At 66.3% G+C, this 56,014-nt stretch carries 56 protein-coding genes and 1 pseudogene (1 of these 57 cut by a window edge); 33 read left to right on the forward strand and 24 right to left on the reverse strand.

The features are described 5' to 3' along the window. The 4 genes from GORHZ_RS22550 to GORHZ_RS22565 form a co-directional block, all read left to right on the forward strand. Positions 1 to 1,902 (forward strand): hypothetical protein (locus tag GORHZ_RS22550; protein WP_306302428.1); only part of this gene is annotated, 1,902 nt, incomplete at its 5' end. A 133-nt stretch (positions 1,903 to 2,035) separates the two neighbouring features. After that, positions 2,036 to 2,230 carry a hypothetical protein gene (locus tag GORHZ_RS22555; RefSeq protein WP_006337308.1) on the forward strand — a complete coding sequence of 65 codons (195 nt, stop codon included), beginning with the start codon at positions 2,036 to 2,038 and terminating at the stop codon, positions 2,228 to 2,230. 6 nt (positions 2,231 to 2,236) lie between these two features. Further along, a complete protein-coding gene (locus tag GORHZ_RS22560; protein ID WP_006337309.1) occupies positions 2,237 to 3,130 on the forward strand; it encodes a DUF3558 family protein in 894 nt (297 codons plus the stop codon). Beyond that, positions 3,127 to 3,675: a DUF3558 domain-containing protein gene (locus tag GORHZ_RS22565; protein WP_040533047.1), complete on the forward strand. Its 549-nt coding sequence runs from the start codon at positions 3,127 to 3,129 to the stop codon at positions 3,673 to 3,675. Before GORHZ_RS22560 ends, GORHZ_RS22565 begins: the two co-directional genes overlap by 4 nt. A gap of 18 nt (positions 3,676 to 3,693) precedes the next feature. On the opposite strand, the gene GORHZ_RS22570 is transcribed toward GORHZ_RS22565, so the two are convergent. Beyond that, positions 3,694 to 4,527 carry an acyl-[acyl-carrier-protein] thioesterase gene (locus GORHZ_RS22570; protein ID WP_006337311.1) on the reverse strand — a complete coding sequence of 278 codons (834 nt, stop codon included), beginning with the start codon at positions 4,525 to 4,527 and terminating at the stop codon, positions 3,694 to 3,696. Between the two features lie 99 nt (positions 4,528 to 4,626). Here GORHZ_RS22570 and GORHZ_RS22575 point away from each other — a divergent pair, with 99 nt between their 5' ends. The 5 genes from GORHZ_RS22575 (at position 4,627) to GORHZ_RS22595 (ending at position 10,419) form a co-directional block, all read left to right on the forward strand. Next, positions 4,627 to 6,306 (forward strand): FAD-dependent oxidoreductase, encoded by a 1,680-nt coding sequence (locus GORHZ_RS22575; protein WP_006337312.1) that lies wholly within the window; start codon positions 4,627 to 4,629, stop codon positions 6,304 to 6,306. Further along, positions 6,307 to 7,575: a glycosyltransferase family 4 protein gene (locus GORHZ_RS22580; protein ID WP_006337313.1), complete on the forward strand. Its 1,269-nt coding sequence runs from the start codon at positions 6,307 to 6,309 to the stop codon at positions 7,573 to 7,575. It abuts the gene before it with no gap. Further along, a complete protein-coding gene (locus GORHZ_RS22585; protein ID WP_006337314.1) occupies positions 7,569 to 8,297 on the forward strand; it encodes a class I SAM-dependent methyltransferase in 729 nt (242 codons plus the stop codon). The genes GORHZ_RS22580 and GORHZ_RS22585 overlap by 7 nt, the downstream gene beginning before the upstream one ends. After that, on the forward strand, positions 8,294 to 9,340 hold the full coding sequence (locus GORHZ_RS22590) for a prenyltransferase/squalene oxidase repeat-containing protein (protein WP_006337315.1): 1,047 nt from the start codon (positions 8,294 to 8,296) through the stop codon (positions 9,338 to 9,340). Before GORHZ_RS22585 ends, GORHZ_RS22590 begins: the two co-directional genes overlap by 4 nt. 203 nt (positions 9,341 to 9,543) lie before the next feature. Then, positions 9,544 to 10,419, forward strand: a complete 876-nt coding sequence (locus GORHZ_RS22595; protein WP_006337316.1) for an LLM class F420-dependent oxidoreductase — start codon at positions 9,544 to 9,546, stop codon at positions 10,417 to 10,419. On the opposite strand, the gene GORHZ_RS22600 is transcribed toward GORHZ_RS22595, so the two are convergent. Beyond that, positions 10,416 to 11,054 (reverse strand): TetR/AcrR family transcriptional regulator, encoded by a 639-nt coding sequence (locus GORHZ_RS22600; protein WP_051999041.1) that lies wholly within the window; start codon positions 11,052 to 11,054, stop codon positions 10,416 to 10,418. The two genes, GORHZ_RS22595 and GORHZ_RS22600, sit on opposite strands and share 4 nt — an antisense overlap. A 155-nt stretch (positions 11,055 to 11,209) precedes the next feature. Between GORHZ_RS22600 and GORHZ_RS22605 the strand changes: the two genes are divergently transcribed. From GORHZ_RS22605 to GORHZ_RS22620, 5 genes are all read left to right on the forward strand, one after another. After that, complete coding sequence (locus tag GORHZ_RS22605) at positions 11,210 to 12,619, forward strand: flavin-containing monooxygenase (RefSeq protein WP_006337318.1); 1,410 nt, start codon at positions 11,210 to 11,212, stop codon at positions 12,617 to 12,619. Beyond that, positions 12,619 to 13,560, forward strand: coding sequence for an alpha/beta hydrolase (locus GORHZ_RS22610; protein WP_006337319.1), 942 nt, complete (start codon positions 12,619 to 12,621; stop codon positions 13,558 to 13,560). Before GORHZ_RS22605 ends, GORHZ_RS22610 begins: the two co-directional genes overlap by 1 nt. 5 nt (positions 13,561 to 13,565) lie before the next feature. Beyond that, complete coding sequence (locus tag GORHZ_RS22615) at positions 13,566 to 14,318, forward strand: SDR family NAD(P)-dependent oxidoreductase (RefSeq protein ID WP_040533070.1); 753 nt, start codon at positions 13,566 to 13,568, stop codon at positions 14,316 to 14,318. 148 nt (positions 14,319 to 14,466) lie between these two features. After that, complete coding sequence (locus GORHZ_RS29705) at positions 14,467 to 14,664, forward strand: hypothetical protein (RefSeq protein ID WP_006337321.1); 198 nt, start codon at positions 14,467 to 14,469, stop codon at positions 14,662 to 14,664. Positions 14,665 to 14,738: 74 nt separating this feature from the next. Then, the gene (locus tag GORHZ_RS22620; RefSeq protein ID WP_157205321.1) at positions 14,739 to 15,431 is read left to right on the forward strand and encodes a hypothetical protein; all 693 of its coding nucleotides are present in this window, start codon (positions 14,739 to 14,741) and stop codon (positions 15,429 to 15,431) included. A 99-nt stretch (positions 15,432 to 15,530) separates the two neighbouring features. Here GORHZ_RS22620 and GORHZ_RS22625 read toward each other — a convergent pair whose 3' ends face one another. After that, positions 15,531 to 16,226 carry a class I SAM-dependent methyltransferase gene (locus GORHZ_RS22625; protein ID WP_006337323.1) on the reverse strand — a complete coding sequence of 232 codons (696 nt, stop codon included), beginning with the start codon at positions 16,224 to 16,226 and terminating at the stop codon, positions 15,531 to 15,533. A 49-nt stretch (positions 16,227 to 16,275) separates the two neighbouring features. Here GORHZ_RS22625 and GORHZ_RS22630 point away from each other — a divergent pair, with 49 nt between their 5' ends. Both GORHZ_RS22630 and GORHZ_RS22635 read left to right on the forward strand, forming a co-directional pair. Beyond that, positions 16,276 to 17,244: an NADPH:quinone oxidoreductase family protein gene (locus GORHZ_RS22630; RefSeq protein ID WP_040533053.1), complete on the forward strand. Its 969-nt coding sequence runs from the start codon at positions 16,276 to 16,278 to the stop codon at positions 17,242 to 17,244. A gap of 91 nt (positions 17,245 to 17,335) precedes the next feature. After that, on the forward strand, positions 17,336 to 17,605 hold the full coding sequence (locus tag GORHZ_RS22635; RefSeq protein WP_006337325.1) for a DUF2277 domain-containing protein: 270 nt from the start codon (positions 17,336 to 17,338) through the stop codon (positions 17,603 to 17,605). Between the two features lie 13 nt (positions 17,606 to 17,618). Here the strand turns inward: GORHZ_RS22635 and GORHZ_RS22640 are convergent, their stop codons facing one another. Then, on the reverse strand, positions 17,619 to 18,542 hold the full coding sequence (locus GORHZ_RS22640) for an amidohydrolase family protein (RefSeq protein WP_006337326.1): 924 nt from the start codon (positions 18,540 to 18,542) through the stop codon (positions 17,619 to 17,621). Positions 18,543 to 18,780: 238 nt separating this feature from the next. On the opposite strand from GORHZ_RS22640, the gene GORHZ_RS22645 reads away from it, so the two are divergent. The 5 genes from GORHZ_RS22645 to GORHZ_RS22665 all read left to right on the forward strand — a co-directional run bounded on the left by GORHZ_RS22645 (position 18,781) and on the right by GORHZ_RS22665 (position 25,095). Continuing rightward, complete coding sequence (locus tag GORHZ_RS22645) at positions 18,781 to 19,578, forward strand: lysophospholipid acyltransferase family protein (RefSeq protein ID WP_006337327.1); 798 nt, start codon at positions 18,781 to 18,783, stop codon at positions 19,576 to 19,578. A 10-nt stretch (positions 19,579 to 19,588) separates the two neighbouring features. Beyond that, on the forward strand, positions 19,589 to 21,283 hold the full coding sequence (locus GORHZ_RS22650) for an AMP-binding protein (protein ID WP_006337328.1): 1,695 nt from the start codon (positions 19,589 to 19,591) through the stop codon (positions 21,281 to 21,283). Between the two features lie 5 nt (positions 21,284 to 21,288). Beyond that, positions 21,289 to 22,707, forward strand: a complete 1,419-nt coding sequence (locus GORHZ_RS22655; RefSeq protein ID WP_006337329.1) for a wax ester/triacylglycerol synthase domain-containing protein — start codon at positions 21,289 to 21,291, stop codon at positions 22,705 to 22,707. Beyond that, the gene (locus GORHZ_RS22660) at positions 22,704 to 23,840 is read left to right on the forward strand and encodes an alpha/beta hydrolase family protein (RefSeq protein WP_006337330.1); all 1,137 of its coding nucleotides are present in this window, start codon (positions 22,704 to 22,706) and stop codon (positions 23,838 to 23,840) included. The genes GORHZ_RS22655 and GORHZ_RS22660 overlap by 4 nt, the downstream gene beginning before the upstream one ends. Positions 23,841 to 24,021: 181 nt before the next feature. After that, positions 24,022 to 25,095: an alcohol dehydrogenase catalytic domain-containing protein gene (locus tag GORHZ_RS22665; RefSeq protein ID WP_157205322.1), complete on the forward strand. Its 1,074-nt coding sequence runs from the start codon at positions 24,022 to 24,024 to the stop codon at positions 25,093 to 25,095. Positions 25,096 to 25,539: 444 nt separating this feature from the next. Here the strand turns inward: GORHZ_RS22665 and GORHZ_RS22670 are convergent, their stop codons facing one another. From GORHZ_RS22670 to GORHZ_RS22700, 7 genes are read right to left on the reverse strand one after another with little or no spacing between them, the layout of a single operon-like run. Next, entirely contained in the window at positions 25,540 to 26,412 is an 873-nt protein-coding gene (locus GORHZ_RS22670; RefSeq protein ID WP_006337332.1) for an alpha/beta fold hydrolase, read from the reverse strand. Continuing rightward, a complete protein-coding gene (locus tag GORHZ_RS22675; protein ID WP_006337333.1) occupies positions 26,409 to 28,130 on the reverse strand; it encodes a thiamine pyrophosphate-binding protein in 1,722 nt (573 codons plus the stop codon). The genes GORHZ_RS22670 and GORHZ_RS22675 overlap by 4 nt, the downstream gene beginning before the upstream one ends. Positions 28,131 to 28,150: 20 nt before the next feature. Continuing rightward, complete coding sequence (locus GORHZ_RS22680) at positions 28,151 to 28,954, reverse strand: mycofactocin-coupled SDR family oxidoreductase (RefSeq protein WP_006337334.1); 804 nt, start codon at positions 28,952 to 28,954, stop codon at positions 28,151 to 28,153. A 7-nt stretch (positions 28,955 to 28,961) separates the two neighbouring features. Beyond that, a complete protein-coding gene (locus GORHZ_RS22685; RefSeq protein ID WP_006337335.1) occupies positions 28,962 to 29,798 on the reverse strand; it encodes an SDR family NAD(P)-dependent oxidoreductase in 837 nt (278 codons plus the stop codon). Between the two features lie 24 nt (positions 29,799 to 29,822). Then, on the reverse strand, positions 29,823 to 30,821 hold the full coding sequence (locus tag GORHZ_RS22690; RefSeq protein WP_006337336.1) for an NAD-dependent epimerase/dehydratase family protein: 999 nt from the start codon (positions 30,819 to 30,821) through the stop codon (positions 29,823 to 29,825). Then, positions 30,818 to 31,924, reverse strand: a complete 1,107-nt coding sequence (locus GORHZ_RS22695) for an NAD(P)H-dependent amine dehydrogenase family protein (RefSeq protein WP_006337337.1) — start codon at positions 31,922 to 31,924, stop codon at positions 30,818 to 30,820. Before GORHZ_RS22695 ends, GORHZ_RS22690 begins: the two co-directional genes overlap by 4 nt. Next, entirely contained in the window at positions 31,921 to 33,195 is a 1,275-nt protein-coding gene (locus tag GORHZ_RS22700; protein WP_006337338.1) for a hypothetical protein, read from the reverse strand. Before GORHZ_RS22700 ends, GORHZ_RS22695 begins: the two co-directional genes overlap by 4 nt. 187 nt (positions 33,196 to 33,382) lie before the next feature. On the opposite strand from GORHZ_RS22700, the gene GORHZ_RS22705 reads away from it, so the two are divergent. The 6 genes from GORHZ_RS22705 to GORHZ_RS29710 all read left to right on the forward strand — a co-directional run bounded on the left by GORHZ_RS22705 (position 33,383) and on the right by GORHZ_RS29710 (position 39,972). Continuing rightward, positions 33,383 to 34,639, forward strand: coding sequence for an NAD(P)-binding domain-containing protein (locus GORHZ_RS22705; protein WP_217998354.1), 1,257 nt, complete (start codon positions 33,383 to 33,385; stop codon positions 34,637 to 34,639). 69 nt (positions 34,640 to 34,708) lie between these two features. After that, on the forward strand, positions 34,709 to 35,278 hold the full coding sequence (locus GORHZ_RS22710) for a TetR/AcrR family transcriptional regulator (protein WP_006337340.1): 570 nt from the start codon (positions 34,709 to 34,711) through the stop codon (positions 35,276 to 35,278). 18 nt (positions 35,279 to 35,296) lie between these two features. Next, on the forward strand, positions 35,297 to 35,908 hold the full coding sequence (locus tag GORHZ_RS22715; protein WP_006337341.1) for a TetR/AcrR family transcriptional regulator: 612 nt from the start codon (positions 35,297 to 35,299) through the stop codon (positions 35,906 to 35,908). Positions 35,909 to 36,194: 286 nt separating this feature from the next. Continuing rightward, positions 36,195 to 37,403 (forward strand): thiolase family protein, encoded by a 1,209-nt coding sequence (locus GORHZ_RS22720; RefSeq protein WP_006337342.1) that lies wholly within the window; start codon positions 36,195 to 36,197, stop codon positions 37,401 to 37,403. Continuing rightward, positions 37,403 to 37,837: a Zn-ribbon domain-containing OB-fold protein gene (locus GORHZ_RS22725; RefSeq protein WP_006337343.1), complete on the forward strand. Its 435-nt coding sequence runs from the start codon at positions 37,403 to 37,405 to the stop codon at positions 37,835 to 37,837. Before GORHZ_RS22720 ends, GORHZ_RS22725 begins: the two co-directional genes overlap by 1 nt. Positions 37,838 to 37,854: 17 nt before the next feature. Further along, positions 37,855 to 39,972, forward strand: coding sequence for an ABC transporter permease (locus GORHZ_RS29710; RefSeq protein WP_006337344.1), 2,118 nt, complete (start codon positions 37,855 to 37,857; stop codon positions 39,970 to 39,972). 26 nt (positions 39,973 to 39,998) lie between these two features. Here the strand turns inward: GORHZ_RS29710 and GORHZ_RS22735 are convergent, their stop codons facing one another. Beyond that, on the reverse strand, positions 39,999 to 40,442 hold the full coding sequence (locus GORHZ_RS22735; RefSeq protein ID WP_006337345.1) for a nuclear transport factor 2 family protein: 444 nt from the start codon (positions 40,440 to 40,442) through the stop codon (positions 39,999 to 40,001). A gap of 361 nt (positions 40,443 to 40,803) precedes the next feature. Here GORHZ_RS22735 and GORHZ_RS22740 point away from each other — a divergent pair, with 361 nt between their 5' ends. After that, positions 40,804 to 41,958, forward strand: coding sequence for a thiolase family protein (locus GORHZ_RS22740; protein WP_006337346.1), 1,155 nt, complete (start codon positions 40,804 to 40,806; stop codon positions 41,956 to 41,958). A gap of 43 nt (positions 41,959 to 42,001) precedes the next feature. Beyond that, entirely contained in the window at positions 42,002 to 43,480 is a 1,479-nt protein-coding gene (locus GORHZ_RS22745; protein ID WP_006337347.1) for an aldehyde dehydrogenase, read from the forward strand. 47 nt (positions 43,481 to 43,527) lie between these two features. On the opposite strand, the gene GORHZ_RS22750 is transcribed toward GORHZ_RS22745, so the two are convergent. The 4 genes from GORHZ_RS22750 to GORHZ_RS31815 all read right to left on the reverse strand — a co-directional run bounded on the left by GORHZ_RS22750 (position 43,528) and on the right by GORHZ_RS31815 (position 45,729). Continuing rightward, positions 43,528 to 43,983 (reverse strand): nuclear transport factor 2 family protein, encoded by a 456-nt coding sequence (locus GORHZ_RS22750; protein ID WP_006337348.1) that lies wholly within the window; start codon positions 43,981 to 43,983, stop codon positions 43,528 to 43,530. An 8-nt stretch (positions 43,984 to 43,991) separates the two neighbouring features. Then, positions 43,992 to 44,138, reverse strand: coding sequence for a hypothetical protein (locus GORHZ_RS31035; protein WP_157205323.1), 147 nt, complete (start codon positions 44,136 to 44,138; stop codon positions 43,992 to 43,994). A 96-nt stretch (positions 44,139 to 44,234) separates the two neighbouring features. After that, positions 44,235 to 44,696, reverse strand: a complete 462-nt coding sequence (locus tag GORHZ_RS31810) for a class I adenylate-forming enzyme family protein (RefSeq protein WP_006337349.1) — start codon at positions 44,694 to 44,696, stop codon at positions 44,235 to 44,237. Beyond that, a complete protein-coding gene (locus GORHZ_RS31815; RefSeq protein WP_006337350.1) occupies positions 44,620 to 45,729 on the reverse strand; it encodes an AMP-binding protein in 1,110 nt (369 codons plus the stop codon). The genes GORHZ_RS31810 and GORHZ_RS31815 overlap by 77 nt, the downstream gene beginning before the upstream one ends. Positions 45,730 to 45,876: 147 nt before the next feature. Between GORHZ_RS31815 and GORHZ_RS22765 the strand changes: the two genes are divergently transcribed. After that, the gene (locus GORHZ_RS22765; protein WP_006337351.1) at positions 45,877 to 46,509 is read left to right on the forward strand and encodes a TetR/AcrR family transcriptional regulator; all 633 of its coding nucleotides are present in this window, start codon (positions 45,877 to 45,879) and stop codon (positions 46,507 to 46,509) included. A 35-nt stretch (positions 46,510 to 46,544) separates the two neighbouring features. Continuing rightward, a complete protein-coding gene (locus tag GORHZ_RS22770; RefSeq protein ID WP_006337352.1) occupies positions 46,545 to 47,177 on the forward strand; it encodes an SDR family oxidoreductase in 633 nt (210 codons plus the stop codon). A 40-nt stretch (positions 47,178 to 47,217) separates the two neighbouring features. On the opposite strand, the pseudogene GORHZ_RS22775 reads toward GORHZ_RS22770, so the two are convergent. From GORHZ_RS22775 to GORHZ_RS22810, 8 genes and pseudogenes are all read right to left on the reverse strand, one after another. Beyond that, a pseudogene (locus GORHZ_RS22775) lies at positions 47,218 to 48,073 on the reverse strand (TIGR03619 family F420-dependent LLM class oxidoreductase). 80 nt (positions 48,074 to 48,153) lie between these two features. Beyond that, positions 48,154 to 49,161: an alcohol dehydrogenase catalytic domain-containing protein gene (locus GORHZ_RS22780; protein ID WP_006337355.1), complete on the reverse strand. Its 1,008-nt coding sequence runs from the start codon at positions 49,159 to 49,161 to the stop codon at positions 48,154 to 48,156. Then, entirely contained in the window at positions 49,161 to 49,817 is a 657-nt protein-coding gene (locus GORHZ_RS22785) for a PaaI family thioesterase (protein WP_006337356.1), read from the reverse strand. The genes GORHZ_RS22780 and GORHZ_RS22785 overlap by 1 nt, the downstream gene beginning before the upstream one ends. Continuing rightward, positions 49,748 to 51,211, reverse strand: a complete 1,464-nt coding sequence (locus GORHZ_RS22790) for an alpha/beta hydrolase domain-containing protein (RefSeq protein ID WP_006337357.1) — start codon at positions 51,209 to 51,211, stop codon at positions 49,748 to 49,750. The genes GORHZ_RS22785 and GORHZ_RS22790 overlap by 70 nt, the downstream gene beginning before the upstream one ends. Next, entirely contained in the window at positions 51,208 to 51,540 is a 333-nt protein-coding gene (locus GORHZ_RS22795; RefSeq protein WP_040533088.1) for a carboxymuconolactone decarboxylase family protein, read from the reverse strand. The genes GORHZ_RS22790 and GORHZ_RS22795 overlap by 4 nt, the downstream gene beginning before the upstream one ends. 47 nt (positions 51,541 to 51,587) lie before the next feature. After that, positions 51,588 to 52,475, reverse strand: coding sequence for an NAD(P)-dependent oxidoreductase (locus GORHZ_RS22800; protein ID WP_006337359.1), 888 nt, complete (start codon positions 52,473 to 52,475; stop codon positions 51,588 to 51,590). Next, on the reverse strand, positions 52,472 to 53,221 hold the full coding sequence (locus GORHZ_RS22805; RefSeq protein WP_006337361.1) for an SDR family oxidoreductase: 750 nt from the start codon (positions 53,219 to 53,221) through the stop codon (positions 52,472 to 52,474). Before GORHZ_RS22805 ends, GORHZ_RS22800 begins: the two co-directional genes overlap by 4 nt. A gap of 167 nt (positions 53,222 to 53,388) precedes the next feature. Then, positions 53,389 to 54,855 carry an aldehyde dehydrogenase gene (locus tag GORHZ_RS22810; protein WP_006337363.1) on the reverse strand — a complete coding sequence of 489 codons (1,467 nt, stop codon included), beginning with the start codon at positions 54,853 to 54,855 and terminating at the stop codon, positions 53,389 to 53,391. A gap of 64 nt (positions 54,856 to 54,919) precedes the next feature. On the opposite strand from GORHZ_RS22810, the gene GORHZ_RS22815 reads away from it, so the two are divergent. Then, on the forward strand, positions 54,920 to 55,513 hold the full coding sequence (locus GORHZ_RS22815) for a TetR/AcrR family transcriptional regulator (protein WP_040533059.1): 594 nt from the start codon (positions 54,920 to 54,922) through the stop codon (positions 55,511 to 55,513). Beyond that, positions 55,513 to 56,014 carry the 5' end (the start) of a cytochrome P450 gene (locus GORHZ_RS22820; RefSeq protein WP_006337369.1) on the forward strand. The gene runs 737 nt beyond the window's last position, so only the first 502 of its 1,239 coding nucleotides appear in the window; it begins with the start codon at positions 55,513 to 55,515; its stop codon lies beyond the right edge, outside the window. Before GORHZ_RS22815 ends, GORHZ_RS22820 begins: the two co-directional genes overlap by 1 nt.

The following is a 56,014-nucleotide window of genomic DNA, read 5'->3' on the forward strand; positions in this document are numbered from 1 at the left end:
GTGGGGCGCAACGCAATTCGGCGAACCCGGAAGCAGGAGCGACGCCGCAACCGCAAGCAGAAGCGCAACACCGTGGCCGCCGGCATGGCGGCGCTGGCGACGGTTGCGGCGGTGGGTGCCGGTCAGATGATCAGCCCCGAACAGGCTGCAGCCGTCACGATCCCCGGTGTCGGTGAGATCGACGACCCGGCCGGCCAACTCGGCGAGATCATCGCCGGCATCGCCAACAACGAGGCGACCCAGGAGGCGCTCACGGCACTCCGGATCGAGCTGTGCGCCACGGGTGGAACCAGCGGTGGCGCGGACTGTTCGAAGTCGACCGGCACCGGCGTAGCGGTGATCCTGCCGACCCGGATCGAGCTGGTGCCGCGGGTCGACGACGGCGACGACACCGACGTCCTCTACAACGGGACGCAGGACTACCTCAACAATCCGCCGACGGAGCCGGTGCGAGAGGACTTCCCGGACGGTGTGACCGGCGATGCGGCCTTCGCGGCGGCCTACGCCCAGTACCTGATCGACCTCGGCGTTCAGCAAACAGCCGTTGCCGGTGCGGGCGCGATCGGAATCGGGGTGCCTGTTCCCGACGCGCCCGTCACCGAGGGATCGGCGAAGGTGATCGGCAGCGGATTCCAGTTCGCGCTGGCGTCCGGAGGCGGGAAGGCGACGGCGATCTCGTATCTACCCGTCAGCCTCGCCACCGCCGGTGCCAGCGACGGACGGACCGCAATCTCCTTCGCGATCGTGGGTATGGCGAACGCGTGGACCACCAGCGAGATCCCGGTGACGGTACTGGGCAGCTCCGAGATCCTCGGCGTCGAACTGCCCTCCATCCCCGCCATACAGCAGGTCAGCTGCTACGGCGGCATCACCGGTGCGTACGCCGAAGGTGTCGGTGCCTGCGCCAATGTGGCGGGCACCTTCGATTTCCGCCTCGACCTCCTCAAGGACTCCCCGGAGGTCCAGTTCGGTCTCACCGACCCATCCGCGATCCTGTTCGACCCGGCCGGCGTCTTCGGTCAGGTCATCACCCAGATCCTGAACGGACAGCCGATCAGCCTCAGCAAGGACTTCGCTCGGCTGAGCGCCGGTGGTGACTACGACCTGCTCAGCGGCAACTTCGTGCGGTTCACCAGCGACTACGGCACGCAGGAGCCGATCGTCATCAACTGGCTCGGCCAGGAGTTGACCCTCAACCCGATGGTCACGGTCAACGGGCAGGAGCGTCCGAATCATCTCGGCGCACCGGTCCTGGTGCTCAACACCCTCGACACCGGCGAGATCGTCCCGGTGATCGGAGTTCCGGAGATCGAATTCCCGTTCGGCATCCCGACCGCGGGGCCATATGTCATTCCGGACACGACCTCGTCGACGCTGACCACCACGACGCCGGCCGCCCCCGCGCCGGAACCCCTGCCGGAGACCGATGAAACGCCGATGCTGCTGCGGGCCGGCGCGCTCGAGGACCCAACACCGGTGTCAACACCGGAGACGGAACCCATCGTGACGCCGACGGCTCTCGATGAGCCGGCGTCCTCGTCGAATTCCGTTGGCCCGGTCGCGGATTACATCGGCAAGCACCGCACACCCGAGGGTGGGTCGGACATCGTCGGCGACTATGTCGGCAAGCACCGCAGCGACAGTACCGACGACGAGGGCACCGCGGAGCAGAGCAGCGAGACGACGTCGTCATCTCCGGAGACGTCATCTCCGGAGAGGTCATCCGAGGAGTCGTCATCCGACGAGGCGGCGTCCGAGAAATCGGAATCGGGCGAGAGCTCGGACGGCTCGAACGAGACCGGCGGGTCGGAGGGCGGCGGCTCCGAGGGCGCCGGCTCGTCGACCGGCGAATCGGGGAGCACGACGGGCTCCGGCGGTTTCTCGGGTTCCACCGGAGACTGACACCCACTCACCCCGCACCACGACACGAACCATCCCGCGCGCCCGACGGGCGAACACGCGGGGTGGTTCGTCGTCTTGGCTACAGTGGAGTCATCGCTGAACGTCACCCGTTCAGCCTCACCAAGGAGGAGTCATGGCGACCGATCCGGCCAAGCGCAACGCGGTCTCCCAAGTCGTCCGTCAGCATCCGGGTATGAGCCTGGCCGCGGTTTCCCCGGGAATCGTGGTGTTCGTCGTACTCTGGGTGCTCATGGGGTTCTGGCCGGCCCTGATCATCGGGCTGGTCGCCGGAGGCGCCGGGTACTACCTGCTGACCCGACAGAAATAGGACGGCGTGACGACTCGTGTCGACAGCTGGATCTGGGCGATCCGGCTCACCAAGACCCGGTCGGCCGCGGGAGCGGCATGTCGCGGCGGCCACGTCTGCGTCAACGGGGCCACCGCCAAACCGGCCCAGCCCGTCGGGATCGGCGACGAGGTTCGCGTCCGGCTGCACGGACACGAACGCATCGTCGAGGTGACGAAACTGATCAGCAAGCGGGTGTCGGCCCCGGCCGCCGCCGAATGCTACATCGACCACAGCCCGCCGCCGCCCCCGCGGGAGATCCTGGCCAGTCAGCCCCGGCGCGATCCCGGATCGGGCCGTCCCACCAAACGTGAACGGCGCGAACTCGATCGGCTGCGGATGCACGGTGGCTTCCTGATCGCGGTGGCCGCCGTGTGCGTCACGCTGCTCGCCGGGTGCTCGAGCGGTTCCGACAACGCCGCCGCGACCGGGACCCCCGACATGGCCGCCCAGGCCGGCGCCGGTCCGTTCTTCGGCGAGTGCGGCGGCGTCACCTCCGAGGAGGTCATCCGCATTACCCAGTTCTCCGGGCTGAGCAACACCGTCAACAACGCCTCGGTGTGCGAATGGGCCAGCGGTTCGGACCGCACCGGCCCGGTGGCCTCGTTCAACTGGTACCGCGGCTCACCGATCGGCCGGGAACGCGCGACCGAGCAGTTGACGCGGGAATCGACGAAGGACTTCGAGATCAACGGACACAAGGGGTTCATCGCGTCCGACTCCGGCATCTGCGAGATCGGTATCGCCTTCGGCGCCGACTTCTTCGAATGGTCGGTCAGCGCCGGCGTCCTGTCGCCCCTCGACGAACAGCCGCCGTCGACCGAGCACATCTGTGACGCGGCGACGGAGCTGTCACGACTGTCCGTCGAGCGTGCGTCATGAGGCGCGCGATGCTGGCCGTGGCGGCCCTATTGCTCGTCGTCGGTCTCGGAACCGCTTGTGCGCGAACCGTCGACGGCACCGCGGTCGCCGTGGGTGCCGCCGACAACCAGCAGGAGGGGCACGTCGACACCGACCAGTTCGACAATCTGCTGCTGGAGTGCCAGGTGCTGGCCGCACCGAAGATCGCCGAGGTCGTCGGTGGCACCACCGCGCGCGGCACCTTCAACGGCGCGATCTGCCGCTGGATCGTCGAAGGCGCGGTGCTGGCGAACGTCACCTTCAACTGGTTCGAATGGGGTAACCCGACCGTGGAGAAGGACACCGCCAAGAAGCTCGGCTACGAGACGGAGAACATCAAGATCGCCAGTCAGGCCGCGTTCACCCAGCGCGACCCGAATCGGCCGGCGGTCTGCGGCGTCACCGCCCGCGCCCCGAGCCGTGGCGTTTACACCTGGTGGGTCGAACCGAGCGGCACCGCGGCGCCGGCCGACCCGTGTGCCGCGCCGACGAAGCTGATGGAGCTGCTGCTCACCGGCGGACAGTGAGCGACACGATCCCGACGGTCAGACGGGCAGTTTCGATACCGACACCGTGGCGGCGACGACCTGCTGGCCGTCCTCGCCCGGGATCAGCATCCAGATCAGCAGACGCTCCGGTTCGCGAACCCGCCGCAGCGTGAGCGTCACGCCGGGCACGATGGGACGGAGGTACTCGATGACCACCCGATGGGGGACGTCGACGAGATCGGGACGATCGATCAGCTCGTCCTCGACCGCCTCGAGGTAGGCCGCGTTGTTCAGATGCTTGAACGGGTCGAAATCGGTGCTGCGCAGCACGTGCTCACGGTCGGGTAACTCCACCTCGCCGGGCGCCGGTGCCTGCTCCGGGTTCATCGACTTCCACCGCAGGCGGTGCTCGTCGGTCATCGACGACAGCATCTCGAACGCGCTGTCCGTCAACCGCGACGGCATCCCCTGATCGTTGACGTTGATCCAGAAGGCCTCGGTCTCGATGAGGCCGTCGGGTCGCGGGTCGGGATTGAACCGGTTCGTCTCGTGATCGGCCGTCAGGCGCACCCGCATGTTGGTCCAGCGCGTGGAGAGCGCCCCGCACCAGCGTTGCGCGGTGAACCCGGCCGGCCAGGAGATCGGCCGGATCACATCGATGATGGTCCGCCGGACGATCCAGAACGGATCGGTGGAGTGGAACTCGGTCGCCTCGATGTTGTCGTTGGCGACGTCTTGCAGGTAGCGCGCCACGGCGTCGAGCCGGACACGCATCTGCTGGTCGACGTCCCCGGTGCGGACTCGGTAGTGGCCCTCGAAGAAGCGAGCGCCGTCCTTACGGTCGGACAACGGCGCGATCGGTGCCTCGGTCCCGGTAGGCGATACGTCCACTCAGTCCTCGCTTTCAGTCCCCGGTATCTTTGCAGCTAAGATACATACGACGGCGAAACTAGAACACGTTCCACGTGTTGGATTACGAGGAAACCGCAGATGGCGCATGTGATCACCCGACCATGTTGTAATGACGCCAGTTGTGTTGCGGTGTGTCCGGTCAACTGCATTCACCCGACCCAGGACGAGCCGGAGTTCCTGACGGCGGAGATGCTCTACATCGACCCGGAGACCTGCATCGACTGTGGCGCCTGCATCGACGAGTGCCCGGTGGAGGCGATCCTGCCCGACGACCAACTCGAAGCTCGTGACGAGCCGTACCTGCAGATCAATGCGGACTACTACAAGGATCACGACGTCGAGGGCGGGCTGGTGCCCCCGAAGAAGCTGCCGCAACTGCCCGACGGTGAGTTCCACGTGGCGATCATCGGGGCCGGGCCGGCGGCCTTCTACGCGGCCGAGGAGCTGGTGCGCAAACCACAGGTCAAGGTCGACATGTTCGATCGTCTGCCGACCCCGTACGGGCTGGTGCGCGCCGGGGTGGCCCCCGATCACGCGTCGACGAAGGGGGTAGAGAAGACCTTCGCCGCGACGGCCGCCAAGAAGAACTTCCAGTACTTCCTCAACGTCGAGGTGGGCAAGCACATCTCGCACGACGAGATCATGGACCGCTACCACGCGGTGGTCTACGCGGTCGGCGCGGCCACCGACAAACGACTCGGCATCGAGGGCGAGGATCTGCCCGGCTCGATCCCGGCGACCGAGTTCGTCGCCTGGTACAACGGCCATCCCGACTACGCCGAGTTCGATGTCGACCTGTCGACCGAACGCGCTGTGGTGGTCGGCAACGGCAACGTCGCACTCGATGTCGCCCGCATCCTGGTCACCGACCCCGAGGACCTGGCCACCACCGACATCGCCGATCACGCGCTGGCGCAGCTGCGGGAATCCAAGGTGCGCGAGGTGGTGCTGCTCGGCCGCCGCGGGGTGGCGCAGGCCGCCTACACCAACAGCGAGTTCCTCGCGCTCGGCGAGGTCGACGGTGTGGACGTGGTGATCGATCCCGCCGAACTCGTCTTGGACCCGGCCACCGAGGCCGCCCTCGACGACGACACCCTCGACTCGACCATCGCCACGAAGATCCGGCTGGCCCGCGAGTTCTCGGAGCGGCCCACCACCGACGGCAACCGTCGTATCGTCTTCCGCTTCCTGGTCTCCCCGGTAGAGGCCATCGGAGAGGGGCAGGTGCAGCGACTGGTCTGCGTCCGCAACACCTACGCGCCGGGTACCGGTCGGGTGGCCGTGACGCCGGGTGACGAGCGGTTCGAGATCGAGACGGGGCTGGTGCTGCGTGCTATCGGTTATCGTGGCGTTCCGGTTCTCGACTTGCCGTTCGACGAGGTGAAGGGCATCGTTCCGAGTACGGGTGGTCGGGTGCAGGTCAGTGGCGACGGCGACGTTGTCCCGGGGCTGTATGTGACCGGATGGATCAAACGTGGCGCGACCGGGGGGATCGGAATGAATCGGATGGATGGGCAGGAAACCGCGGACGCGGTGCTGAAAGATCTCGCCGATGGGTCGCTCGCCGCCCCCGAGGCCGCTCGTGACGACATCGCCGAGATCGTGTCCACCCGCGGGGCACGCCGCGTCGACCTGAGCGGCTGGAAGGCCATCGACGCCGCCGAGAAATCGGCGGGGAAGAGCGCTGGCCGTCGTCGGGTCAAGTTCGCCACCGTCACCGAGTTCGAGACCGCCGCCGGCATGGAACCGGTGCAGTAGATGCGGGTCGCACTGCTGTCGTATCGCAGCAAACCGCATTGCGGTGGCCAGGGAGTCTACGTGCGCCACCTGTCCCGCGAGCTGGCGCTGCTCGGCCACGAGGTGGAGATCTTCTCCGGTCAGCCCTATCCCGACCTCGACCAGGCGGCGATCGACGCCGGGGTGACGCTGACCAAGGTGCCGAGCCTGGGCCTGTACGACGAACCGAACCCGTTCCGCACCCCGCGGCCGAGGGAGTACCGCGACTGGATCGACGTGCTCGAGGTCGGGGCCATGTGGACGGCGAGTTTCGGCGAGCCGCTGACCTTCAGCCTGCGGGTCGCCCGGCTGCTCAAGGAGCGTCGCGACGACTTCGACATCGTGCACGACAACCAGTGCCTCGGCTACGGGTTGCTCGACATCCAGAACGCGGGGTTCCCACTGATCGCGACGATCCACCACCCGATCACCCGCGATCGTGCCCTGGCGGTCAGGGCCGCCAAGGGCTGGCGCAAGATCACCGCGTGGCGATGGCACTCGTTCCTGCGTATGCAGGGACGCGTCGCACGCCGAATCCCCGAGCTGCTCACCGTGTCCCGCAGCAGCGAGGTCGACATCCGCAAGGCCTTCGACATCCCGTCGGGCCGCATCACCACCATCCCGCTCGGCGTCGACACCACGGTGTTCCGTCCCGGAGTCGAGCGCGTCGCGGGCCGGGTGGCCTGCGTCGCGAGCGCCGACGCACCGCTCAAGGGCGTGTCCTACCTGCTCGAAGCGGTCGCGAAACTCAGCGCTGAACGGCCGATCGAATTGGTTCTGGTGTCCAAACTCGATCCGAACGGACCGTCCGCGAAGCTCATCGACGACCTCGCCATCCGCGACAAGGTCACCGTGGTCTCCGGCCTCGAGGACCAGGAGATGGCCGACCTGCTCGCATCCGCCGAAGTCGCCTGTGTCCCTTCGCTCTACGAGGGTTTCTCGCTGCCCGCTGTGGAGGCGATGAGCTGCGCGACCCCGCTGGTGGCGACCCGTGCGGGCGCCATCCCCGAGGTCGTCGGCACCGACGGGGAGGCCGCGTTGCTGGTGCCGCCAAGCGATTCCGGCAAGCTCGCCGAGTCCATCGGCCGGCTGCTCGACGACGCGCAGTTGCGTGCCCGGATGGGGCAGGCGGGACGCAGCCGGGTCGAGGAGCGTTACAGCTGGGCGGCGGTCGCAGCCAAGACCGCCGCGCACTACGACACCGTGCTGGCGCGGGTGGCTCGCGACAACGAAGGGAACAACGAGTGCTGACAGTGGATTTCGACCGTCTGGGGGTGGGTCCGCAGACCAGGGCGATCGATATCGGCGCCGGTCAGGGCAGGCACTCGTTCGAGATGTTCCGGCGCGGCGCCGACGTCATCGCGTTCGATCAGTCCGAGAAGGACATGGCCGATGTCGGTGAGATGTTCGACGCGATGATGGCCGAGGGCCATGTGCCCGCCGACGCCAAGGCCCGGGCAGAGGTCGGTGACGCGCTGCGTCTCCCGTACGCCGACAACAGCTTCGACGTCGTCCTCATGTCGGAGATCCTCGAGCACATCCCGAGCGACGAGGCGGCCATCGCCGAGATGGTGCGGATTCTCAAGCCTGGTGGCCTCGCCGCGGTCACGGTGCCCCGGTACTGGCCGGAGAAGGTGTGCTGGGCGCTGTCGGACGAATACCACGAGGTCGAGGGCGGCCACATACGCATCTACAAGGCCTCCGACCTCGCCGACAAACTGCGCACCGCAGGCCTTGAGGTCACCGCAACCGGATACGCGCACGCGTTGCATGCACCCTACTGGTGGCTGAAATGTGCTGTCGGCGTGGAGAACAACGACAACCTGCTGGTCAAGGGATATCACCAGCTGCTGGTGTGGGACATGATGAGCAAGCCGTGGCTGACCCGGGTCGGCGAGCAGGCGCTCAACCCGTTCATCGGCAAGTCGGTCGCCCTGTACTTGCGTAAGCCGGCCGACACCGCGACCTCGTGACGGTGCTGCCCGCGATCGCCGGTGTGCTGACAGCACAGCAGGTCGACGCGACGGGCGCGGCGATCGCCCGAATGCAGGAGGATTCGGGTGCCCTGCCCTGGTTCCCGGGCGGGCAGACCGATCCCTGGGACCACATCGAATCCGCGATGGCGCTGTCGGTGACCGGACGGATTGCCGAAGCCGAGGCGGCCTACGAGTGGTCGCGGCGGCACCAGCGTGAGGACGGCTCCTGGCCGATCCGCACCGTCGCCGGCAAAATCGTCGACCCCAACATCGACAGCAATTTCTGCTCCTACATCGCCGTCGGTGTGTGGCACCACTACCTGATCACCGGTGACACCGGGTTCCTGGATCGGATGTGGCCGACGGTGTGGTCGGCGATCGACCTCGTCATGAGGTTCCAACGGCCCGACGGCGCATTCCGCTGGGCCGGCGACCACCGGACCGGGGCGATGTTCGACCACGCCCAGATCACCGGCAACGCAAGCATTTTCCAGGCACTGGACTGCGCCGTCCGGATCGCCGACGAGATCGGGCAGCCGGAGCCGGGCTGGGCGGGAGCGCACGGCGCCCTCGGCGACGCGATCCGCGAGCGCCCGGATATCTTCGAGCCGCCGTCGGACCATTCGATGGACTGGTACTACCCGATCCTCGGTGGTGCCGTGCGCGGGCGGGCGGGCCAGGAACTCGTCGCGCGACGGTGGGACGAGTTCGTGGTGGAGGGCCTGGGCATTCGCTGCGTGGATCACCGACCCTGGGTGACCGGCGCCGAGACCTGTGAGCTCGCGCTCGCGGTCGATGCCCTCGGCGACACCGACGACGCGATCAGGCTCATCGAGTCCATCCAGCATCTGCGTGACCCCGACGGTTCGTACTGGACCGGCCTCGTCTACGCCGACGACAAACGCTGGCCCGTGGAGAAGAGTTGCTGGACGTCGGCGGCCGTCGTGCTGGCCGCCGATGCAGTCAGCCGGACCTCTGCGGGCCACGGGATCTTCCGTGATGTCCGCCCAGGAGTGAGTGCCGAGGAGCGCAGCGCCTAGCGTCGAGCAGGTTGCCAATTGATGCGTACGGCGCCAACGGCAACCCCGATCCCGGCGCCACCCGCACGGTTGCTCATTGACGCGCGCGGCGCAACAAGCGGCAACGCGAGGGCTGGCCTCTGCGGGTCGACTGACCTAGACTAGTGTCCAGTCATCCGTCCAGAGTGTCGGTCCGGCGGAAAACGGGCGTCAGTGGAGGACCCATGGAATTCGGAATCGTGCAGTTCACCAGCGATCGCGGCCTCATGCCGCATGTGCTCGCGCCGCTGATCGAGGAGGCCGGATTCGCGTCCTACTTCGTGCCGGAGCATGGTCATATCCCGACCCGTCGCGAGACCGCTCATCCGCGGACCGGGGACTCGTCGCTTCCCGATGATCGTTACATGCGCACGCTGGACCCGTGGACCTCGCTGGCGGCGGCGGCGGCGGTGACCGAACGCATCCGGCTGGCCACTGCGGTCGCGCTGCCCGTGCAGTCGGATCCGATCACGCTCGCCAAGACGCTCGCCACAGTGGATCACCTCTCGTCGGGACGCCTGACGCTAGGCGTCGGATTCGGCTGGAACCTGGACGAATTGGCTGATCACGACGTGCCGCCGAAGCGGCGCCGCACGATGCTGCGCGAGTACCTCGAGGCGATGCGAGCGTTGTGGACCGACGAAGAAGCCGAATATCATGGCGAGTTTGTCGATTTCGGCCCGAGCTGGGCGTGGCCAAAGCCGCGGCAAACACACATCCCCACCATCGTCGGTGCGGCCGGCAACGAGAAGAACTTCAAGTGGATCGCCCGCAGTGCCGACGGCTGGATCACTACTCCGGGCGAAGAGGACATCGAGGGCTCGGTTGCGCTGCTCAAGCAGATCTGGTCCGACGCAGGCCGTTCGGGTGATCCACAGATCGTCGTGCTGGACTTCAAACCGGTGCCCGAGAAACTCGAGCGCTGGCGCGAGATCGGAGTGACCACGGTGCTCTACGGTCTTCCCGACGACAGCGTCGAACGTGCGAGCGGCTACCTCGCCAAACTCGCCGGCAAACTCGGACTCGCACATTCTGCTGGTCGAGTAGGTGCGAGCCGCTAGGCGAGTGCCGTATCGAGGCCACTGTCGCCGGCATCCTCGTCCGGCGCCGTCCTCAGCGCGGGCATGAGGTATCGCTGGATCTGGCGCAGCACGGCATCCGTGTCGTCGGGGTCGACGGTGTCGCCGGGCACCGTGCCAAGGCTGATCAGCACGCGCGCAACCCATTCCGCCACCTCGTCGAGATCGTGTCCGGGATGGATCTCGCCGCGCTGCGCCGCGTCCGCGACGTAGGGGCGCCAGAAGAGCGCGAGATCGGGGACCAGTCCGGTCACCCCGGCACCCGCGCAGGCCGCGAAGTCGTCTGGCTCGGTCGTGCGCAATCGAAGCAGGAGGGTGCCGGGATCGTCGTAGGCACCACGCCCGATCCGCACGCCGGCGGCGACCTGTCGGTCGAAGGTCGGGATCTGTTCGAGCTCGGTGCGTGCATCGGACCAGAACGACTCGTTCAGGCGCACGATGGCGGCGCCGATAAGGCTCGGTTTGTCGGGGAAGTGGCGGTACAGCCAGGCGCGGGACACACCGGCCCGCTCGGCCACCTCCTGCATCGTGGTCGAGCGGATTCCCTTGTCGGCCAGCAGCTTTTCCGTTGCATCGAGCAGCCGCGCGGTGGCCGTCGTGGCCCGCTGCAGTCGCATCGGTGCCTCGCTCACGATCGCAGCCTAGCAAAATCCGTAGACAGATCCCGGATTCTGTTTACCTGAGCGGACAAATGAGGTAGACAGAATGAACGATCTGTCTATCCCGTCTGCGCGCGTTCGACGTCGCTCGGCGGGCCACTCGGGGAGGAACCATGAGCGCCTATCTTCCGCGTACCGCGATCATCGGCGCAGGCATCAGCGGGCTCACCGCGGGCAAGATGCTGACCGACTACGGCGTGCCCTACACCTGTTTCGAATCCTCCGACCGCATCGGGGGCAACTGGGCCTTCGGTAACCCCAACGGTCACAGCAGCGCGTACCGGTCCCTGCATATCGACACTTCGAAACATCAACTGTCCTTCCGGGACTTCCCGATGCCCGACGACTATCCCGACTTTCCGCATCACAGCCAGATCAAGGCGTATCTGGACGACTACGCCGAGGCGTTCGATCTCCTGAGTCGCATCGAGTTCACCAACGGCATCACCCACGCCCGCCGCCTCGACGGCGGTGGGTGGGAACTGGAAACCCAACGCGGAGAGCAACGACGCTTCGACCTGCTGGTGGTGGCCAACGGACATCACTGGGATCCCCGATTCCCGGACTTCCCGGGCGAGTTCAGCGGTATCACCATGCACGCGCATCACTACGTCGATCCGCGAACGCCGCACGACTTCTCCGGTAAGCGGATCCTGGTGGTGGGCCTGGGCAACAGCGCTGCCGACATCGCCGTCGAACTGTCGTCGAAGGCCCTCGACAACACGCTCACCCTGTCGACCCGCTCCAGCGCCTGGATTGTGCCGAAATACTTCGCCGGCAAACCGGCCGACAAGTACTACCACACCTCGCCGCACATCCCGGTCTCCTGGCAGCGGAAGTTCATGCAGGTGATGCAACCGATGACCGCCGGGCGGCCCGAGTCCTATGGTCTCCCTACGCCGAATCACAAGTTCTTCGAAGCGCATCCGACCCAGTCGGTGGAGTTGCCGCTGCGTCTCGGCTCCGGTGACATCATCCCCAAACCCGACATCGCCTGCCTCGACGGGGACACCGTCCATTTCGTCGACGGAACCTCCGGCGACTTCGACATCATCATCTACGCAACGGGATACAACATCACCTTCCCGTTCTTCGATCCCGATTTCATCAGCGCCCCCGACAATCGGATTGACCTCTACAAGCGGATGTTCTCTCCGGGTATCGACGACCTGATCTTCGCCGGCTTCGCGCAAGCGGTACCGACGCTGTTCCCGTTCGTCGAATGTCAGGCCCGGCTGATCGGCGCCTACGCGGTGGGTCGGTACCGTCTGCCGTCCACCGGCGAGATGCGCCGGGTCATCAAGTCCGACACCGAGTTCTATACAGGGCACATGCTCAACCGGCCCCGGCACACCCAACAACTCGACCACTACCTCTACGAACACAACATGCGGGTCAAGGAGATCCCCGCCGGGATGCGCCGAGCCGCGACGATGGGCGCGCCGCAGTGGGCGCGGGTCGCCGCCGACACCGAGACCCGCCACGCCGAGCCGGCAATCGCCGGAAGTCCCCAGGAGCGCTGATGACGCGTCAGACGATCACCTTCGACTCCCACGGAACCCCGTGTGACGCCTGGTTCTACCGAGGCATCGACCCGTCGCCGTACGACGGCCCGGCGGGCCGCCCAGTGGTGGTGATGGCGCACGGATTCGCCGGCACCAAGGATTCCGGCCTCGAACCGTTCGCCGAGCGGTTCGCCGGCACCGGCCTCGCGGTGCTCGCCTTCGACTTCCGTGGTTTCGGTCTGTCGGGAGGTGAACCACGACAGCGGATCTCGCTGTCCGGTCAGCTCGACGACTATCGCAGCGCCATCACCGCGGCGAGCTGTCAACCGGGCGTCGACCCGGCACGGGTGGTGGTGTGGGGCGTGTCGATGTCGGCCGGTTTCGCGATGACCGTCGCCGCCGGCCACGACGATGTGTGTGCGGTGATCGCCGCGATCCCGCTCGTCAGCGGCCCGGCCGCCGGGCGGCTCGCCTACCACGAGGTCGGCGGGGCGGCGATGGTGTCGTCGACGATGACCGGCATCGGCAGCGCCCTGGGCGCCCGGATCGGGCGTGCGCCGACGATGATGCCCGTCGTCGGCCGTCCGGGCGAGCACGCCGCGTTGACCGCCGACGGCTTCTATGAGAGCTATCTGTCGATCGCCGGCCCGTCGTGGCGCAACGAGGTCGACGCCGCGGTGGGCCTCGAGCTCGGACGGTTTCGGGCGGACAAGTACGCCTCGAGGATCACCGCACCGACGCTGGTCCAGATCGCCGACTTCGATTCCGCGGCCCCACCGCACTCCGCGGCCAAGGCCGCGTTCGCGGCGCACGCGGAGGTCCGGCACTACCCGTGCGACCACTTCGACATCTTCGCCGGTCACGACTGGTTCGAGCCGGCCGTCGACCACCAACTCTCGTTCCTCGCGCGTCACCTGTCGCCCGCGACCCGGCAGACCATCGAGAAGGCGGCGCGATGATCGCCATGGGCACGGCGGTCGTCGTCGGCGGCGCATCCGGAATCGGGCTGGCGACCGCTCGAGCGCTCGCCGCGGAGGGATACGCCGTCACGATCGCCGACATCAACGTCGACGCCGCACGGTCCGCGGCCGACGAGATCGGTACGACGGCCCGCGCGGTCGCGCTCGACGTCACCGACGAGGACTCCGTGGCCGCCGGCTTCGACGGACTCGACGATCTACGGGTCGTCGTCAGTTGCGCGGGATTGACCGTGCCGGGTGCGCTCACCGAATTGTCGCTGGCGGACTGGCAGACCACCATCGACGTCTGCCTCACCGGATCGTTTCTGATACTCAAGCACGCCGGTCAACGCATCGTCGACGGTGGGAGCATCGTGGTCATCTCGTCGCTCAACGCCCGGCAGCCGGGGACCGCGATGGGTGCCTACTGCTCGGCAAAGGCCGGTGTGAGCATGCTCGTCGAGGTGGCCGCCCTCGAGTTGGCGCCGCGCCGGATTCGGGTCAACGCGATACAGCCGGGCGTCGTCGACACCCCGCTGACCGCGGGGCTCGCACTCGTGCCCGGACTCATGGACGAGTACGTCGACAACACCCCGCTCGGCCGGAGCGGCCGCCCCGAGGAGATCGCCGACATGGCGGTGTTCCTCGCCTCGGACAAGGCCGCCTGGATCACCGGTGCCGCCTTCGACGTCAACGGCGGCGCCCACCTCCAGCGTTACCCGAACGTCCTGGGCCGGGTGCAAGCGATGATGCCCTGAGGTTCGTCCCCCGGGTATCGCTAGACTCTCCGCGTGCTCGCGGGGGACGTAGCGATACCCGAGGGACGAACTGGGTTCCTCACAGGGGCGAGTACGGCTGTGAATGGGAGTTCGGGGGTCGGTGTGGGTGCGGGCATGATGACTTGGCATGGACGACTTCGACATCGGGGCCGAGCACCTGGAGTTTCGCGCCGAAGCACTCGGCAAGGGAGTGAGCGATGCGCAGCTGCGCCGAGACGTCTGGAGCGGGGCCAAGGAGCGGGTCTGGTACGGGGTCTACCTGCCTACCGCGGGTGAATCCACACAGTCCCACCCGGCCAAGCTCGAGCGCTACCGTGCATGGTGATCGCCGCGTCGCTCTACGGTGGACCGGAGCGCACAGCGAGCCACGTCTCGGGGGCTGCGATGCACCGCATTCCCATGCTCAGGCCCGACCTGACGATGGTCCACTTCACCTCCGCGACAACGGGAAAGACCATCAAACGTGGGATAATCCATCAGGCCGCCCTGGCGGAATCGCATATCGACATCGTCGACGACATTCCTGTCACCTCACGTGCCCGGTCGATGTGCGACGTCGCGCGGACGAGCACGTTGGCGCAGGCGGTCTGTGTTCTGGATTCGGGCCTGCGGCTCGGTGTGATGATGGCCGATATCGACGAGCAGCTCACGCTACTTCGGCGACATCACGGCATCGCGATGCTGCGTTCCGCCATCGCGTTGGCCGACGGGTTGTCGGAGAGCGTCGGTGAGTCCGTGAGCCGGCTCGCGCTGGCCGAGAACCCGCTGATCCCGCCGCCGGAACTGCAGGTGGCGATCTCGGTGGACCTCGACGGCAGACGCAAGGAGGTGTACGGCGACTTCGGCTGGCGCGATGTGAACGGCGTGCTCCGGGTCGTCGGGGAGTTCGACGGTCGGTTCAAGTATCACCGGTCGAGCCCGTTCGGCGACCGACTGCCCGAGGAGGTCATCTACGAGGAGAAACTGCGCGAGGACGCAATCCGCGCCACCGGACCACACGTCGTGCGCTGGACCTGGTTCGACGCCCAACGTCCGAAAGTACTCCACCCCCGAGTGATCACCGCCCTCCGAGCCGCAGGCGTCATCGCGTGACGGCGTCATCGCGCAACCCATTCGTCCCCCGGATATCGCTTTGTCGTCCGCGAGCACCCGCAGGATGAAGCGATACCCGAGGGAAGAACCTTGCGGGCGTCAGCGGGGCGGCAGGGGTGCGCCGACGTCGCCGGCGGTGCGGCGGAGGACGCGGAGCGAGCCCTCGGCGCGGACCTCGGTGAACTGCCCGGTGGCCAGGGCCTGTCGATAGATCTCGTACGGGGGGCGTCCGCCGTCGTCGGGGTTGGGGAATACGTCGTGGATGAGCAGCGCTCCTCCGATGCGCACCCAGGGTGCCCAGCCGTCGAGGTCGTTCTGCGCCGCGGTCATGCTGTGCCCACCGTCGATGAAGACGAAATCGGCCGGTTTACCCCACACCTTGGCCGCAATGGTCGACCCGGCCAGCATGCCGATGACGGTGCCCTCGAGACCGGCGTCGAACATCGTCCGACGAAACCGGGCCGAGGTGTCCAAGGTGCCGGTGTGCGGGTCGACGAGGGATTTGTCGTGGTACTCCCAGCCGGGCTGGTGTTCCTCGGAGCCGCGATGGTGATCGATCGTCACGATGGTCGCGCCGACCGGTTCGGCAGCGGCCCCCAGGAAGACGGTCGACTTGCCGCAGTAGGTGCCGATCTCGATGCCGACACCGGTCGAATCCGGTTGGGACAGATACTCTCCGGCGATCTCGAACAAGGTCTGCGCCTCGTCGAGCGGCATGAATCCGGGTGCGTCCTCCGCCACCTTCAGGCGCTCTGGCGATGGGGCTTTGGGCATCTGCGTCGACGATGCGGTCATGAGGCAGATCCTATCCGGTCGTCATCGTCGGCCGCGTAGGGTGAGCCGTATGAAAGCTCAAGTGCTCACCGCAGAGAACGGCCCCTCCGCGCTGGAACTGACCGACGTCCCGGACCCGAAGCCTGCCGACGGGCAGGTTCTCGTCGACATCAAGTCCTGTGGCATCTGCTTCCCGGATCTGCTGATGAGTCAGGGCAAGTATCAGCTGCGGGTCCCGACGCCGTTCACCCCCGGCACCGAGGTCGCCGGAGTCGTGCGCGAGGCACCCGAGGGCTCGACGGTCAAGGTCGGTGACAAGGTGTTGGTGGCCTCCATCGTCGGCGGATTCGCCGAGCAGGTCGTTGCGGCACCCGAGCAACTGCTGCCGCTGCCGGAGGGACTGACCTTCGACCAGGGCGCCGCCATGGGCATCAACTACCAGACCGCCCTGTTCGCGCTCAAGGTCCGTGCGCAAACCGCTCCTGGCGAGGTCGTCGGTGTGCTCGGAGCGGCCGGCGGCGTCGGTACCGCGTCGATCATGGTGGCAAAGGCCATGGGCGCCAAGGTCATCGCCATCGTGCACCGAAAGGGCGCCGACGAATTGCTGCGCAGCGCGGGTGCCGACGAGATCGTGCAGCTCGAAGAGGGCTGGGGCGCCGAACTCAAGAAGATCGCACCTGAGGGCGTGGACGTGATGATCGACCCGTCCGGCGGTGACGTGTTCGACGAGGCGCTGCGCCAGGTGGCCCCCGACGGCCGGTATGTGGTGATCGGCTTCGCCGCCGGCGGCATCCCGACGGTCAAGCTGAACCGGGTGCTGTTCCGCAACATCGCCGTCGTCGGCGCGGCCTGGGGTGAATATGTTCGCACGCACCCCGGCGTCCCGGAGCTGCTGCACGACGAGCTCACCGAGATGATCGCCGCGGGCATGAGCCCGCAGGTCAACGTCACCTACACCCTCGACGAACTGCCCAAGGCGTTGACCGACCTGGCCGAGGGGCGGATCCTGGGGAAGGCGGTCGTCAAGATCGCCGACTGACCGACCAGCGATTGGGGTGCTCCCTGGCTGGTCGAGTAGCCGCGAACGAAGTGAGTGGCGTATCGAGACCACGGACGAAGGAGAGCGCAGCATGTGCCGCAACATCACCGAACTGCGTGGCCTGGAGCCCGCGGCGACCGACGAGGAGATCGAGGCGGCCGCGCGTCAGTACGTCCGCAAGGTCAGCGGTATCCGGCATCCCTCGGCTCTGGCCCACGACGCCTTCGAGGAGGCCGTGCAGCAGGTCACCGAGGCCACACGTGCACTCCTCGAGGCGTTGCCGGAGCGACGCCAACCACCCAAGACCGTGCCGCCGCTACGCCGGCCGGAGGTGCGGGCGCGGATAGCCGCGCGGGGATAGTACGCGCCGGTCGTCAGGCCGCGATGTCGAACAGCTTCGCCGCGTTGCGGTACACCGCGCCGCGCAGCCAGTCGTCACCGAGATCGAGACGTGCCAACGCCTCCAACCCGTGGGTGTACGGGTAGGGGATGTTCGGGAAGTCGCTGCCGAACAAGATCTTGTCGCCGATATCCTGCAGCCTCGGCAATGCATCCTTCGGGTACGGCCAGTCGGCTTCGGTGAAGTCGGTGAAGGACATCGTCGTATCGAGATACACGGACGGATGTTGTTCCGCGAGTTCGAGGAATTCGATGTACTCGGTCGTCCCCATGTGCGCGATGATCAGCGGCAACGACGGAAAGCGATGCAGCAGCGTCCGAATCGGTTCGACTCCGGTGTAGCGGCCGGGCTCGGGACCTGATCCGCAGTGGATGATGACCGGTACCTGGCTGTCGGCGATCTGCGACCACACACCGTCGAGGAGCGAGTCCAGCGGTGAGTAGTCGCCGACCTGGATGTGGGATTTGAACACCCGGACGCCGCGCTGGATCGCGTGCGACACGTACTGCGGTGCTGACTCCTCGGGATAGAAGGTCGCTGTGGGCAGACAGTCGGGATGGTGTGCGGCGAAGTCGGCGGCCCAGCCGTTGAGCCATTCGGCCATGTCGGCTTTGTGCGGGTAGACCAGTGAGGAGTACGCCCGAACCCCGAACTCCTGCAGAGTCGCGACCCGAAGATCCTCGGCGGCGCGATAGGTGATCGGCCATTCCTTGCCGAACCGCGGCCCGATGGAGTCGAAGTACGACCACACCTTGTCCATCACCGGCTTGGGCATGAAATGGGTGTGGACGTCGATCAGCCCGGGAAGCCCGAGACCCTGCCAGACGGCGCACGTGCGCGCGACCTCCTCCGGGCCGAAGGGTTCGGAGGCGTCAACCGGTGGACCCACTGTGTTCACGGGTCCACGCTACCGCCACCTGTTCACACCTATATGCAAACGGGCATGCGGACGCCGCAAACGCGATATGACCTAGATCACTGTCCTGGCGAATCCCCACTGAAACGTGTTCTAATAAGATGCGAATGAACCAGACAACTGTCCAGACAGTACTCTGGTTCACGTGAATCGCGGCTCGTCGACCAGTCGACCTCCGGGGTCTGTTCACGAATCACACGCCCGATCAGGAGTGAATGAGATGGCCACTGGCGCTACCGATTCCGGAACAGCAGGCATGAGCGTGATGCAGCAGCTCGTCCCGCTCATGAGTCTGTTCGTCAAGACCTACTTCCGGGCCGAGGTCCGCGGTGAGCAGCACATCCCCGACGACGGTGTGCTGATCGTGTCCAATCACTCTGGTGGCACCTTCAGCGTTGACATGCCGATGGTCGCGACGGCGTTCGCCGACCGCTTCGGTGCACCGCGCAATGTGCACACCATCGCCCACGACGTCATGTTCCTCGGGCCATTCGGTCCCGTCATGCGCGCATTCGGTCTGGTGCCCGGAAGTCGGGAGGGTGCGGTCGAGATCCTGCGCTCGGGCGAGAGTCTGCTGGTGTTCCCAGGCGGCGACCGGGACGCGATGCGCCCGACCCGTGACGGTGCCAAGATCGACTTCTACGGTCGTCAGGGGTACATCCGCACCGCGCTCGAAGCAGGGGTGAAGATCCTCCCGGTGGTGACCATCGGCGGGCAGGAGACCCAGCTCTACCTCAACGACGGCACGGGCCTGGCCCGGTTCCTCCGCTTCGACAAAATGTTCCGCACCAAGAGTGCCCCGCTCACCCTGGGCTTTCCCTTCGGGCTGACCCCGAGTCTCCCACCGAATCTCCCGCTGCCGTCCAAGCTCGTCACCGAGATTCTCGAGCCCATCGACATCGAGGCCGAGTTCGGTCGTGACCCCGACATCGAGCAGGTCGACGAGATGGTGCGCAAGCGTATGCAGCACGCGCTCGACGGGCTCGCACGCGAGCGGCGTTTCCCGGTACTGGGCTGAGGATTGGCCGATGTCTGCAATGTCGCGACGTGTGAGGTCCTACGCCTGGTTGGTGCGGGTGCTGACCCGCGGCGGTGTGATCGGCCCGACCCGGCCCGACCGGATCGTCCGGATGGGGCGCGCCATGAAGCGGCAAGGTGGCGCCTCACCGATGAGCGGGATCGGGCTGGCCGCCGCCCGCAAACCCGACGCCACCGCACTCGTCGACGAGGCCGGCAGCCTCACCTGGGGTGACCTGGACCGACGGGGGGACGCGCTGGCCGTCGGCATCGCGTCGCTGACCGGCCGGCCGGTGCGGACCATCGCCGTGCTGTGCCGCAACCACCGCGGCATCATCGAGGCGCTCACCGCCGGCACCCGCCTGGGCGCCGAGACGGTCTTGCTGAATACCGGATTCGCGGGCCCGCAGCTGGCCGACGTGATCGGCCAGGAGAGTGTCGACCTGCTGATCGTCGACGACGAGTTCGGCGAACTCGTCGAGGTGGCCGTCGCGGCCAACCCATCCCTGCGGTGCCTGCGCGCCTGGACCGAACCCGACACGGTCGCGATGTCGCCGGCCCGGCGCTCCGCGGATGTCGGCACCATCGACGAGTTCATCGTCGCCCACCGCGGTGACCACCCGGCACCCGTCACCCGGGCCGGTCGCATCGTCCTGCTGACCTCCGGCACCACCGGTACCCCGAAGGGTGCGCGCCGGGGCGGCAGCACGGATGTCGCCTCGCTGGCCGCGGTGCTGGACCGGATTCCCTGGCGCGGCGGGCAGTCCACGGTGATCGCCGCACCCGTGTTTCACGCGTGGGGTTTCGGCCAGGTCGCGATCGCGGCGGCGGTGACCAGCACGATGATCATGCAGCGCCGGTTCGATCCGGTGGGCACCCTCGATCTCGTGCGGCGCTACGGCGCGACGGGGCTGGCCGTGGTCCCGGTGATGCTGGAACGCATCATGGACCTCCCACCCGCCGAACTCGACGCCCGCCCGATGCCCACGCTGCGCTTCGTGACCGCGAGCGGCTCCCGGATGCGGACGGACGCACTCATCGCCTTCATGGACCGTTTCGGCGACATCGTCTACAACAGCTACAACGCCACCGAGGCGGGCCTCATCAGCACCGCCGTGCCGGTGGATCTGAGGGCGGCACCGGAGACGGCCGGACGTCCACTCACCGGGACCCGCGTGCGTCTGCTCGACGACGACGGACGCGAGGTCCCGGCCGGCGGTACCGGCCGCATCGTGGTCGCCAGCAATTCCGGCTTCGACGGTTACACCAGCGCCGACACCACCAAGGAATACGCCGACGGATACATGATCTCCGGGGATGTCGGCCGTTGCGACACCGCCGGCCGCCTCTTCGTCGTCGGACGGGACGACGAGATGATCGTCTCCGGTGGCGAGAATGTCTTCCCCTTGGAGGTCGAGCAGGTACTCGACGCGCATCCGGCGATCCTGGAGTCCGCGGTCGTCGGGGTCGACGACGAGCGTTTCGGTCAGCGTCTGGTCGCGTACGCGGTCACCCGTCCCGACGCGGTGATCACCGCGGAGGAACTACAGGCCCACATCAAGAGCGAACTCGCCGGTTACAAGGTGCCGCGTGAGATCCACTTCCTGCCGCAACTGCCACGCAACGCGACCGGCAAGGTCCTGAAGAAATCACTGCCCGAGACCGTGTCGACGCACGCGGCCGGCAACCCGGAACAGGAGCCCTGAGCATCATGGAGCGGTTGACTGGGCCCGATGCCCTCATGCTGAACATGGAGAACGCGCACACCCCGATGCACACGCTCAAGGTGGCGATTCTCGACTCGACCCGGCGTGGTCGGGCGATCACCGTGGACGAGTTGGTGACGACGCTGCCGGGCTATCTCGGGCTGTTCCCGCGCGCGACGCAACGCATCGAATGGGTGCCCGGGTGCGGTGCGCGCCCGTTCTGGGTTCCCGACGAGGATTTCGACATCTCCGCGCACATCGACGAGTTCACCCTCGATGCGCCCGGCGGACGCGATGTGCTCGACGCGCTGCTGTCCGAGCTGGCCGTCCGGCAGCTCGATCGCACCCGACCGCTGTGGGCCATCACCCTGGTACACGGTCTCGCCAACGGAACTCAGGCCGTCGTGGTTCGCGTGCACCACGCCGTTGCCGACGGTGTGGCGGCTCTGAACGTGCTCATGGGCGCCACGGCCGAGGAGGGCGAGACTCCCGTGCGGGTGGCCGTCGATCCGGCAGCGCGGGCCCCCGGGTCCCGGGTGTTGCGCCGCGCGCTGCGGCGCGACAAGTGGCGGCAGTTCACCGGTATACCGGCTCTCGTGCGCGACCAGGTCGCCGGGCTCATGACGACTCGCACGGTGAACGATGCGCATCTGCACCCGCGCCCACTCGGTGCCCGGCGCACGAGCTTCAACTCACCCAGCGCCGATCGTCGCGTTTGTGCCAGTGGTTCGGTTCCGTTCGCAGCGCTGCAGCAGGTCGCGGTCGCGACCGGCACGACCGTGAACGGTGCGCTGCACGGGATCATCGCCGGCGCCATGCGCGCGGAGTTCCTGGCTCGCGGCGACGACCTCTCGCGCCCGACGGTTGCCGTGTTCGGAGTGGCCGCTGATGTGGCTTCGCCCCGCACCGGCGGAAACGAGATCGCTACCGCCGCAACTTACCTGCGCACCGACATCGAGGACCCGGTGGTGCGGGTGGTGGAGACCGCGGCGAGTTGCTCGGCGGCGGTCGCGAAGCGGCGAGCGATCGGATTCGAGCTCACCAGCAGTGTCACCGGCTACACCGGACGTCTGGGGCCGATCTTCCGTGAGCTCATGGCACACCACATGCCCCGCGTGCCCAACAACATCACCACGGCCAATCTGCCCGGGCCGCGCTCCACCCGGTGGATCGGCGACATCGAGGTGGTCGATTGGATCTCGTTCGCGCTCGCGATCGCACCGGCCGACGTCAACCTCACCACCTACAGCTATGCGGGGTCGATGAACTTCGGCCTCGTGGCCACTCCCGAATCGATGCCCGATCCCGCAGGGTTCCTGCGGCGGCTGACGGCGGCGCTCGAGGAGGTACGCGCGGCCCTCGCCGCCGACGCCCATGCCGCCGACGAGGCCCCACGGGTGATGGCGAGCCAGGACATGACGTGACCGATTGGGATACCGCGGCAACGCGGTTGGGCCTGTTCGCGGATGTCCTGCCCCGAGCGGTCGCCAGTGCGCGCGCGGCCGGTCAGGGTGACCTCGCCGCGGGACTGCCGGCTTCGACCTTCGGACCACGAACGGTGACCGAGGCGGCCCTCGATGAGTTCTTCATCGCGGTCAACGCGGCGGTTCGGCACATGCCGTCCACCGTCGACGTGAGCGCATCGATCGACCGGTGCGCGACGGTGGCCGACGAGATCGCCGGGCTCGGCATCGCCGGGGCCAACGTCGCACAGCCCGTACCCGAGATCGTCGGGCGCCGCCGGAAGGTGTTCGGCGCCACCGGGTATCACCACATCGATTTCCGGGCAGACATCCGGCTGCCGGGTTCGCTCGCCGAACTCGACCCGTATGAGGCCTCGACCGCATCGGTGCGGGTGCTGGCGTCGGGTACCGCCCGCCGGCCCTGGCTGATCTGGGTGCACGGCGCCGCCCAGGGGCGCCCCGATGACCTCTACGCGTTCCGGGCGGCCCACCTGCACCGTCGTCTGGGCTACAACGTGGTGTTTCCGGTGCTACCTGCCCATGGGGTGCGGCGCCACCGGTCGCTGGCCTACCCAGGGCTCGATCCACTCACCAACGTGTCGGTGACGCTGAGGGCGATCGCGGAGGTTCGTGCGCTGGTGAGCTGGATCGCGACCCACGACCCCAGCGAGATCTCGATCGTCGGTACGTCGCTGGGCGGCCCGGTCGCGGCGATGGTGGCGGGACTCGAGGATCAGATCGGATCGGTCCTCGCGGTGGTCCCGATGCTCGATATGCATGCGACTCTCGCTCACCATATGTCGCGCGGCGGCTCGCGGGGTGCCGCGATGGCGATTCTCATGCGCTCGCCGGCGGTTCGTGCCGTGTCCTCGGTGATCGACCCGCTGGGTGTGGAGCCCGCCGCGGTACCGGATCGCCGGATGGTCATCGGCGCTCTCAACGATCGCGTCACCTCCGTCGCCGCGGCCCGGCGCCTCCATGCGCACTGGGGAGGCCGCGTGCACTGGTACCGGGGAAGCCATGTGGGTCAAGCGTTCTCCGCCAACGTCCGTACCGTGACCGATCGGTTTCTGCGTCTCGCCCCACCGGCATGAGGCCTCGAAATCGGTTGGGTGGGCACGCCGAATGCGGAGCCGATGGTCAGTGTATTCATGCCGGACCGAGCCGTTGACAACTGGTGTACACGTGTCTAGCCTTGCGTCTATATAGTGCTGGTCACGATGGTTCGGCGGCACCGATCCGAGTCGACCGATCCCGAAAAGGGGGCGCAGAGCAATGACACCAACGATGATGGCGATGAGTCTGCGTGACGGCCAGCTGGCGATTCGCCAGATCCCCCACCCGACCCCGTCGTCGGGGCAGATCCTGGTCCGGACCCTGGCGTGCGCGATCTGCGCATCCGACCACCACTACATGGACCACCCCGAGATCGCCGCCAGTGATCGTTCGAGAATGCGTGTGCTCGCTCCTGAGTCGGATGTCGTGATGGGACATGAGTTCTGCGGCGAGATCGTCGAATACGGTCCGGACACCAAGAAGGAGTGGCCCATCGGAAGCCGCATCACCGCGACCCCGGCCCTGTTCACCGACGGCGAGTTGCGGATCATCGGGATGGCGCCCGACGCGCCGGGTGCCTTCGGTGAATACTTCCTCGTCTCCGAGGGATTCGCCCGACCGCTACCCGAGACGATCCCCCCGGAGAATCTGTCGCTCATCGACGCGATAGCCGTCGGCTGGTACTACACCGGTCTGGGAACCGAGGATCCCGCCGCGGTTCCGCTCGTCGTCGGACTCGGCGCGATCGGCCTGTCCGCCGTTGTCGCGCTGCACCAGCGCGGCGTCCCGCACATCGTCGCCGCCGACTTCAGCGACAGTCGTCGGGCCCTGGCGCAGAGTCTGGGCGCAGACACCGTCGTCGATCCCGCCATCGAGTCGCCCTTTGCTGCCTGGCGTCGGGTGGCGTGGGGGACCGACGAGGACATCGTCGACCGAATCCGATTGGCCGGGCTACCGAAATGCGTGGTATACGAGTGCTCGGGAGCAGAAGGCGTCCTCGCCGACGTCATCGAGCAGTGCGCGATCGGTACCAGGATTCTCACGGCCGGCGGCCCGGCCGAGGACGTGATCCCGACCGATGTCGCACACCTGAAAGGCGTCAACCTGCAGTTCGGGGGTGGGCCGGACCCGTCGGACTGGTTCGAGATGTGTGATCTCGTCGCGAGCGGTCAGGTCGACACGGGCCCGCTGGTGGGCGAGGTGGTCGGCTTCGACGGTCTCGTCGATGCCTTCGAGCGGGCGCGCTCGTCCGCGGCGCCGCCGCGCATCGTGTTCCGGCCGGACGCGGGATGAGTTGTGAGAATGGCTGATTCAACAGCCTCGGATGCCGTCGACCCGGATTCGGCGGACCACCGAGGACATCAGGGTCGGCCTGCTGGCCTACGCCGCCGCCGCGGCCGCCGGATGGCGCGTTCCTCTACGAGGATCCCGGCAGCGCCGACCATCTCATCGCGCTGAACGCCACGACACCCGTTGCTCTTGCCCCACCAGTTCGTACCGCCGATGCTGAATGACGGACGCGGCGACATGCTGCCGGGAGACGTCGCCGCGGCGATCCTCGCATCGATCGAGGACCGGCCGGTACACGTGGTCGGCCAGACGAATAGCGAAATCGCCCAGATGATCCGGGCAATGGACCGGACCGAGGCTGTGCGAATGATGAGCGATGCGGTCAACCAGTACGCGGGTCGCGCCGACCGATCGCGGTCACCGGTCGATGAACCCACAACTGCTCGGTCAGCCCATACCGTCCAGCACTGCGCTCACGACAGCGTCTGGTGCTTGTTCGGGCACCCAGTGAGTGATCCCGGGCAGGCGGATGGTGCGATACTCGCCGGTCACGTGGTCGCCGCAGCGCGCAATGGAAGCCGCTCCCACCGCGACATCGTTCTCGCCCCAGATGAGGGTGGTGGGACGGTTGGCCGGGGCGATCGCTGCCAGGTCGTCGTCGCCGTTCGCCCGATACCAATTGATCGCCGATGCCATGGCCCCGGGTTGCATGAGGACCTCGACGTGCCGCTCGATGAGATCGTCGGCGACGACGCCCTCGTATGCGGCTCTCAGTCCGGCCCCGTCGTCGGCGGTCATCAGATCCGCCATGGACGGATCGTCGCGCAGTGAATCCATATACGCCGACCTCTGCCGCTGATCGGGATCGGATGCGATGGCCCAGGCGAAGGCGGCGGGATGGGGAACCGACACTGCGGTCAGACTGCTGATCCGGTCGGGTCGCGCCGCAGTGGTCGCCCACGCCACGATCGCACCCCAATCGTGTCCGACGAGGTACACGCGTTCCAGTTCGGTTGCATCACAGAAGTTCACGACGTCGGCGACAAGGTTCTCGAGGCAATAGTCGGCGACGGTCGAGGGCCGGGCACCGGGAGAGTAGCCGCGCTGGTCGAAGGCGATGGCGGGGACGCCGGCCCGGCCGAGGCGTGCCATCACGGGCAGCCACGACGCTTTGCTCTGCGGAAATCCGTGTAGCAGAAGGACGCTCTCGCTCGGGTCCAGGCCGTTGTACAGTCCGACGTCGTTGACCGCGGCGTCGAAGGTGAGATCGCCGACGTCGACCCGGACTTCGTTCAGATCGCTGTTGTCTGAGGAGTTCACAGTTCTCCGTGTGGAATTGCCTCGTAGTAGGGGATACGGGTGTAGCCGTCGGGGAGGTCGGCGGTGAGGTCGGCCATCATCGGATGGGTGACCCGATCGGATACCCGAAGATCGATGCAAGCGGGGCGTCCGCTGCCGAGCGCGCGGTGCAGCGCCGGCGCCACCTCGGCGAGGCTCGTCACGTGTTCCCCGTGACATCCGAACGACGACGCGATCGTGTCGTAGCGGGTGTCGGGCAGCTCGACGGCGACGGAGGTGCCCTGGCCGAACAACGCGGACTGACCGTGACTGGACATGCCCCAACCCGAGTTGTTGAGCACCACTGTCGTGATCGGCAGCCGATGCCGGATCATCGTGTCGAACTCCTGAAGGTGAAATCCGACCCCGCCGTCACCGGTCACCAGCACCACGGGACGGTCAGGCCGGGCCACCTGCGCGCCGATCGCCATTCCCTGGCCCACCCCGAGGCCGCCCATCGAACCGAGGCCGAACCAGGACCGGGGTTCGCGACCCCTGGCGAAGAAGCTTATCCAGCCGGCGGTCTCACCTCCGTCGAAGACCAGATGCGCGTCCGGCGGCAACGCATCCACCAGCGATCTGCATGCCCAGTAGGGATGCAGCCCGTGTTCGGATTCCCGTTCGTCGTCGGCGTAGAGGAGCGCATGGGCGTTCGCTCCTTCCACAACCTTGCGCGTCCACTCGCCCCAGCCGGGCAGCCGTGACGCGACGGCACCGAGTGCGCGCACGGTCTCGGCGGCATCGGCCGTGATCGACACCGCCACCTCACCGATCCGACCAGGCTGCGTCCCATCGAGATCGACGTGGATCACCATGGCGTCGTGAGGGATGATCGATTCGGTCCGTGATCCGGTCATGGCGCCCTGACGAGCGCCGAGGAGGACGACCACGTCCGGCGATCCGGCCAAGAACTGGACGGCGGCCGCATCCGCGCTGTTGCCGGCCCAGCAGGGATGCTCCGGATCGAGGAGGCCGAGTCCCCACGAGACCCCGAACACCGGGATCTGCACCTTGTCGAGCAAGCCCTCGAGCGCGGCCCGGCAACCGCGGCTCATGGCGGCACCTCCGCCGGTCAGGATCACCGGCCGCTCGGCGCGTGCGAGGACGTCGACCATCGCCTCCACTGCGGTTGCCGACGCGGCGGCGGGATCGGGGAGGGTCAGGGAGGGTTTCGATGCGAGGGTCTCGTCGATCTCCTTGAACATGATGTCGATCGGTATGTCCAGGACGACCGGACCCGGCACACCGGTCAGGGCGTGGCGAACCGCGAGCGCTGTCAGGTCGGGTATGCGGGCCACGGTGGTGACCCGGTGTGACCACTTGGCGGCCACACCGCCGACGGCGACCTGGTCCAGCCCTCCTTGCAGGACATTGAGTTCGGCCTCGCGCAGCGGGGGTGAACTCGTGATCAGCAGTACCGGGGTCCGATCGGCGCCGGCATTGCACAGCGATGAGAACGCATTGGCGAAGCCGGGACCCGAGGTCGCGAACGCAACCCCGAGTCCGCCGGTGGCACGGGCATAGCCCTCGGCGGCATTTCCGGCCGCCGCCTCGTGGCGATGGTCGATGATCCGCATACCCAGTTCGTCGCACTCGACGAGAAACGAGTCGAGGTGTCCGCCGTGCACGCCGAAGATGTCGGTGACACCGAATGACGAGAGTGTTCGGGCGACGAGCTGTCCACCGGTGACCATCGGCATTCGTTCGTACCTCCTGATTGTCAGTTGGCGGTGATTCCCGCGTCCACCCGGATCTCGGTGCCCGTCACGTACCGGGCCTCGTCGGAGAGCAGGTAGACAACCGCGTTGCTCACATCGACGGGTTCGACCAGAAAGACCGGCAGTTTGTTGGCGAACAGTGGGGCGACGTCGCTGCGCTCGCCTTGCACCAGCTCGATCATGCGGGGTGCGTTGATGCCCGTGAGCACACCTGTCGGGTGCACGACGTTGACCCGGATGCTCTGTGCGGCGAGTTCATTGGCCAACGCCCGGGAGAATCCATTGATCCCCCACTTGGACGCCACATAGGGCAGGTTGAACGGCTGCGCGTTCAACGCACCGGCCGAACCGATGTTGACCAGGCTGCCGCCGGTCTCCGGGAGGTGTGGAATGACCGCAGCACAGGTGTTCCACGCACCGATCAGGTTGACGTCGAGGACCTTTCGCCAGTCGGTATCGGTCACCTCATCCCATGTCCCGGAGTTGATCACCCCGGCGTTGGCCACCGAGCCGTCGAGACGTCCGAGGGCGGCGACGCCTTCGGTGATCGCATCCTCGAGGGCACCTCGGTCGCTCACGTCCACCTGCGCCGAGAACGCCTTGCGGTCGCGGGCCACCACCTCCGCGACCACTTCGGCGAGGTCGTCGGGGGTGCTCATCGGATACGGGATGGTGTCCATGTCCGCGCACGCGTCGATGAGAATCACGTCGGCGCCTTCCTCGGCGATCTGGATCGCGTGACTGCGCCCCATCCCCCGGGCGGCACCGGTGACGACGAATGCCTTGTCCTTCAGGCGATCTGACATCGAGTTGTCACTCCCAGAACATCGAGCTGATCTTGCCCATCATCGCAACGGTGTCCGCGCGCGGCATCGAGGCCATGAACTCGGCGGCCTTCTCGTCGTCGGGATTGGCGAAGACGCGTGGACCGGTACCGAGCTGGGGAAAGAGTGACGCGGCGACCTGCTCGGGGGTGAATGGTTCGGTGACACCACCGCTGCCGAAAACGGCCTCCATGTCTTCCTTGCTCGGCTGCTTCATCTGCTTCTGACGTTCGAGGAAGACGGGGGTCGAGGTCGCCCCCACCACGAGGGTGCAGGCGTCGACACCGTGTTCGCGGAACTCGTCCCACAGACCTTCGCCGAGGATCAGTTCGTAGGACTTCGCGGCACCATAGGCGGCGAAGACCTTGATGCCCTGCAGAGCCCCGAGCGACGACACCAGTACGATGCCACCCCGCTTGCGCTCGATCATGCCCGGCGCGAGTTGCTTGACCAGCAGGGTGGGCGTGATGCAGTTGACCACGATGTTCCCGATCAGGCTGTCGCGGTCCTCGTCGACGAACAGGCCCTGGGGCTCGAGCGCGGCGTTGTAGATGAAGAACCCGATCTCGAGTCCTTCGACAGCGGAGGCGAACTGGGCGTCGGCGTCGCTGTCGGCGAGGTCGAGCACCACCGGTTTGACCTCGACGCCGTGTTTCGCGCGGATCTTCTCGGCGGTCTCCTCCATCAGCGCGCCGCGGCGGGCGACCAGGACGACGTTGAGTCCTCGCTGCGCCAATTCGTCGGCGAAAGCCGCACCGAGGCCGGTGGAGGCGCCCGCCACCGCCGCCCACGGGCCGTATCTGTCCTTGAACTGTTGATCAGCCATTGTCCCGATGTTCCCTCCGTGTTGTCAGTTCGACTGTGCTGTCGTGGATTTCTTGTGTTCGTCGCATACGGCCACGATGGACTCCCGTGGTGTCCGGAAGCTGATGTCCAAGTCCTTCTCCGCAGTGGAATTGTCCGCGCGTGGCGCATGCAGGAGATAGCGCACGGCTCCCTCACTGAGCTGCGCCATGTCGTCGGGCACCCGGCTGCGGAACCGATCCGCGAGTTTCCCGAGCCCGATCAACATCGCGTTCGGTAGTGCGATGTGCCGAACCGTCGTACCCGACGCCTCGGTCAGGATCGCGGCGAGTTCCCCTCCGTCGACGTGCGTGCCACCGACGACGTAGCGTCGTGGTCCGCGGTCCCTGTCGAGCATGCGCGCATGTGCTTCGGCGACGTCACGGACGTCGACGATGGTGAGGCCGGCCGAGCGGCCGATCACACCCGACTTGATGAAACTGACCACCGCGTCGCCGGATTCACCGAATCTGCCGTGTGCCGACGGGCCGATCACGGTCGTCGGATAGGTGAGGACCACCGGCTTTCCCTCGGACTGGAGTTCTCGGGCGAATTTGTCCACCGCACCTTTGGAGTTCGCGTATGCGTCGCCGCCACCGCGAATGGGCTGGTCCTCTTGGACGACGTCGAGTCCGGGATCCCACAGCACCGCCGAACTCGACACACAGATGATCGGGTCGAGCCCGCGTTCGACGGCACCACCGATGACATTGTGGGCACCACTCGTGTTGCGGCGGCGGAGGTCCTCCCCGCCGTCGGACTGGAGTGCGACATCGGCTGCGGCGTGGATGACCGCGTCGCATCCGTCGAGAGCCGCATCGACCGCGGCGACATCCTGCATGTCGCCGATGACGACGTCGCTCGCGTCGAAGCCCAGAAACTGCGCGGTCTGACCGAGCTTGTCCGGGTTTCGGACCAGGAACCGTACCTCGTGCCCGTGCTCGTGGACGGCCTTGGCGATCCACCCGCCGACGAATCCGGTCGCTCCGGTGATCAGAACCCTCATCGGCTCGCCAATTCTGCGCGCGGTGTGTTGCCGAAGCCGCCGTAGCTCCGGATCAAGGGCAGGTCGGCGGCGGTCACCGGGCCCGGTGCGGCAGCGCAGACATCCTGGATGGCGTTGGTGATCTGCATCGCGGTGGCGACGCTCGCCGCATGGACGTGGTCTTCGAGAGGAACCTCCCGGGTGAAACTGGCCAGTGAGATGAAATGCACCTGCATCGAGGGGTCGCCCTCGATCGTCAACGTCCACCCGTCCTGTGGCTTCGGCCAATGCCCGGGGTACTCGCCGCCGACCGTCCAGAGCGCTTCGATCTCGACGAGTTCCTCGTCACCGCGCCGGCCGACCCATCGCCAGTGCTGTCCGGCAGTGGTGCCCGCTTTGAGCAGATGATCGAAGATCTGGTGGTCTTCCATGGCCGCGATCGCCTCGACGTCGGCGGTGACGGTGTCGATGTCGGCGTTCAGGGAGTCGGCGATGAACCACACCATCTCGGAGAACAGGGAACTGTTGAACGCCAGAAACTCATTGGCGGTCGGACTGATCGATTCCACCGGCTGCCCGAAACACATGTTGTTGAAGGTGATCTCGGTGCTCTCGTACACCGACCAGTCCGCGCGTTCCTGCAGGGTCACCTTCTCGATGCTGCGTGTCATGCCCGACAGGGCCAACGGCAGCACCGCCGATAGGTTGCCCGGATTGAGTCCGCTGCCGTGGACACTGACTCCGCCTTTCTCGCAGGCCGCGGTCAGCCGTGCGAGATCGGCGGGGTCCAGCCGGCGCGGATGGAACAGGAATGCGGTGGTGACCACATTCTTGCCGGACTCGAGAATCGCGCACACGTCATCGAGCGAAGCCTTCCGCGGTGTATAGATCACGCAGTCGGCGTCCAGCGCAATAATGTCGTCGGAATTGGTCGTGGCCAGCACGCCCTGGGTGGAGCGCTTGGCCAGGTCCCCGGCATCGACACCCACCTTCTCGTCGGAATACACCCGCACCCCGACGACCTCGAGATCGTCGCGGATATCCAGGATCGTCTGCAGCACTTCGGTACCCACCGAACCGGTACCCCAGACGATGACCTTGAGGGGTAGATCGCGCTTTGTCATCGCGACGCCCCGGGTGTGCTCGACACCGGCGTGATGGGCAGCGGGATGCCACGGTCTTCGAACACCCACGCGGTCCCGTGCGAGAGGCGCGTCAGCTGCACCTCTTCACATTCCTCGGCGGGAACCTCGGACCACTCGATCGTCACCACCAGGTCGCCGTTGTCGTCTCGGCGTCCGGACACCGCGGACCAGTGGGGGTCGAGTCCCACACCCATCGCCGTGAACGGTCCAAGCTTGTCGACGTCGACCGTGGCCATCCAGCTGTGGTCTGCCATCGCGGGGGATTCGTGCGGGATGCGGATCTCCACCGCGTCGCGGTCGCCGTCGCCGGTCGCAGTGACCTCCACGCCGGTGTACTCGATCGGATTGAGGGTCGGCTGCAGCGTCAAAACCTGCACGAGCCCGGCGGTCCCGGTGCCGAGCCCGAGGCAGTCGCGGATCCGACTCGACGCGATCCCCGCGGTCCCGGTGAACTGCTTGCGATACAACTCGTCGGCGATGTCGTCGCTGGTCCGTCTGCGCACGGCATACAGGTACGACAGAGCGAGCAGATGATGTTCCAGCGCAACCTCGTTGGCCAGCCGGACCAGCGCCGAGCATGACCACTGGTCGAACCGGATGTCGGAATACAGCGGCCCGGTGTACTCGCCCTTGCCCTCGTCGCTCAGGTCGATGGGATCGAGTGGCAGAGTGGCCGCATTCGTGCGGGCGATCGCGATCGCCTCGTCGGGGATCGGGAGGTCCTCGCGGTCGGGTTCGATGGTGATCTTCCAGTGGCAGTGCGGTCCGGTCGCGCCTTCCGGGCGCGGCGGGCGGTGGATGGGCCGGAACCGGGCCTTCGGATTCGTGGCGATGGCAGTCGCATCGAAGGTGGGATCCTGGATGTCGTGACACATCGACCGGACGAGGTCGTAGCCCATCGGCTCCACATCGATCAGGGCGCCGCAGTACTCGTTGACGAACTCACCGTGATACGGGTCGGTGAGCGAGTACCGGAAGTCGAGGAACTGCGGTGGGGCGCCGACGTCGAACTGCAGGACCTTGAAGATGTCCTCGACGCTGTCGCCGGTGACGTTGAGGGCCTCGCGGAGCCGTCGCGTGTAGTTGGGACTGGCTCCCATCCACTCCTCGATCGCAACCTGCGTCTGTGCATCCATCCCGAACTTCTCCAGTACGTACGGGATTCCGGCACGGTCGATCATCTGACCGGTGAGCATCAGATCGGGCAGCAGCGCGGCGAGCTGGCCACGATCGAGGGCGGTGTAGGACATTGCGGGGCTTCTCCACGGTGCTAGAGCGGGCGGACTGCTTCGTCGTTGGTTGTCGCGCGAGGCCCGGCGAAGTGACGGGCGTCATACTCGGGCGCCGACATGACACAGACTACTGATCTGGTGGACTACTGTCCAGATGATCATCTAGATTTGGTTCTGTAAGGTCGTGTGGATGGTGGGAGCCGATATGAGTGAGAGAGATATGGCAGAGGGCGCGAACAGGGTCGATGAACCCTTGGACCTGCGGGCGGGTGTGGTCGGTCTGGGCATGATCGGTGGCGGTGTGGCGGTGAGTCTCGCCCGGAAAGGTCGGACGCCTGTCGTGTACGACATCCGGTCCGAGGCGGCGGATGCTCTCGAGGGCGTGCCGGCGGTGGTCGAGAGTCCTGCCGACGTGGCCCGCGGGGCCGACGTGGTGTTGGTCGCGGTGGTGAACGGTGAGCAGGCGCGCTCGGTGATCGGCGGCGACGGGGGGATCCTCGAAGGGGCACGGCCCGGCGCAGTCGTCGCACTCTTGTCGACGGTCGACATCGAGACGGTTCGGGAACTGTCCGCGACGTGTGCCGATCAGGAGGTCGGGTTCCTCGACGCCGGCGTCACCGGAGGAACCCAGGCCGCCCAGAACGGGCTCACCGTCATGGTCGGGGGCCCTGAAGACGTCTACCGCCGTGCGCGTCCCATCCTCGAGGACTTTGCCGGTGCGGTGGTCTACTGCGGTGAACTGGGGGCGGGAATGACCACGAAATTGGCCCGCAACGCGCTCACCTATTCGATGTGGGCCGCGGTCCGGGAAGCTGCGTCGATCGCGGAAGCCGGTGGGGTTGCGCTCGACAAGCTGCTCGAGGTCCTGGAGCATTCCGACGGGGGGACACATCCGCTGACGCTGTTGCGGGTGCACACGGCCGGACTCGAGCTGCCCGCCGATCAGGTCGACACCTATGATGCGTTGGCCCAGAAGGATCTTGCGGCGGCCCAGCGTTTCGCGGGCAGCGTGGGTGTGGAACTCCCCATCGTGAATGTCGTGCGGCCGCGGATGCGGGCCGTCTATAGCGGCGAGCGACCGGAGCCCCTGTCCGAGGACGCCTGGGAGCGGGGGCTGCAGATGATGGACCGCATCTACGGACCCGGCTACCGCGACATGGTGCCCGCCGGTTTGCACAACCCGTCGGTCGACGAGACGGTGGCTCATCTGTTCGCCGACATCTGGAGTCGTCCACATTTGACGGTGCGTGACCGTCGGTTGCTCGTTATCGGTGCCACCGTCATGCTGGGTCGGCAGGATCTCCTGGAGACCCAGATCCGTGGCGCGGCGGCTGCCGGTGAGTTCACTGCGGATCAGTTGCGTGAGATGGTCCTGCAGATGCAGACCTACGGCGGCCCGGGCAATGGCACCAATCTCATGTTCGCGGTCGAGAAGATCATCGCCGAAACGGAGAATCTGTGAACGCGCAGGTCCCCGGGAGTATCCGTCGCGAGTTGGCCGGGAATCCCGGCTCCGGTAGCGTCTAGACGCATGTCCATCGAAGACGGGGTCGCCGCCACTCGACGACGCCTGACCGGGCGGCGGGCAGAGACCGTGACGAAGCTGACCACGGCACTGCCCGTGGTGTTGCGTGAGGTGGGCTATCAAGATCTCACACTGCAGCGAGTGGCGGAGGAATCCGGCCTGGCACGCGCCACCGCCTATATCTACTTCTCGTCGAAGGACCATCTGATCGCCGAGGTCTACTGGCGACAGCTGAACAGCCTCGAGATGATCCAGTCTGATTCCGACTCCCCGGCGGATCGCGTTGTCGCCGTGCTCCGGTCCCTGGCGATGTTGTTCGAGGGGGAGCCGGAGTATGCGGAAGCCGTGTCTGTCGCGCTGCTCGGTACCGACAGTGACGTCATCGAGTTGCGCAGCCAGATCGCCCGCGAGATCCGCAGGCGGATCCGTACTGCGGTGGGCGAGACCGACGATCCGGCGGTCGTGGACCTCGTGGAGCTCATCTACACCGGTGCGATGACTCGGGCCGGAACCGGGCACGTCTCGTTCGCCGAAGCCGCCGACGTCATGGAGGCGGGCGTTCGCCGGATTCTCTGATATGGCCGCCGGATCGCGATGACATCGGACCGCGGCCCGGGTAACGTGCGGTTCATGGTGGACCTGTCCGGGGTATCGGCGACGCGCCGGCGGCTGACCGGGAAGCGCGCGGAGACCGTACGGCGGCTCAGCGAGGCCGCCACCGAGGTGCTGGGGCGAACGGAGTACTCCGAGGTCACCCTGCAAGCGATCGCGACCGAAGCCGGCGTCGCGCGCGCCACGGCATATATCTACTTCGCGTCCAAGGAACATCTCGTGGCCGAGGTCTACTGGCAGCGCCTTCTTGCTTCCGAACCGGCGCAACCATTTTCGTCGGACCCGGTCGATCGGGTAGTGGCGGTGCTGCGCTCCCTGGTCATGGTCGCCGGGGACGAGCCGCGGTTCGCGTTCGCGGTCTCCCAGGCGTTACTCAGCGCCGACTCGGACGTCACGCACCTTCGTTTCGAGATCAGCCGGGAGATCCATCGGAGGATCGTCGCGGCGCTCGGAGACGACGCCGACGCGACGACGGTCACCCTCCTCGAGCTCGTCTACACGGGCGCGATGGTGCGGGGTGGCACCGGGCTCGTCTCATTCGACGCCGTCGCCGACACTGTCGAAGTGGCTGCTCGCCGCATCCTCGCCGTCTGACCTGATTTTCGCGGCCCGCCCGTGCTCGAGGCTGCCACGATGCGGCGGCCGGCGAGCCCTCACAATTGCTTCCGGGGACAACCCCACCTCTGCCGTCTCCGCTTGTGCCGAGTACCAATGGCGTTGCAGGGCTCCAGAGTCGACGTTCATCCATTTTGGACATGAATCTAGATTGTTGTCTTGCCGATCGGCCCGGGTCCGTCTACGGTGGTTGCGGAGGCGACCGGCGGTGCGACGTGACCGGATGGGATTCGCCGAAGGGTCCGAGGTCGTCAGGAGGCTCGTGGTGGGATTGCGCGGTGATGCCGCCATCGTCGGCTATGTGGAACTTGCCCCGGAGAAGCTGAGCAGGGCGTCCGCAGGACCGTTCACGATCGAGCAGTGGGCCGACCTGGCGGCAGCGGCCACCGATGATGCCGGCCTTCCGGCCGAGCGGATCGATGGCATCGTGACCGCGGGCCTGCAGGAGTCGGAGATCTTCGTCCCGTCGACCATCGCCGAATACCTGGGAATACCAGCGAATTTCGCTGAGATCGTCGATCTCGGCGGTGCCAGCGCGGCGGCGATGGTCTGGCGGGCCGCGGCCGCGGTCGAGCTGGGGATCTGCGATCTGGTCGTCTGCGCATTGCCGGCCCGTTACCGGACCTTCTCGTCGGAGGAGAAGCCCCAGCCCGTGCGCGACGCGATGTTGTTCGGATCATCGAGCAACCAATACGGCTCCCCGCAAGCCGAATTCGACATCCCGTATGGGAATCTCGGCCAGAACGGACCATACGGTGAGGTCGCGCAACGCTACGCCGCCACCTTCGGCTATGACGAGGCTCTCATGGCGAAGATCGTTGTCGATCAGCGTGTCAACGCGAATCACACCGAGGGCGCGATATGGCGCGATGTTCCCCTTTCGATCGACGACGTGCTCTCGAGCCCGGTCATCGCCGACCCCCTGCACAAACTCGAGATCGTGATGCCGTGCACCGGAGGGGCAGCGGTGGTGATCGCCGGTCCGGAGCTGGCCGGGCGCGGTAGACATCGACCGGTCCGTATCACCGGGTTCGGCGAACACGTACCGTTCAAGACGCCCACCTACGCAGAGAATCTGCTGGAGAGTCCGCTGGCGCGCGCCGCGGAGACCGCGTTCGCGATGTCGGGGTCGACCCGCGACGAGATGGACATGGTGTCCATCTACGACTGCTACACGATCACGGTCCTGCTGAGCCTGGAGGACGCCGGGTTCTGTGAGAAGGGCAAGGGATTCCAGTTTCTGACCGACCGTGACCTCACTTTTCGTGGCGACTTCCCGATGAACACCGCCGGCGGGCAGCTCGGTTTCGGGCAGGCCGGATTGGCGGGTGGCATGCACCATGTGTGCGACGCTGCCCGGCAGATCATGGGTCGTGCCGGTGCTGCCCAGGTCGAGTCGTGTGACCGTGCTTTTGTGTCCGGCAACGGTGGAATCCTCAGCGAGCAAATCGCTCTCGTCCTCGAAGGGAGCTGATGGGCGTGACCGAGATCGATCTGAGCCGGCCGATGCCGGTCCCGACGCCGACATCACAACCGTTCTGGGACGCGTTGCGTGAGCATCGCATCATGATTCAGTACTCACCGTCGCTCGGGGAGTATGTCTTCTATCCGCGGAATCGCGCACCGCGAACCCTGGCCGACGACCTGGAATGGCGCACGATCTCGGGTGAGGCGACGCTGTACTCGTTCACGATCGCACATGTGCCGGTTGCCCCGCAGTTCGCCGACGCCGTTCCTCAGATTCTGGCAATCGGGCAATGGACGGAAGGCCCGCGATTCTCCACCGAACTGGTCGATGCCGATGTCGACCGCATGAGCGTCGGAATGGCCCTTCAACCGGTGTTCTGCGACCATCCGGAGCACGGCATCACGATGCTGCGGTACCGGCCGGCAGGTCAGCGCGGCTGAGCCGAGCGGACTTTCGCGTGACGATTGCCACGGATGCCTCGGACCGACCACGGCTGGGACGAATCCTTGCGTGGTTCGCGTTGCCACTCTTCTTCGTCGTCGGCTTTCCCCTCGCATACGTGAGCGCGCTGCACGATCCGACACCGCACAATCTGGCGCTGACGGTGGTCGGGCCCGATGCCGTGGTCACCCCGATCGTGGACGGCCTGGATACCGGTGACGAGTTCAGGGTGACGCAGAGCAGCAGTACACCCGATGCGGAACGCAGCGTGAAGAATCGTGATGCCGCCGGCGGAATCCTGGTCACGGTCGACATGCAGGCGCCGTCACGCGGTGAGTCCGTGCCATCGGTCACAGCCTATGTCGCGTCGGCCGAGGGGCGAGCCACGGTGTCGGTCGTGCAGACGGTTGCGGATAACTTGGCCCGGCAGCTGGGCACGACCGCCCGCACGGTGGACGTGGCGCCGTTGGCCGACGAGGATCCGTTGGGCACCAATCTGTTCTACTTCCTGATCTTCTGCTCGATCGGTGGCTATCTCGTCATCATCACGCTGTCTGAGGTGTGGGGTCCTTCGTTGCGGGCGCGTCTGGTCGGCGGTGTCGTCGCTGCGATCGTCACCCCGCCGGTCGTCTTCTGGCTCAGTGCGATTGTCGTCGGCGACTATGGGGCCGACGCGGGCACCATCGCGCGCTTGCTCGCCGCGGCATCGGTGTATGTGTTTGTGTGTGCGCTCGCGGCGATCCTGGCCGAGCAGATCATCGGTCCGGCCATCACCATCGGGGTGATCGCGCTCGTCGTCTTCATGAACTTCCCGAGTTCCGGTGGGGCGACCCCGGCGTCGCTGCTACCGGCGTTCTGGCAGAGCGTTCACGGGGTATGGTTCGGCGCGGGGGCCATGGAATCATTCCGGTCGATCATCTACTTCGATGGTGCGCACTCGTATCGCTGGCTGCTCCAGTTGACGGCGTGGGTGTTCGCGCTCTTCGTGATCGTGTCACTGGTGCACCTCGCCCGGACGACCGGACACCTTCGGCGCGCGATCGACGCACTGCGCGAGGGCAAACCGGTGGACGACGAGACCAAGGACACACCTCGGCCGTTGCCGGTCGGGATTCGGATAGTGGGAGCGGTCGCCCTGCCATTGTTCTTCATCATTTGTTTCGTGTTCTCCTACCTGACAGCGTTTCATGCACCCACGCCCAATCACATGCCGATCACGATCGCGGGACCCGAACAGGTGACGAGTCCGATCGTTGCCGGTGTGGACAGTCGGTCCCCGGGTTCCTTCGACTTCACCACGACCCGCGATCCGACGGCGGCGCGGCAGGCGGTCGAGGACAGGTCGTCGAGCGGTGCTCTCGTGGTCTCCGGCAACGAGGTGATTACCTATGTGGCCTCGGGCGGGGGCCGGATCGCAGTTCCGGCCGTCGAGTCCCTGGGATCGCAGGTGGCCGAGAGCATCGGCGGTACCGCCGAGGTGGTCGACGTTGCTCCGCTCGCGCCGAAGGACGCGACCGGAACGGGCCTGTTCTACCTGCTCATCGTCTGCTCTGTTGGCGGCTATCTGACGATCAATGCGCTGTGGCAGACCTTCCCGCTCGCACGGCTACGCGTGCAGCTGGCCCTGTCGGTCGGCGTCGCGCTGATCGCGCCGACGATGGCGATTCCGGTGGAAAGCCTGTTCGTCGGGTTCTATGACGCGTCTGTCGGTCAGATGCTGGGGGTGTGGGGAGTCGCGTTTCTCTACACCTACATCGCTGCAATGCTGGCCACGCTGCTGACCCGGTTGTTCAAGACCGCCTCCACATTCGGCGTCACGGTGTTCCTGCTCGCGCTCAACTTCCCCAGTGCCGGCGGAGCCATCCCGGCGTCGATGTTGCCCGGATTCTGGCAGGGCGTACACAGTGTCTGGTTCGGTGCGGCGGCGCTGGAGGCGATGCGGAGCATCGTCTACTTCGACGGTGCCGCATTGGGTGGATGGCTTGTGCGGTTGGCGATCTGGGCTGTCGTCGTCACCGTCGTCGTTCTTGGTGTGCGGTTGGTGCAGGAACGCAAACACTTCCCTGCGGAGCCGACGGGCCATGAGCGCGAGCTGACCGTGCCCGGTGTGGAAGCGGCGGCCGGTTCACTGTAGGTCGCGGGTGATCCGTCCTTGGATGGCTACGAGTCCGCCTCTGCGGGTGCGAACGGGTTGTTGAAGAACCACACGTTCTCCTCGACCATTCGGCTACTGCGCCATCCGGATTCCGTGCGTACCAGGTCGTGATGGTAGTAGCCGCCGCAGAAGCTGAGGCCCTTGACGCCGGGGAGTTGCATCGGGTTGTAGAACATCGCGCAGACCTTTGCGGAGTCGCCGTCGATCTCGGCGTCGATGTTGGTGATGTAGTGCTGGCTCATCGGGAGTACGCCGAAGTTCTCCGCGAGCCAGTCGGCGACCTCGTCGCGGCCGCCGGCGAAACCGTGTGGCGCCGAGGTATAGTCGACCACCGCATTCTCGGTGAACACCGAACGCCACAACGCCCAGTCCCTGCTGTCCACCCCGCGCGCGTAGGTGCGTAGCAGTGCTGCGATCTCGAGCTCGTCCCTGATCTGTTGGATGTTCACGGCTTGGCGCCCTTTCGGTGATGAGTTCGGCTGATCCGAGATGTTGGGGTCCGATATGCACCGGAGCTGGTCCCACAGAGGGGAGATGGCCGGGGCGAGAGAGAATCTAAGCGATGATCTGTACATCTGTCCACCACACCGTATGAAGCTGAGTCACAGCCGTTGTGGTGTGCTTGTCGGCCATCCGTCGGTGCGGCGTCTCCGGGTTCGTCGGACGGTGCGGTGTACGCCCGGAAAAAGTGGAATAGCGTCTTGACGCGTGACTGGACATCTATCTACGTTTGGGTGGGTGCGTCGTCGTTCTGCAGCAGGCGGCGGCGGACCGACCTCTTTGCCCCGACATGGGAGGACGGATTCGGCGATGACCGAAGCGCTCATCATCTCCGCTGTGCGGACACCGATCGCACGATCCTTCAAGGGAGGCCTCGTCGGCGTCGATGCCTTCGAATTGGCCGGCGTCGTACTCGAAGCGACACTCACGCGATCCGCCGTCCCGAGCGACGCCGCCGACGACCTCGTTCTTGCCGAGAGCTATCAGGGCGGTGGGGTAATCGGCCGCAACGTCGCGGTGCGGGCCGGGCTCGACTCCGTTCCGGGACTTGCGCAGAACCGTTGGTGCGCCTCGGGCCTCGCCGCGGTCGCGACAGCGGCGGGCTCGGTCCGGGCCGGGATGGATCGCCTGGTCCTGGCCGGCGGCACCGAAAGCCTCAGTACCGCACCGGCCTGCGTCAAACCCGCCGCCGAGGGTACTTGGCAACCCTGGAATTCGTTGTCGCATCCGGATCGTCCGGATGCGCCGGCCCTCGACATGCCCCACACCGTCGGCGAGAACACGGCCAAGCACGCCGGACTCACGCGCGGCGACGTCGACGCATGGTCGCTGCGCTCGCATCAGCGGGCGATCGACTCCATGGACAACGGGTGGTTCGACAATGAGATCGTTCCGGTCGTCGTGGGTGACAAGAAGTTCGCGGTCGACGAGCATCCCCGGCGCAACTCCAGTATGGAGGTACTCGCCGGCCTACCCGTGCTACATCCCGAGATCGACGGCGCGACCGTGACTGCGGGCAATTCCGCCGGACTCAACGATGCCGCCGCGATGGTGGGGGTGGCAGGCGACGACTTCGTCCGCACACATGGTCTGGTGCCCCTGGCCCGGGTTCGGTCATGGGCGTCGGTGGGCGTCGACCCGGCGCTCACCGGCACCGCCCCTAGTATGGCCATCCCCAAAGCGCTTGAGCGAGCTGGCTTGTCGATCGCCGACGTGGATCGGTTCGAGATCAATGAGGCGTTTGCCTCGGTACCTGCTGCGTGTGTGCGTGAACTCGGACTCGACGAGGACATCGTCAACGTCAACGGCTCGGGTGTCAGCCTGGGTCACCCTATTGCCGCGACGGGCGCGCGGATGATCGTGACGATGGTGAACGAGTTGCGCCGCAACGCGTTGTCCATCGGATGTGTCTCGATGTGCGCCGGCGGCGGCATGGGGGCCGCGATGGTCATCGAGGTCGTCTGACCACCCGCCGGCGACGAATCCAACCACAGGAGAAGGTGACGCAATGACGATGGCGCACGGTGATCTGCGATCGGAATGGAACTCACTGTTCATCGGCGGAGAGTGGGTCGAGCCCGCGACGTCGGAGGTGATCGAGGTTCGCTCGCCGGCAACCGGCGAGGTCGTCGGAAGGGTGCCACTGGCCGTCACGGCGGACGTCGATGCGGCCTGTCGGGCGGCACGCACCGCCTTCGGCGATGGCCCGTGGCCCCGGATGGCGCCCGGCGAACGCGCCGAGGTGATCGCGGCGGCGGCCAAGATCATGGAGGAGCGCGCCGACGAGTTCAAGGCGCTGCTGTCGGCGGAGACGGGTCAGCCGCCGATCACGGTCGACATGTTGCAGTACACCGCGGCGATCACGTCCTTCGGCTACTTCGCCTCTGCCGCCGACAAGTTCACGTGGCGCGAGGTCCGTGACGGCGCCTACGCGAAGATCATGGTGACCCGTGAGCCGGTCGGTGTCGTCGGGGCGATCACCGCGTGGAACGTCCCGTTCTTCCTGCCCGCCAACAAGCTCGGTCCCGCGCTGCTGGCCGGGTGTACGGTCGTCCTCAAACCGGCGGCCGAGACACCTCTCACCGTGTTCGCGATGGCCGAGGCGTTCGCCGAGGCGGGCCTGCCTGCGGGCGTCCTGTCGGTTGTGCCCGGTGGCGCCGAGACAGGGCGTGCACTGACATCGAATCCGGAGGTGGACAAACTCACGTTCACCGGGTCGAGTGTCGTCGGCCGGGAGGTCGGCGAGATCGCCGCGAAGAATCTGAAGCGCTGCACCCTCGAGTTGGGCGGGAAGTCGGCCGCGATCCTGCTCGACGACGTCGACCTCGACGCGGTTCTGCCCATGCTGGTGTTCGCGGGGCTGATGAACTCCGGCCAGGCGTGCGTCGCACAGACCCGGATCCTGGCGCCGCGGTCACGCTATGACGAGATCGTGGACAAGCTCGCGGCGGCGGTGGCGGCCACCCCGATCGGGTCTCCCGACGATCCGTCGGTCATGGTGGGGCCACTGATCAGCGAGAAGCAGCGTGAGCGTGTCGAAGGCTACATCCGTGCGGGCCTCGAGGAGGGGGCGCGGCTGGTCACCGGGGGCGGTCGTCCGGAAGGGCTGGACTCAGGCTGGTACGTGCAGCCGACCGTCTTCGCCGACGTGGACAACTCGATGACCATCGCCCGAGAGGAGATCTTCGGTCCGGTGCTCGTGGTGATCCCCTACGACACAGAGGACGATGCCGTCCGGATCGCGAACGACTCCGACTACGGACTGGCCGGCTCGGTGTGGACCACGGACTACCCGAAGGCCATGGAGATCGCTGCCAGGGTTCGTACCGGTACCTACGGCGTGAACATGTACGGCTTCGATCCGGGCGCGCCCTTCGGCGGCTACAAGAACTCCGGCATCGGCCGTGAGAACGGCACCGAGGGCATCGAAGAGTACTGCGAGGCCAAGAGTGTAATGCTGCCCGGCGACTACACGCCGGAGATCTGACGTCACGGCACCAACGACACACCATCGTTCCGGATCCGACGGTCTGGTCAGGACCCCTCGAAGATGTTCGTTCCCGACGGCATGAAGTCAAAGCTGCTCATCAGGCGGGTCTCGGTGTAGGTGCGGCGTGAGATCCGCCATCCCTGGGAGGTACGGACGAACTCGTCGGCGTACTGTCCGACGCCGTCTATCCACTGCTTGGGATCCGCAGCAAGTCTCTGAACGGTGTGCACATAGGTGACAGCCGTCGCGTGCCGGTCATCGACCAGGTCGATCACCATGTTGTGCAACATGTGTTTGGTGTCGCTCATCCCCTCGTGTGCTGCGGCCATGAAGTCCGTGACACCCGCCGAGTCCGTCCACTGCCCGATGGCGCCGTAATCGAGGGCGGCGTCGTCGATGAAGCACGTTCGGAACAGTTCCCAGTTCTTGGTATCGATCGCGGTCGCGTACCGCATGAGGACCTCTTCGATCGCGGCGCGCGTGGCATGTTGGTCTGACATCGGTCACATCACTTCCGTTGATTGCGCATCGAAACAAATGCGCGGAGGGAGGCATTTCTGTTGAGGTGCTCGGCGTTGCCGACGCCACCATCGCTGTGCCAGACGTCGTGGTGGAGTTCTTCGGCCACGTCCTTGCCGGTGTTGGTGAGGGACATGGCATCTCCGGGTGGTCGTGGTGCCGCGTGCTGGTGTCGCCGGGATGACCGCGATGGTCGATGGCATCGTCGGTCCGATGGCAACCCATGCCGCCATCATTGTGGCCCTTGCCGGTTGCGCTCGTCATACATCCTGCGCAGTTCCCGTTTGAGCATCTTGCCGGTGGCGTTGCGCGGGATCGGGCTCATGTCCATGATGACCTCCCTGGGGATCTTGAACTCGGGCATGCTCTGACGGGCGATATCGCGCACGGAATCCGCGGTGAGCGCGGTCTGGCCGGTACGCGGCGTCACCGCGACAACGAGTCGTTCACCCAATCGAGGGTCGGGAACGCCGAAGGCGGCCACTTCGCTGAAGAGGTCCGACGCGGCAATCGCCGATTCGACCTCGGTGCACGAGATGTTCTCCCCGGCACTGATGACGACGTCCTTCTGCCGGTCCACCAGATAGACGAGTCCGTGCTCGTCGACGAGGCCGAGATCACCGGTTCGGAACCAGGTTCCGTCGAAGCTCCGCGCGGTTTCCCCGGGAGCATTCAGGTATCCGGTGGTCACCATGGCGCCCTTCAATTGAAGTTCGCCGGTCTGTCCGGTTGCCGCTTCGGCGCCGTCGGCGGTGATCACCCGCACCTGCATGGTCGGCGACATCGGGCCCGAGGTGGCCGGGAAGGCGTTGAGTACGTCTCCGCCGGCGGTACACACGCTCCCACCGGGGCATCGGGACGATCACTCCCCCGGAGTTCATGACCGTCATGATGGAGGCGATGCCGGAGACATGGAACAGGGGATAGACCAGCAACGTGGACAGTCTCGGACTGTAGGCACGGAGGTCGTCGACCGGGATTCCGTAGTTGCGCGAGGCGAATTCGAGGTTCGTCTCGGCGACAAACTCCATGTTCTTTACCACCGAGGTGATACACCGGTGCGTGAGCATGGCGCCCTTCGCACTTCCCGATGTGCCCGACGTGAACAGGATCAGGCAGGTGTTGTCCGGCGCGACGCGACGATGGGGTCCCTCTGGTGACCACCGGATCAGATCCCACATGACGGGCGCCTCGGACTCGTCGGGATCGCCGACGATCAGCGGAGGTGCATTGTCGATCAGAACCAGCAGCCCGGCGCGTTTCCCGTCGGCGACAACGACTTCACTGGGAACGTCCTCCATCGCCTGTCGCGCCTCGGTGGGCGTGGCTCGACTGTTGTAGAGCACGGCGACGGCGCCGAGTCGGGTGATCGCGATCAATGCGACGACGTATGCGGCCCGGTTGGCCATCATGATCCCGACACGGGTTCCGGGTCCGACTCCGTATCGCTGTGCGAGCCCGCCGGCGAAGCGGCGGGCAGCCTCGTGGACCGCGCCATAGGTCATCACTCGATCGTCGTCGGCGATCATCACAACGTCGGCGTGGTCGGCGTCGTGCACCGACAACATGTCGTAGAGGTTGTCGGCGGCATTGCGGTAGACCGGGAACACGTCGCCGTCGACCTCGAGGTTCACCAACTCGAAGGCCGCGCCGGGTGCGGTGAGGGCTGCCTCGATCTCGCGATAGGTCTTCATGACGGCCGTACCATCGGGGCTGGTATCGCTCACAACACCTCCCTGTCCGCCGCAACGGTCACACGATGCACTCGCGGCACGCTGGGGTCGAGAGTGACCAGTCTTTCATAGCACCTTCAATGTGACTTTGGGAATGCTTTGGCGGCAGGTATTCCCGACTTCGGCCGATATGATGTCGGAATGACAGCCGTGAGCGCGAAAGGGACGCGTCTCAATCGTCGTGGGCAGCAGACCAGGGCTCAGATGATCGAGGTGGCGATCGATTGTCTCGCCACCGCGCGGGCGGACGAACCCGTCAGCGCGAATCTCGTCGCGAAGCGGTCCGGAGTCACCTGGGGGACGGTCCAGCATCAGTTCGGCGATGTCGACGGACTGTGGGAGGCGGTCCTGTATCGCATCTTGCAGCGCTGGCAACCCGTCGATCCGGTCGGCGATCCGTCATCGACTGTGGCCCAACGAATCGAATCCATCGTCGACCGGATCTGGCGCGCGATGGGGGCGCCGGAAGGGAGGGCCGTGGAGAAGCTGCGCACGATGCTCCCGTCCGATCACGATGAACTCGCGGCGATCTATCCCCTGACCTCCGCGGCGATCGCGGAGTGGGATCGCGCCTGGACGTCGGCGTATCAGGGGGCCTTCGACGGTCTCGATGTCGACGCCGGCCGGCTGCGTCGGGTGCGTATCTTCCTGCCCGGGGCGCTTCGTGGCATCCGGTCGGAGTCGGAGATGCTCAACTACGCAGATATCGACGAGGGGCGCCGCGGTCTGGTCGAGGCGATCGTCGCCTACCTCGACGGGTCGGGTCATTCCTGATCCCGCTGAGCCGATGCCACCGTTCACGATCGCGGGTGCAGGCCCTCGATCAGCAGGTCCGGGTGCGTGATGTGCGTGGTGATACCGAGTTGGCCATGGGATGGAAAGGTGTCGCCGAATCAACGCCACGAATCCGCGACCGTTCGCGGGTCGACGCTGGCGGCACGGTGGCGGTCAATCTCGGTGGGATCATCAACACCCTCGAACTCGCGCTACCGCATCTGAAGTCGGGTGCGTCGATCGTGTGCATCGGATCGATGGCGGCGTTCATGGGGTCATTCGAGTCCCCGGAAGCGGGTCCCGGGGCCGCCGGATACGGGCACTCCAAGCGGGCCGTGGCGCGACTGGTGAACGATCTGGCGCGCAATCTCGCGCCGAAGGGTATCCGCGTAAATGGGATCCACCCCGGCAACGTCGACACCACGATGGTGCACAACGATGAGATCTACCAACTGTTCCGGCCCGACCTGCAGAACCCGACCTACGACGACGCCAAGGACATCTTCGCGTCATTCCACGGGTTGCCGGTCGACCTGATCGCGCCGGAGGACATCAGCGAAGCCGTCCTGTACCTGGTCTCCGACGCATCCCGCTATGTGACCGGACAGCAGTTGAGGGTGGAGGCCGGCGCGCTGCTGAAGTCCGTGCCACCGGGCGTCCCGGACTGAGCGCGGCAGGCCCGACGGCTGTGCCCGTCATTGTTGAGCGTCAGTAGAATCCGATGTCGATAGAGAACTTCTCCATCCCGCGGATCTGCTCGGCCGTAGTGGCGTTGCGTCCGGAGTAGAACATCCATGGCATGGTGAGCACGTGCGTGATACCACCGGCGCGGGCGCGTGCGTAGTCCTCGATGGAGACGGCGTCGAGGAGCGCCGCGAGGACGGTGAAGTCCTCCATGGACTTTCCGGCCCCCTCACGCAGCGTGCGAATGCGGTCGACGGACTCCAACGCCTTCGCGGTCGGCATGAGGTCGCCGATCCACCCGTCGTGGGCCGTCGCCCGGCGCAGCGCTCGTTCGCTGTGTCCGCCGACGAAGACGGGAACGCGGGGGATTCGGGGCTCATCTCCAGTTTCGGAACCTCATAGAAGTCGCCTGAGAACTCCGTCCATCCCGGTTCCCAGAGCTGGCGCATGAGTTCGAGCATCTCTTCGGTTCGCTTGCCGCGCTTGGCGAACTCCGCGCCCATCAGTTCGAACTCCTCACGACACCAACCCACCCCGAGGCCCAGTTCGACCCGCCCGTTCGACAAGTAGGACGCGGTGCCGATGGATTCGCCGCCGAATACGGATCGCGGAGTGCGGCGACGTAGACGGTGGTGACGAAGCGCAACCGGGTGGTGACAGAGGCGAGGTGGCCCATCAGAACCCAGGGATCCGGCCAGTGGGTGAAGGGCTCCCAGCCGCGTTGCCCGTCGTCGCTGTACGGATAGGGGGTGTCCAGTTCGTCGAGATTGACCACGTGGTCCGGGATACCGAGACCTTCGTAGCCGAGTTCATCTGCAGCCTTGGCGATCTCGACGATCTCACGGGTGTCCAGGAATCCGGTACTGACGTAGAACTTCACTGCGTGCTGCCTTCCCGTGAGGCCGTGGTGGTGGAGTTCGCCGCGGACCGACGCCTACCTGCGTGAGCAGGGCGTTGTGGTCATCGGCTCGGTGACACCAGAATCTTGCGGTCCTGGCCGGCGTTGTGCAGATCAGCGAAGGCTGTTGCGACGTCGTCGAAACCGACTCTTCGGCCCACCAGCACGTCAGGCCTGATCACGCCGGTGGCCAGGGCCTGAGCGGCGGCGCGGAACTCATCGAGGGTGTAGTAGGAGACGAAGTGCATCGTGATCTCCTTGACCACGCCGGCCACCGGCATGAACGGGTCCTGTTCCATGCAGACGCCCGCGATCACGACCCGACCATGCGGCACGGCCGCGGCGACCGCCTGGTCGAGCAGCCCCGGCTTGCCCACACACTCGACCACGACGTCGAATCCGGACATCGACCCCGGCGCGACGGTCGGGTCGAGAACGTCGGTCGCACCCACGTCGAGCGCCACTGCCCGGCGGCTCGAGACGAGGTCGGCACAGACGACCTCCCGGACCGGGAGTCGCGCGGCCCAGAGCGTCACAGCCAGTCCCACAGGCCCGGCACCGATGACCAGGACCCGATCACCGGGGCGGATACCCGCTCGGGTGACCGCATGGAGCCCGACGGCGAGCGGTTCGGTCAGCGCGGCGTCGGCGACATCGAGACCGGCAGTTCCCGGGAGGGTGTCCAGGCGGACACTCTCGGCGGCTCCGACCCGCACGTACTGGGCGAGCCCGCCGGGCAGCACCCCGAGCCCGAGCGGTTGAGCGGATACGCAGCGTGCGATGTCTCCGCTCGCGCAGAACGCGCACCGTCCACAACCAATGACCGGCATCGACGTCACCGGGGACCCGATCGGCCAGTCGCTCTCTGTGACACCGTCTCCCACGGCGGCAACGGTCCCCGAGAACTCGTGGCCCATCACGGTTCCGTCGGGCAGCATCGCATGGATGGACAGGTCCGACCCGCAGATGCCGTTGGCGGCGACCTCCACCAGCAGTTCACCGGGTGCGGGTTCGGGGGTCTCGATCTCGGCGACCTCGAAACCGCCGCCCTTCGTGACCACTGCCAGCATCAGTCGTTCCCGTCAGAGAGCGGACGCAGCGTGCTCATCCCGCGTGGCACGATGAACACGCCCTCTGCCTCAGCGGTCCGGACACCGTCGACCGTCATGGTCGCCCGCGCGATCTTCTTCCGTCCGCTGCGTTCCGGTGTTTGCGCCTCCATTCGAATCCGGCCGAGCGGGGTCGGCCGGAGATAGCGAACGGTCAGCGTCCCGGTGTAGTTCGGCAGGCCGTCCATGCTCGCGGCCTCGCCGAGTAACTGGTCGAACAACAGCGACACCACACCGCCGTGTACATGCCCTGGGGGACCTTCGTACGCGGCTCCCAACGTGACCTCGGCCCACGCCACCACAGGATCATCCACACCGGCGCGGATCACCGTCAGGGGTGGCGCGATGGCATTGCGCAGTCCGATCACCGCGTTACCCCATGCCATACCTTGCCGGTCTGCGGTATGCCGGACGCCGTAGGACCCGGGAATCTGTTTCTCCCGCAACAGCGCAACGACATCGGAGATCGCCCCCTGGGCGTCGCTCAGCGCGTCGTCGTTGACCTCCGTCCGTATCACCGCATCGATCAGGTCACGCACGGCCGCGGTCAGGGGTTCGTATACGGCGGTGCGCCGTGCGATCTCGGCGCCGGAGATGTCCTCGAAGGTGAATTCCATGGTGCTCCTGCTCGATCATAGTGATGGGCCGTCAGCGACTCGACGAGATCAGGTCGCGCGTCGGCCATGATCGCCGCGCGATCCTCGGTGAGTACGAATCCTGCGCTGATCGCTGCATCGGTTGCGGTCTCATATGCATCCACGTACGCGACGGCATCGGCGTAGCGCCGGCGGAGTTCGTGATCCGGCGCCGGGGTGGTGGAACCGAAGAGAGCGCAGATGCGGGGTACGGGTACGGAGACGATCCCGCTGAGGATCTGCGTGGGTGCATCCACGCACGGCGTGCGCACTCCGCCCGTGACGTTGCCGATGGCATCGGTGACGAATGCCGGTGCAGCGGTCGATGATGCGAGCTCCAATGGTGGTGCCGTCGGAGGTGGGTCGCCACCGTCGATCCACCGGTTCAGGTGCCGGAGGGCGGAGCGCAGGACGAACCGTTGCTGTCCCCGGTTGACCGGTGTCGGGCATCTCAGCACGTGCTCGTACGGCCCGATCTGATGCAGGTCTGCATGCGATGTACCGGCGATCTCCCAGGTGCGCAGCGTATCCGAGTCGGGTTGCCGTGCGCGGTAGAACCGGAAGTTGCTCAGCACATCGGTCTCGGTCTGCACGATGAACACCGGGATGCCCAGGTCGGGTCGAATCGTCGTCGGCTCGGCATCGAAGACGGCATTGATGTCGATGGCGGCCCCGACCTCACCGAGCGAGGTACCGGCGGCGGCACGGCTGTGAATCAGTATTCCGTCGTAGCACCCATGGTGCTGCGCGATCCGGTTGGCGTAGGTGGTCAGCGTCATGGCCGCCTGTGATTCGCCGACCGCGACCACTTGGCGCACCGTCAATCCGGACAGCGGGTGCTCGTCGCCGTCCGACACCGTTTCACGCAGTGCCGCACCGATCTTGCCGAAGATGTCGTAGCAGTACGCGTCGCCCGGATGGTATAGACCCCCGTACCGCTCGGGGTCGTGTCCGGCCAGGCCTCGCCCGGGCTCGGTGAGGGGCCCACCGACCGAGCCGCTGCCGCCCGCGACGCCGGTGAACTGGGCGGAGACGCCGACCCACGCGAACCCGCCGCGCACTATCTCCTCGGCGAGGTAGGTGTACTCGGGTGCGGCATCGGAACCGCTGCTGACGTTGAGCCACTCGACGACGACCGTCCCGTTGAACGACGCGTCGTCGGCGGGTCGTCGGACGGCGACGCGAGTCGCATAGTTGTCCGCACCGACAACGGTGACGCCGTGGGCCCCCGATTCGGTGAACCGTTGTGCCGCACCGGTGGCGCGGTACTCAGACTCGTGGTAGCCGCAGGCGGTGAGGTCGGGGAGCGCAGCGGCCGCGATCAGCGAACACCCCGCACCGCCGTCCAGCCGACCGAACGCCACCGCACCGTTCACTGCTGTGACTTCGCGTGGTCTCGAATCGCCTTGCCGATCACCGTGTTCATCTTGGTGCCGATGGGCCAGCCGACGTAGTAACACAGGAAGAGCGCGACCTCTTCGAGCTGCCCGGGGGTCAACTCACCGTTGCCGAGGGCCGCGCCGGCCTGGATCTCGGCAACGTCGACCTGCCCGCTGCCGGCCAGCGCACCCAGCAACAGCAGGCGGCGGTCCCGAACCGACAGTTCTTCTCGAGTCCACACTTCGCCGAAGAGATGATCGGCCGTGTGGGCGAAGAACGCGCCCGGGCCGTCGGCGAATTCCCATCCGTAGACCTTCGACATCATGTCGAGGCCCTTCTGACGTTGTGCGTCGACCGTCTCCTCGGATGCGGTCACTGGTCATCTCCTTCCCGATGCGGCACACCGAGTTCGGCGGCGAGATCCCGCAGCGCTATCTCCCCGAGCGGGACGTCGACACCGAGCTCGCGCGCCAGGTGGAGGGCCAGGGACAGGTCCTTCTCGCCGAGTCCGCGGACATGTGTCATCACGCCGTACCAGAAATCGTCGGGTTCGATCTCGGCTGTGGTGTCACGCAACATGATCGCACCGGGTCCGCCGCTGATGGCGTCGGTGTGCCGAACCACCTTGCCCAGTTTGGCGATATCGATACCTGCGGCTTCGGCCAGGCGTGACGCCTCCATCGCGGCGGTGAAGGCGATGAAGTGCATGAGGTTGCGCGCGAGCTTCATCCGGGTACCGGCCCCCACGTCGGCGCCGGCATGTTCGAGCATGTCGGACACCACCGAGAAGGGCTCTTTCAGGCGCAGGTACGCCTCGCGGTCACCGCCCACCATGATCGCCAGCCGTCCCTGTTCGGCACCCGCGGCGCCGCCGGATATCGGTGCGTCCAGAAGGGTCACCCCTCGTTCGGCGCACTGCGCGGCGAGCTCGACGGCAGTCTCCGGGCTGATCGTGGAGTGCACCGAGATGACGAGGCCGTCGTGAGCGTTGGCGAGCAGGCCGCCGTCGCCGGTAACCACCGTGCGCACCTGTGCGTCGTTGAGGACGCAGATGCCGATGATGTCGGCGGCACGGGCGAGCGCGGCCAGCGAGTCGGCGGCGAGTGCACCCTGCTCAACCACCTTCACAACGGCTTCGGGGGACAGGTCGTAGACGGTCATGCCGCCCTGCCATTTGGCCAGCCGGGCGGCCATCGGACCGCCGATGTTGCCGAGTCCGACGTAGCCCAGTCGGGCGGGGGTTGCCACCGAGTCGGTCATGACCGGATGACCTGTCCGCCGTCGACGTTGAAGATCTGGCCGGTGATCCAGTTCGCCTCGTCGGAGAGCAGGAACTTGCACATGCCCACCAGATCCTCCGGAGTTCCCATGCGCTGCATCGGGAGTTTCGAGACCATGTCGTTGACGATCTCCTGCGGGGTGTTGGTGAGTGTGGCCTCGGTGTTGATCGGGCCCGGTGCGATCGCGTTCACGCGGATCTTCTGACCGCCGAGTTCGGTGGCCAACTGTTGGGTGATACCGTTCACGCCCACCTTGGCGACACCGTAGAAACCACTGTATACCCATGCCGCGGTGGATGACTGGTTGACGATGGCTCCACCGTGGGTCATGTGCGGATAGACCGCGCGGGTCACGTTGAGTGCGCCGTCCATGTTGACGCTCATGAACTTCTTGTAGTAGTCCCAATCGACCGTGATGAGGAAGTCGAATTTCATGGTTCCGTAGATCGCGGCGTTGTTCACCAGCCCGTGGATGGTGCCGTAGGCCTCGACGGTGGCGGCGGCCAGGTCCTTTGCGGACTGCGGGTCCGCGACGTCGGTGTGCACGTACAGGCCGTTGATGTCGGCGGCCACCTGCTTGCCGGCGTCGTCGTTGAGGTCGGCGACCACGACGTTGGCGCCCTCGTCGGCGAGGCCGCGGGCATAGGCTTCACCGATCCCACCGGCAGCGCCGGTGACGATGATGGTCTTGTCGGCGAAGCGTTGTGCACGATTGTCGGAAGTCATTCTCCTGCTTTCTTGTTGAGGGTTCTGTTTGTGCCGCATCGAGTGTGATCTAGATACGGCGCCTCGCTGCGCTCGGTGCCTACTCGATCGGCATTGGAGGCGCCCAACCAGTGGTCGAGTAGCCGCGAGCTTGCGCGTGGCGTATCGAGGCCACTCCTCCCGAAGGCTCAGACCGGGGTCGCCACCGCTTTGGTCTCGAGGTATTCCTCGAAACCGGCGACACCCATCTCGCGCCCGATACCGGATTGCTTGTAGCCGCCGAACGGAACATCTGCCGAGTACCAGATCCCGCCGTTGATGCCCATGGTGCCGGTGCGAACTCCGTTGACCACCTTGTTGATCCGTTCGGGATCGGTGCCCCAGACCGCACCGGACAAACCGTAGGGGGAGTCGTTGGCGATGCGGATGGCGTCGTCGTCGCCGTCGTGCGGCAGGATGACCAGCACCGGGCCGAAGATCTCCTCCTGCGCGGTCCGGGCCGAGTTGTCCAGTCCGGAGATCAGCGTCGGTTCGACGAAGAAGCCCTTGTGTTTGTCGGCCGGACGGCCGCCGCCGATCTCGATCGTGCCACCCTCGGACTTCGCGAGCTCGATATAGGACTCCACGCGTTGCCGTTGTGTCGCCGAGATCAGCGGTCCACAGATGGTGCCGGCGTCGGTGGGATCGCCCGCCGGCAGGCCGGCGAGCGCGTCGCGAGTGGCCACGATGGCCTCATCGAGTCTTTCGCGCGGGACCACGAGCCTGGTGGTGATTGCGCAGCCCTGACCGGCGTGGGTCACCACGTTGAAGGCCGCCATCGCGCATGCGGACGCGAGGTCAGCGTCGTCGAGGACGATGAACGCCGACTTGCCGCCCAGTTCGAGGAAGACCTTCTTGAGCGTTTCCGCGGCGGAGGCCATGACCTTCTTGCCGGTCGCGGTCGATCCGGTGAAGGAGACGAGGTCGACCCGGGGATCGGTGCTCAGCTGCGCACCGAGGGAGTGGTCGCTGGAGGTCACGATGTTGATCACGCCGGGGGGGAAGTCGGTCTCCTCGGCGATCACCTTGCCGACCAGCGCGGCTGACCACGGAGTGTCCGGTGCGGGTTTGAGGACGACGGTGCACCCGGCCGCGAGCGCCGGACCGATCTTGGCGAAGTTGATCTGGTGCGGGAAGTTCCACGGCGTGATGGCGCCCACCACACCCGCGGCTTCGAACCGCACCTCGCGGGTGTTCTTGAGCCCCATCGGTTTCGCCTCGCCCAGGTCCTTTGTCCACTCGTAGTTTTCGGCCAGGTCGGCGAAGTACCCAAGGTCTTTGACCGGACCCTCGAACTGTGGTCCGGTGGTGAGGAAGGTGGGGCAGCCCACTTCGGCGACTGTGAGTTCCCGGAACTCGTCGATGTGGGAGAGCAGGGCGTCACGCAACTGCCGCAGGCACCGCGCCCGAAACGCGTGATCCCGTGCCCAATCGGTGGTGTCGAATGCGATTCGCGCGGCCACGATCGCCGCATCCATGTCGTCTGGGCCGGCGTCGGCCGCTTTGCCGAGGATTTCTTCGGTCGCCGGGTTCACGACATCGTAGGTACCTCCGCTCCCGGGTGTCAGTTTGCCGTCGATGAGCAGGTCGGAGGCGGATGCGGGGCGTAGTGCCATGGCGGAGATCTCCATCTGGACAGGTGTCTGGACTCGAGTTCAAACTTAGTGTAGCCTCGCTCACATGTCCAGTCCCGTGTTCGGCCAGGTGTCGCAGGAACCCACCCGGCGTCGGCTGACGCCGCAACAGGCGGAAACCGTCGCGAAGTTGACCACCGCGGCAGTCGAGTTGTTGAACACCGAGGGTTTCGATGGCTTGACGGTGCGTGCCGTCGCCAAGATGGCCGGGGTGGCGCCGGCGACCGCGTACACCTACTTCTCATCGAAGAATCATCTCGTTGCCGAGGTGTTCTGGCGACGGCTGAGCGCTGGTGTGCCTCAACCGGATATGAGCCAGCCCCCATCGGAACGCGTCGCGCAGATACTGCGCGCGGTGTCCATGGTCGTGGCGGGGGAGGGGCAACTCGGCGGTGCGGTCACCATGGCGCTGTTGGGTTCCGATCCCGATGTCGAGCATCTGCGGGTCCGGATCGGTGGATTCATCAGGCGTCGGCTGTCGGAGGCTCTCGAGACCGATCCGGAGCAGCCCGGACCGCTCGTCGACGCGCTGGAGATGATCTACGCCGGTGGCCTGGTGCACGCAGGCATGGGGCATATGTCCTACGAGCAGACATCGGAACGTCTTGTCGCGGCCGCACATCTACTGATGGAGAAGTGATGACTGAAACCGCGACGGGGGCCGGGATGGAACACCGGGTGCCCTTCGACCCGTACGCCTACGAGTTTCACGAGGACCCGTATCCCACCTATGCGCGGCTGCGTCACGAGGCGCCGGTGTACTACAACGCCGAGATGGACTTTTGGGCACTCGCCGCACACCCCGACGTGCGCAACGCATTTCGTGACAGCGTGAACCTCTCTAATGCCTGGGGTGTGTCGATGGATCCGTCGTCCTACGGTCCCGACGCGCACAAATCGATGTCGTTCCTGGCCATGGACGATCCCAAACACATGCGTATCCGCAAGTTGGTGTCGAAGGGATTCACCCCGCGCCGGGTCAACGATCTGTCCGGTCGTATCACCGCCCTGGCCCACCGGCACTGGAGCAGGTGCCTGGAAAAGGGCGAGTTCGACTATGTCGCCGACTTCGCCGGACTGCTCCCGATGGACGTGGTCTCCGAACTGCTCGGGGTGCCCGAGTCCGATCGTACGTTCCTGC

It is taken from the genome of Gordonia rhizosphera NBRC 16068 (assembly GCF_000298195.1).
GTDB lineage: Bacteria > Actinomycetota > Actinomycetes > Mycobacteriales > Mycobacteriaceae > Gordonia > Gordonia rhizosphera.

What these genes read in the sequence shown, in the direction of transcription:
- GORHZ_RS22555 (WP_006337308.1), top strand. Translation starts at nt 2,036, where the DNA reads ATGGCGACCGATCCGGCCAAGCGCAACGCGGTCTCCCAAGTCGTCCGT.
- GORHZ_RS22565 (WP_040533047.1), top strand. Translation starts at nt 3,127, where the DNA reads ATGAGGCGCGCGATGCTGGCCGTGGCGGCCCTATTGCTCGTCGTCGGT.
- GORHZ_RS22575 (WP_006337312.1), top strand. Translation starts at nt 4,627, where the DNA reads ATGGCGCATGTGATCACCCGACCATGTTGTAATGACGCCAGTTGTGTT.
- GORHZ_RS22580 (WP_006337313.1), top strand. Translation starts at nt 6,307, where the DNA reads ATGCGGGTCGCACTGCTGTCGTATCGCAGCAAACCGCATTGCGGTGGC.
- GORHZ_RS22595 (WP_006337316.1), top strand. Translation starts at nt 9,544, where the DNA reads ATGGAATTCGGAATCGTGCAGTTCACCAGCGATCGCGGCCTCATGCCG.
- GORHZ_RS22600 (WP_051999041.1), bottom strand. Translation starts at nt 11,054, where the DNA reads ATGCGACTGCAGCGGGCCACGACGGCCACCGCGCGGCTGCTCGATGCA.
- GORHZ_RS22605 (WP_006337318.1), top strand. Translation starts at nt 11,210, where the DNA reads ATGAGCGCCTATCTTCCGCGTACCGCGATCATCGGCGCAGGCATCAGC.
- GORHZ_RS22610 (WP_006337319.1), top strand. Translation starts at nt 12,619, where the DNA reads ATGACGCGTCAGACGATCACCTTCGACTCCCACGGAACCCCGTGTGAC.
- GORHZ_RS22615 (WP_040533070.1), top strand. Translation starts at nt 13,566, where the DNA reads ATGGGCACGGCGGTCGTCGTCGGCGGCGCATCCGGAATCGGGCTGGCG.
- GORHZ_RS29705 (WP_006337321.1), top strand. Translation starts at nt 14,467, where the DNA reads ATGGACGACTTCGACATCGGGGCCGAGCACCTGGAGTTTCGCGCCGAA.
- GORHZ_RS22620 (WP_157205321.1), top strand. Translation starts at nt 14,739, where the DNA reads ATGCTCAGGCCCGACCTGACGATGGTCCACTTCACCTCCGCGACAACG.
- GORHZ_RS22625 (WP_006337323.1), bottom strand. Translation starts at nt 16,226, where the DNA reads ATGACCGCATCGTCGACGCAGATGCCCAAAGCCCCATCGCCAGAGCGC.
- GORHZ_RS22630 (WP_040533053.1), top strand. Translation starts at nt 16,276, where the DNA reads ATGAAAGCTCAAGTGCTCACCGCAGAGAACGGCCCCTCCGCGCTGGAA.
- GORHZ_RS22635 (WP_006337325.1), top strand. Translation starts at nt 17,336, where the DNA reads ATGTGCCGCAACATCACCGAACTGCGTGGCCTGGAGCCCGCGGCGACC.
- GORHZ_RS22645 (WP_006337327.1), top strand. Translation starts at nt 18,781, where the DNA reads ATGGCCACTGGCGCTACCGATTCCGGAACAGCAGGCATGAGCGTGATG.
- GORHZ_RS22650 (WP_006337328.1), top strand. Translation starts at nt 19,589, where the DNA reads ATGTCTGCAATGTCGCGACGTGTGAGGTCCTACGCCTGGTTGGTGCGG.
- GORHZ_RS22655 (WP_006337329.1), top strand. Translation starts at nt 21,289, where the DNA reads ATGGAGCGGTTGACTGGGCCCGATGCCCTCATGCTGAACATGGAGAAC.
- GORHZ_RS22665 (WP_157205322.1), top strand. Translation starts at nt 24,022, where the DNA reads ATGACACCAACGATGATGGCGATGAGTCTGCGTGACGGCCAGCTGGCG.
- GORHZ_RS22675 (WP_006337333.1), bottom strand. Translation starts at nt 28,130, where the DNA reads ATGCCGATGGTCACCGGTGGACAGCTCGTCGCCCGAACACTCTCGTCA.
- GORHZ_RS22680 (WP_006337334.1), bottom strand. Translation starts at nt 28,954, where the DNA reads ATGTCAGATCGCCTGAAGGACAAGGCATTCGTCGTCACCGGTGCCGCC.
- GORHZ_RS22685 (WP_006337335.1), bottom strand. Translation starts at nt 29,798, where the DNA reads ATGGCTGATCAACAGTTCAAGGACAGATACGGCCCGTGGGCGGCGGTG.
- GORHZ_RS22690 (WP_006337336.1), bottom strand. Translation starts at nt 30,821, where the DNA reads ATGAGGGTTCTGATCACCGGAGCGACCGGATTCGTCGGCGGGTGGATC.
- GORHZ_RS22695 (WP_006337337.1), bottom strand. Translation starts at nt 31,924, where the DNA reads ATGACAAAGCGCGATCTACCCCTCAAGGTCATCGTCTGGGGTACCGGT.
- GORHZ_RS22700 (WP_006337338.1), bottom strand. Translation starts at nt 33,195, where the DNA reads ATGTCCTACACCGCCCTCGATCGTGGCCAGCTCGCCGCGCTGCTGCCC.
- GORHZ_RS22705 (WP_217998354.1), top strand. Translation starts at nt 33,383, where the DNA reads ATGAGTGAGAGAGATATGGCAGAGGGCGCGAACAGGGTCGATGAACCC.
- GORHZ_RS22710 (WP_006337340.1), top strand. Translation starts at nt 34,709, where the DNA reads ATGTCCATCGAAGACGGGGTCGCCGCCACTCGACGACGCCTGACCGGG.
- GORHZ_RS22715 (WP_006337341.1), top strand. Translation starts at nt 35,297, where the DNA reads ATGACATCGGACCGCGGCCCGGGTAACGTGCGGTTCATGGTGGACCTG.
- GORHZ_RS22725 (WP_006337343.1), top strand. Translation starts at nt 37,403, where the DNA reads ATGGGCGTGACCGAGATCGATCTGAGCCGGCCGATGCCGGTCCCGACG.
- GORHZ_RS22740 (WP_006337346.1), top strand. Translation starts at nt 40,804, where the DNA reads ATGACCGAAGCGCTCATCATCTCCGCTGTGCGGACACCGATCGCACGA.
- GORHZ_RS22745 (WP_006337347.1), top strand. Translation starts at nt 42,002, where the DNA reads ATGACGATGGCGCACGGTGATCTGCGATCGGAATGGAACTCACTGTTC.
- GORHZ_RS22750 (WP_006337348.1), bottom strand. Translation starts at nt 43,983, where the DNA reads ATGTCAGACCAACATGCCACGCGCGCCGCGATCGAAGAGGTCCTCATG.
- GORHZ_RS31035 (WP_157205323.1), bottom strand. Translation starts at nt 44,138, where the DNA reads ATGTCCCTCACCAACACCGGCAAGGACGTGGCCGAAGAACTCCACCAC.
- GORHZ_RS31810 (WP_006337349.1), bottom strand. Translation starts at nt 44,696, where the DNA reads ATGGTGACCACCGGATACCTGAATGCTCCCGGGGAAACCGCGCGGAGC.
- GORHZ_RS22765 (WP_006337351.1), top strand. Translation starts at nt 45,877, where the DNA reads ATGACAGCCGTGAGCGCGAAAGGGACGCGTCTCAATCGTCGTGGGCAG.
- GORHZ_RS22780 (WP_006337355.1), bottom strand. Translation starts at nt 49,161, where the DNA reads ATGCTGGCAGTGGTCACGAAGGGCGGCGGTTTCGAGGTCGCCGAGATC.
- GORHZ_RS22785 (WP_006337356.1), bottom strand. Translation starts at nt 49,817, where the DNA reads ATGGAATTCACCTTCGAGGACATCTCCGGCGCCGAGATCGCACGGCGC.
- GORHZ_RS22795 (WP_040533088.1), bottom strand. Translation starts at nt 51,540, where the DNA reads ATGATGTCGAAGGTCTACGGATGGGAATTCGCCGACGGCCCGGGCGCG.
- GORHZ_RS22800 (WP_006337359.1), bottom strand. Translation starts at nt 52,475, where the DNA reads ATGACCGACTCGGTGGCAACCCCCGCCCGACTGGGCTACGTCGGACTC.
- GORHZ_RS22805 (WP_006337361.1), bottom strand. Translation starts at nt 53,221, where the DNA reads ATGACTTCCGACAATCGTGCACAACGCTTCGCCGACAAGACCATCATC.
- GORHZ_RS22810 (WP_006337363.1), bottom strand. Translation starts at nt 54,855, where the DNA reads ATGGCACTACGCCCCGCATCCGCCTCCGACCTGCTCATCGACGGCAAA.
- GORHZ_RS22815 (WP_040533059.1), top strand. Translation starts at nt 54,920, where the DNA reads ATGTCCAGTCCCGTGTTCGGCCAGGTGTCGCAGGAACCCACCCGGCGT.